Annotated in this window: 45 protein-coding genes (2 of these 45 cut by a window edge); 16 read left to right on the top strand and 29 right to left on the bottom strand. The window is 64.3% G+C overall.

What is annotated here, in order from left to right; translation table 11 throughout:
- On the bottom strand, window positions 1–3,560 hold the 5' portion of the coding sequence (locus CCR82_RS13000; RefSeq protein ID WP_201246226.1) for a hydantoinase B/oxoprolinase family protein. Its footprint begins 148 nt before the window's first position; the window shows 3,560 of its 3,708 coding nt (coding positions 1–3,560); it begins with the start codon at window positions 3,558–3,560; its stop codon lies off the left edge, out of view.
- A gap of 99 nt (window positions 3,561–3,659) precedes the next feature.
- On the opposite strand from CCR82_RS13000, the gene CCR82_RS12995 reads away from it, so the two are divergent.
- A complete protein-coding gene (locus tag CCR82_RS12995; RefSeq protein WP_201246225.1) occupies window positions 3,660–4,079 on the top strand; it encodes a DUF2384 domain-containing protein in 420 nt (139 codons plus the stop codon).
- On the opposite strand, the gene CCR82_RS12990 is transcribed toward CCR82_RS12995, so the two are convergent.
- The 7 genes from CCR82_RS12990 to CCR82_RS12960 form a co-directional block, all read right to left on the bottom strand.
- Window positions 4,076–5,956 (bottom strand): BatD family protein, encoded by a 1,881-nt coding sequence (locus CCR82_RS12990; protein ID WP_201246224.1) that lies wholly within the window; start codon window positions 5,954–5,956, stop codon window positions 4,076–4,078. The genes CCR82_RS12995 and CCR82_RS12990 overlap by 4 nt on opposite strands.
- Window positions 5,950–8,475 (bottom strand): VWA domain-containing protein, encoded by a 2,526-nt coding sequence (locus CCR82_RS12985; protein ID WP_201246223.1) that lies wholly within the window; start codon window positions 8,473–8,475, stop codon window positions 5,950–5,952. The genes CCR82_RS12990 and CCR82_RS12985 overlap by 7 nt, the downstream gene beginning before the upstream one ends.
- The gene (locus tag CCR82_RS12980; protein ID WP_201246222.1) at window positions 8,468–9,523 is read right to left on the bottom strand and encodes a VWA domain-containing protein; all 1,056 of its coding nucleotides are present in this window, start codon (window positions 9,521–9,523) and stop codon (window positions 8,468–8,470) included. The genes CCR82_RS12985 and CCR82_RS12980 overlap by 8 nt, the downstream gene beginning before the upstream one ends.
- On the bottom strand, window positions 9,520–10,083 hold the full coding sequence (locus CCR82_RS12975) for a DUF4381 domain-containing protein (RefSeq protein ID WP_201246221.1): 564 nt from the start codon (window positions 10,081–10,083) through the stop codon (window positions 9,520–9,522). Before CCR82_RS12975 ends, CCR82_RS12980 begins: the two co-directional genes overlap by 4 nt.
- 33 nt (window positions 10,084–10,116) lie before the next feature.
- Complete coding sequence (locus CCR82_RS12970; protein WP_201246220.1) at window positions 10,117–11,034, bottom strand: DUF58 domain-containing protein; 918 nt, start codon at window positions 11,032–11,034, stop codon at window positions 10,117–10,119.
- Window positions 11,035–11,052: 18 nt separating this feature from the next.
- A complete protein-coding gene (locus CCR82_RS12965; protein WP_201246219.1) occupies window positions 11,053–12,009 on the bottom strand; it encodes an AAA family ATPase in 957 nt (318 codons plus the stop codon).
- 471 nt (window positions 12,010–12,480) lie between these two features.
- Window positions 12,481–13,413, bottom strand: a complete 933-nt coding sequence (locus CCR82_RS12960; RefSeq protein WP_201246218.1) for a class I SAM-dependent methyltransferase — start codon at window positions 13,411–13,413, stop codon at window positions 12,481–12,483.
- Between the two features lie 158 nt (window positions 13,414–13,571).
- Between CCR82_RS12960 and CCR82_RS12955 the strand changes: the two genes are divergently transcribed.
- Together CCR82_RS12955 and adk are read left to right on the top strand one after the other, a co-directional pair.
- Window positions 13,572–14,120, top strand: a complete 549-nt coding sequence (locus tag CCR82_RS12955; protein ID WP_201246217.1) for a cytochrome b — start codon at window positions 13,572–13,574, stop codon at window positions 14,118–14,120.
- A gap of 267 nt (window positions 14,121–14,387) precedes the next feature.
- Complete coding sequence (gene adk / locus CCR82_RS12950; RefSeq protein ID WP_201246216.1) at window positions 14,388–15,053, top strand: adenylate kinase; 666 nt, start codon at window positions 14,388–14,390, stop codon at window positions 15,051–15,053.
- A gap of 88 nt (window positions 15,054–15,141) precedes the next feature.
- On the opposite strand, the gene CCR82_RS12945 is transcribed toward adk, so the two are convergent.
- Window positions 15,142–15,987 (bottom strand): SAM-dependent methyltransferase, encoded by an 846-nt coding sequence (locus CCR82_RS12945; protein WP_201246215.1) that lies wholly within the window; start codon window positions 15,985–15,987, stop codon window positions 15,142–15,144.
- The gene (locus tag CCR82_RS12940) at window positions 15,984–16,799 is read right to left on the bottom strand and encodes a glycine/sarcosine N-methyltransferase (protein WP_201246214.1); all 816 of its coding nucleotides are present in this window, start codon (window positions 16,797–16,799) and stop codon (window positions 15,984–15,986) included. Before CCR82_RS12940 ends, CCR82_RS12945 begins: the two co-directional genes overlap by 4 nt.
- A gap of 320 nt (window positions 16,800–17,119) precedes the next feature.
- On the opposite strand from CCR82_RS12940, the gene CCR82_RS12935 reads away from it, so the two are divergent.
- Genes CCR82_RS12935 through CCR82_RS12925 form a run of 3 tightly spaced genes read left to right on the top strand, consistent with a single transcriptional unit; the run spans window position 17,120 to window position 20,364 of the window.
- Window positions 17,120–17,662 (top strand): MarR family winged helix-turn-helix transcriptional regulator, encoded by a 543-nt coding sequence (locus CCR82_RS12935; RefSeq protein WP_201246213.1) that lies wholly within the window; start codon window positions 17,120–17,122, stop codon window positions 17,660–17,662.
- 54 nt (window positions 17,663–17,716) lie between these two features.
- Window positions 17,717–19,666, top strand: a complete 1,950-nt coding sequence (locus CCR82_RS12930; protein ID WP_201246212.1) for a DUF294 nucleotidyltransferase-like domain-containing protein — start codon at window positions 17,717–17,719, stop codon at window positions 19,664–19,666.
- An 11-nt stretch (window positions 19,667–19,677) separates the two neighbouring features.
- Window positions 19,678–20,364 (top strand): 3'-5' exonuclease, encoded by a 687-nt coding sequence (locus CCR82_RS12925; RefSeq protein ID WP_201246211.1) that lies wholly within the window; start codon window positions 19,678–19,680, stop codon window positions 20,362–20,364.
- Window positions 20,365–20,398: 34 nt separating this feature from the next.
- On the opposite strand, the gene CCR82_RS12920 is transcribed toward CCR82_RS12925, so the two are convergent.
- The gene (locus CCR82_RS12920; RefSeq protein WP_201246210.1) at window positions 20,399–20,869 is read right to left on the bottom strand and encodes a copper chaperone PCu(A)C; all 471 of its coding nucleotides are present in this window, start codon (window positions 20,867–20,869) and stop codon (window positions 20,399–20,401) included.
- Between the two features lie 182 nt (window positions 20,870–21,051).
- Between CCR82_RS12920 and CCR82_RS12915 the strand changes: the two genes are divergently transcribed.
- Entirely contained in the window at window positions 21,052–22,791 is a 1,740-nt protein-coding gene (locus CCR82_RS12915) for an alkaline phosphatase (RefSeq protein WP_201246209.1), read from the top strand.
- A gap of 52 nt (window positions 22,792–22,843) precedes the next feature.
- On the opposite strand, the gene pabB is transcribed toward CCR82_RS12915, so the two are convergent.
- Both pabB and fusA read right to left on the bottom strand, forming a co-directional pair.
- On the bottom strand, window positions 22,844–24,247 hold the full coding sequence (gene pabB / locus CCR82_RS12910) for an aminodeoxychorismate synthase component I (protein ID WP_201246208.1): 1,404 nt from the start codon (window positions 24,245–24,247) through the stop codon (window positions 22,844–22,846).
- 122 nt (window positions 24,248–24,369) lie between these two features.
- Complete coding sequence (gene fusA, locus CCR82_RS12905; protein ID WP_201246207.1) at window positions 24,370–26,418, bottom strand: elongation factor G; 2,049 nt, start codon at window positions 26,416–26,418, stop codon at window positions 24,370–24,372.
- A gap of 249 nt (window positions 26,419–26,667) precedes the next feature.
- Here fusA and CCR82_RS12900 point away from each other — a divergent pair, with 249 nt between their 5' ends.
- The gene (locus tag CCR82_RS12900) at window positions 26,668–28,260 is read left to right on the top strand and encodes a cation:proton antiporter domain-containing protein (protein WP_201246206.1); all 1,593 of its coding nucleotides are present in this window, start codon (window positions 26,668–26,670) and stop codon (window positions 28,258–28,260) included.
- Between the two features lie 341 nt (window positions 28,261–28,601).
- The gene (locus CCR82_RS12895) at window positions 28,602–32,516 is read left to right on the top strand and encodes an efflux RND transporter permease subunit (protein WP_201246205.1); all 3,915 of its coding nucleotides are present in this window, start codon (window positions 28,602–28,604) and stop codon (window positions 32,514–32,516) included.
- 81 nt (window positions 32,517–32,597) lie between these two features.
- Here CCR82_RS12895 and fdxB read toward each other — a convergent pair whose 3' ends face one another.
- The 6 genes from fdxB to nifE form a co-directional block, all read right to left on the bottom strand.
- The gene (fdxB, locus tag CCR82_RS12890) at window positions 32,598–32,906 is read right to left on the bottom strand and encodes a ferredoxin III, nif-specific (protein WP_201246204.1); all 309 of its coding nucleotides are present in this window, start codon (window positions 32,904–32,906) and stop codon (window positions 32,598–32,600) included.
- A gap of 58 nt (window positions 32,907–32,964) precedes the next feature.
- The gene (locus CCR82_RS12885; RefSeq protein ID WP_201246203.1) at window positions 32,965–33,180 is read right to left on the bottom strand and encodes a CCE_0567 family metalloprotein; all 216 of its coding nucleotides are present in this window, start codon (window positions 33,178–33,180) and stop codon (window positions 32,965–32,967) included.
- A gap of 83 nt (window positions 33,181–33,263) precedes the next feature.
- Complete coding sequence (locus CCR82_RS12880; protein ID WP_201246202.1) at window positions 33,264–33,758, bottom strand: NifX-associated nitrogen fixation protein; 495 nt, start codon at window positions 33,756–33,758, stop codon at window positions 33,264–33,266.
- A 36-nt stretch (window positions 33,759–33,794) separates the two neighbouring features.
- Window positions 33,795–34,271 (bottom strand): NifB/NifX family molybdenum-iron cluster-binding protein, encoded by a 477-nt coding sequence (locus tag CCR82_RS12875; RefSeq protein ID WP_201246201.1) that lies wholly within the window; start codon window positions 34,269–34,271, stop codon window positions 33,795–33,797.
- Entirely contained in the window at window positions 34,268–35,659 is a 1,392-nt protein-coding gene (gene nifN / locus CCR82_RS12870; protein WP_201246200.1) for a nitrogenase iron-molybdenum cofactor biosynthesis protein NifN, read from the bottom strand. The genes CCR82_RS12875 and nifN overlap by 4 nt, the downstream gene beginning before the upstream one ends.
- Window positions 35,652–37,133 (bottom strand): nitrogenase iron-molybdenum cofactor biosynthesis protein NifE, encoded by a 1,482-nt coding sequence (gene nifE, locus CCR82_RS12865; protein WP_201246199.1) that lies wholly within the window; start codon window positions 37,131–37,133, stop codon window positions 35,652–35,654. Before nifE ends, nifN begins: the two co-directional genes overlap by 8 nt.
- A 469-nt stretch (window positions 37,134–37,602) precedes the next feature.
- Between nifE and CCR82_RS12860 the strand changes: the two genes are divergently transcribed.
- Window positions 37,603–38,490 carry an SIR2 family protein gene (locus CCR82_RS12860; protein ID WP_201246198.1) on the top strand — a complete coding sequence of 296 codons (888 nt, stop codon included), beginning with the start codon at window positions 37,603–37,605 and terminating at the stop codon, window positions 38,488–38,490.
- Between the two features lies 1 nt (window position 38,491).
- Window positions 38,492–38,773, top strand: a complete 282-nt coding sequence (cowN, locus tag CCR82_RS12855) for a N(2)-fixation sustaining protein CowN (RefSeq protein ID WP_201246197.1) — start codon at window positions 38,492–38,494, stop codon at window positions 38,771–38,773.
- 171 nt (window positions 38,774–38,944) lie between these two features.
- Here the strand turns inward: cowN and recQ are convergent, their stop codons facing one another.
- Window positions 38,945–41,242 carry a DNA helicase RecQ gene (gene recQ / locus CCR82_RS12850; RefSeq protein ID WP_201246196.1) on the bottom strand — a complete coding sequence of 766 codons (2,298 nt, stop codon included), beginning with the start codon at window positions 41,240–41,242 and terminating at the stop codon, window positions 38,945–38,947.
- Window positions 41,243–41,437: 195 nt separating this feature from the next.
- On the bottom strand, window positions 41,438–42,175 hold the full coding sequence (cysZ, locus tag CCR82_RS12845) for a sulfate transporter CysZ (RefSeq protein ID WP_201246195.1): 738 nt from the start codon (window positions 42,173–42,175) through the stop codon (window positions 41,438–41,440).
- 152 nt (window positions 42,176–42,327) lie between these two features.
- On the opposite strand from cysZ, the gene CCR82_RS12840 reads away from it, so the two are divergent.
- From CCR82_RS12840 to CCR82_RS12830, 3 genes are read left to right on the top strand one after another with little or no spacing between them, the layout of a single operon-like run.
- Window positions 42,328–43,167: a SirB1 family protein gene (locus tag CCR82_RS12840; RefSeq protein ID WP_201246194.1), complete on the top strand. Its 840-nt coding sequence runs from the start codon at window positions 42,328–42,330 to the stop codon at window positions 43,165–43,167.
- Window positions 43,168–43,179: 12 nt separating this feature from the next.
- On the top strand, window positions 43,180–45,972 hold the full coding sequence (locus CCR82_RS12835) for a hybrid sensor histidine kinase/response regulator (RefSeq protein WP_201246193.1): 2,793 nt from the start codon (window positions 43,180–43,182) through the stop codon (window positions 45,970–45,972).
- Window positions 45,969–48,095, top strand: coding sequence for an EAL domain-containing protein (locus CCR82_RS12830; RefSeq protein WP_201246192.1), 2,127 nt, complete (start codon window positions 45,969–45,971; stop codon window positions 48,093–48,095). The genes CCR82_RS12835 and CCR82_RS12830 overlap by 4 nt, the downstream gene beginning before the upstream one ends.
- A gap of 14 nt (window positions 48,096–48,109) precedes the next feature.
- Here CCR82_RS12830 and CCR82_RS12825 read toward each other — a convergent pair whose 3' ends face one another.
- From CCR82_RS12825 to amrB, 3 genes are read right to left on the bottom strand one after another with little or no spacing between them, the layout of a single operon-like run.
- A complete protein-coding gene (locus CCR82_RS12825) occupies window positions 48,110–49,402 on the bottom strand; it encodes a CNNM domain-containing protein (RefSeq protein WP_201246191.1) in 1,293 nt (430 codons plus the stop codon).
- A gap of 27 nt (window positions 49,403–49,429) precedes the next feature.
- The gene (amrA, locus tag CCR82_RS12820) at window positions 49,430–50,011 is read right to left on the bottom strand and encodes an AmmeMemoRadiSam system protein A (RefSeq protein WP_242513461.1); all 582 of its coding nucleotides are present in this window, start codon (window positions 50,009–50,011) and stop codon (window positions 49,430–49,432) included.
- Complete coding sequence (gene amrB / locus CCR82_RS12815) at window positions 49,998–50,807, bottom strand: AmmeMemoRadiSam system protein B (RefSeq protein ID WP_201246189.1); 810 nt, start codon at window positions 50,805–50,807, stop codon at window positions 49,998–50,000. Before amrB ends, amrA begins: the two co-directional genes overlap by 14 nt.
- A gap of 95 nt (window positions 50,808–50,902) precedes the next feature.
- Here amrB and amrS point away from each other — a divergent pair, with 95 nt between their 5' ends.
- Window positions 50,903–51,949 carry an AmmeMemoRadiSam system radical SAM enzyme gene (gene amrS, locus CCR82_RS12810; protein WP_201246188.1) on the top strand — a complete coding sequence of 349 codons (1,047 nt, stop codon included), beginning with the start codon at window positions 50,903–50,905 and terminating at the stop codon, window positions 51,947–51,949.
- A gap of 118 nt (window positions 51,950–52,067) precedes the next feature.
- The gene (locus CCR82_RS12805) at window positions 52,068–53,018 is read left to right on the top strand and encodes a recombination-associated protein RdgC (RefSeq protein WP_201246187.1); all 951 of its coding nucleotides are present in this window, start codon (window positions 52,068–52,070) and stop codon (window positions 53,016–53,018) included.
- Window positions 53,019–53,032: 14 nt separating this feature from the next.
- Here the strand turns inward: CCR82_RS12805 and CCR82_RS12800 are convergent, their stop codons facing one another.
- From CCR82_RS12800 to CCR82_RS12780, 5 genes are all read right to left on the bottom strand, one after another.
- Complete coding sequence (locus tag CCR82_RS12800; RefSeq protein WP_201246186.1) at window positions 53,033–54,040, bottom strand: NAD-dependent epimerase; 1,008 nt, start codon at window positions 54,038–54,040, stop codon at window positions 53,033–53,035.
- Window positions 54,041–54,081: 41 nt separating this feature from the next.
- Window positions 54,082–54,282, bottom strand: coding sequence for a Trm112 family protein (locus CCR82_RS12795; protein ID WP_201246233.1), 201 nt, complete (start codon window positions 54,280–54,282; stop codon window positions 54,082–54,084).
- A 173-nt stretch (window positions 54,283–54,455) separates the two neighbouring features.
- Window positions 54,456–54,755: an RNA-binding regulator gene (rbp, locus tag CCR82_RS12790; protein WP_201246185.1), complete on the bottom strand. Its 300-nt coding sequence runs from the start codon at window positions 54,753–54,755 to the stop codon at window positions 54,456–54,458.
- Window positions 54,756–54,987: 232 nt separating this feature from the next.
- Entirely contained in the window at window positions 54,988–55,365 is a 378-nt protein-coding gene (locus CCR82_RS12785; RefSeq protein ID WP_201246184.1) for a hypothetical protein, read from the bottom strand.
- Window positions 55,366–55,470: 105 nt separating this feature from the next.
- A protein-coding gene (locus tag CCR82_RS12780) for an MFS transporter (protein WP_201246183.1) crosses the window boundary here: on the bottom strand, window positions 55,471–57,671 show its 3' portion. Its footprint extends 976 nt past the window's final position; 2,201 of the gene's 3,177 nt are visible here — the last part of the coding sequence; its start codon lies off the right edge, out of view — the gene reads right to left on this strand; the stop codon is at window positions 55,471–55,473.

The following is a 57,671-nucleotide window of genomic DNA, read 5'->3' as shown; positions in this document are numbered from 1 at the left end:
GGCTCGCCGCCGGCGAGGCCGAAGGGCGGCACCCGGCGGCGATTGGCGAGGATACCGACGTCCATCGGCTCCAGGAAGCGGATGCGCCGCTCGACGCCATCGCCGCCACGGTGGCGACCATGGCCGCCCGAGCCGCCGCGAATGGCGAAGGATTCCAGCCGCACCGGAAAACGCCACTCCAGCACCTCGGGGTCGGTCAGGCGCGAGTTGGTCATGTGCGTTTGCACGGCAGCGGTGCCATCGAAGTCGGGGCCGGCGCCGGAGCCGCCGCAGACGGTCTCGTAGTATTGGACGCGCGCGTTGCCAAAGGTGGTGTTGTTCATAGTGCCCTGGGCTGCGGCGAGCACACCGAGGGCGCCATAGAGGGCATCGGTGATGGCCTGGCTGGTCTCGACGTTACCGGCGACCACTGCGGCCGGATAACGCGGGTTGAGCAGCGAGCCCTCGGGGATGATCAGCTCGATCGGCTTGAGGCAGCCTTCGTTGAGCGGGATCGCGTCCGCGACCAGGGTGCGGAAGACATAGAGCACGGCGGCGCGACAGATGGCAGCCGGGGCGTTGAAGTTGCTCGGCTGCTGCGGACTGGTGCCGGTGAAGTCGACGCGCGCCTGGCGCCGCTGGCGATCGATCGAGATGGCCACCGCGATCATCGCGCCGTCATCCATCTCGACGCGGAAACGGCCCGGCTGCAGTCCCTCGATGACGCGGCGCACCGATTCCTCGGCATTCGCCTGGACATGGCCCATGTAGGCCTGCACGGTGGCGAGGTCGAAGTGCTCGACCATCTTCAACAGCTCCTCGACACCTTTGGCGTTGGCCGCGATCTGCGCCTGCAGGTCGGCGAGGTTCTGTTCGGGGTTGCGCGCCGGGTAGGGGGCCGCGTTGAGCAGCGCCATCACCGCCTCGCGCTGGAAGACGCCGCGCTCGACCAGCCTGAGGTTGTCGATCAGCACGCCTTCCTCGTCGACGCTCTGCGAGCGCGCCGGCATCGAGCCGGGGCTGATGCCGCCGATGTCGGCATGATGCCCACGGCTGCCGACATAGAACAAGATCTGCTCGCTAGTAGCATCGAACACCGGCGTGATGACGGTGACATCAGGCAGATGGGTGCCGCCGTTGTAGGGCGCGTTCAGCGCATAGACATCCCCCGGCGCCATGTGGCCGGCGTTGTGGCGGATCACCGCGCGCACGCTCTCGCCCATCGAGCCGAGATGCACCGGGATGTGCGGGGCATTGGCGACCAGGGCGCCATCGGGGTCGAACAGGGCGCAGGAGAAATCGAGCCGTTCCTTGATGTTGAGCGAGAAGGCGGTGTTCTGCAGCCGGTAGCCCATCTGCTCGGCGATCGACATGAACAGATTGTTGAAAACCTCGAGCATCACCGGATCGCAGTCGGTGCCGATCGCGCGGGCTCCGGTGCGGGCCTCGACCCGTTGCAGCAGCAGGTTGCCCAGATCGGTCACTTCGGCCTGCCAGCCGGGCTCGACGACGGTCGTGCCGGTCTGCTCGACGATGATCGCGGGGCCGGCGATGCGGTTGCCCGAATGCAGTGCCGTACGCTCGAATAGCGGGGTTGGATGCCAGTCGCCGCCGCTGAAGACCGAGACGGTCGCACTCGGTGGTGGAACGGGCCCCTTTGATGCCTTCGGCGCTGCCCTGGAGCCTTCGGCCTTGCCGACGGCCTCGACGGCGACGTTCGCCGCAATCAGCGGTGTGTTGGGCATCAGAAAACCGAAGCGGGCGCGATAGGCGGCCTCGAAGACGCGCGTGATCTCCGCCGCGTATTCAGCGGCGCTCTCGGCAGTGAATTTGAGGATTCGCTCTCGTTCACTGTTGCTGCTGCCATTGTTGCTACTGCTATCAACGTCCACCTCAAGCGCGGTGTCGGAGCCCTGATAACGCAGATGGAGTCGCCGACGCAGCTCGATGCGCTCGGGCGGGATCGATTGGGCGCGCAGCTCCTGCTCGGCCTCGGCTGCGATGGCATCGAGCGCCACCGCCAGCTCACCGCTGTCGAGCGCCTCGTCCAGCGGCTGCTCGAGCGAGCACTCGCGCAGCGCGCGCACCTCGGCGAGCCCCATGCCGTAGGCCGAGAGCACGCCGGCGAGCGGATGCAGCAACACGCGCGGCATGCCAAGCGCGTCGGCCACCGCGCAGGCATGCTGGCCGCCGGCGCCGCCGAAGCTGACCAGGGTGTAGTCGCTCACGTCATAGCCGCGCTGTACCGAGATGGTCTTGATCGCATTGGCCATGTTCTCGACCGCGATGCGCAGGAAGCCCTCGGCGACCTGCTCTGGGCTGGGCCGATCGCCGGTTGCCCTGGCAACCTCATCGGCCAGTACCCTGAACGCGGCCTGTACCGCATCCAGGTCGAGCGGCTGATCCTGCGTCGGCCCGAACACCGCCGGAAAGAAGCCCGGCTGCAGTTTGCCGAGCATCAGGTTGCAGTCGGTCACAGCGAGCGGGCCGCCGCGCCGGTAGCAGGTCGGCCCCGGATCAGCACCGGCACTCTCCGGGCCGACCCGATAGCGCGCGCCGTCGAACTGGCACAGCGAGCCGCCGCCAGCGGCGACGGTGTGGATCTGCATCATCGGCGCGCGCAGGCGCACACCGGCGACCGGGGTCTCGAGGCTGCGCTCGAGGCTGCCGGCGTAGTGGGCGACATCGGTGGAGGTGCCGCCCATATCGAAGGTGATCAGCTTCTCGAAACCGGCCTGGCGTGAGGTCTCGACCGCGCCGACGATGCCGCCGGCCGGGCCGGAGAGGATCGCGTCCTTTCCTTGGAACAGGTGCGCATCGGTCAGCCCGCCGTGCGATTGCATGAACTGCAGACGCACCTTGTCAGCGCCCTGGCCAAGTTGCGATTCGACCTGATCGACATAGCGCCGCAGCAACGGCGAGAGATAGGCGTCGACCACGGTGGTGTCGCCGCGACCGATGAGCTTGATCAGCGGGCTGGTTTCATGGCTCGTGGAGATCTGGGTAAAACCGATCTCCCTGGCGAGCGCCTTGATCCGTTGCTCGTGCTCGGGGTAACGGTAGCCGTGCAGGCAGAGGATGGCGACAGCGCCGATGCCGTCGCGGTGGGCCTGTTCCAAGCGTGGGCGCAGGTCGTCGAGATCGAGCGGAATGACCAGGTGGCCATCGGCGCCGACGCGTTCGGTGACCTCTTCGACGCGCTCGTAGAGCATCTGCGGCAGTCGAATCTGACGCTCGAACAGCTGCGGGCGAGCCTGATCGCCGATGCGCAGCGCGTCGCGGAAACCGCGCGTGACCAGCAGCAACACGCGATCACCCTTGCGCTCGAGGAGGGCGTTGGTCGCGACCGTGGTACCCATCTTCACCGCCTCGATGGCCGCGCTCGGCAGTGGCTCCTCCGGTGCCAACGCGAGCAGCCGCCGAATGCCTTGGATGGCTGCATCGGTATAGGCTTCAGCGTTCTCGGAGAGCAGTTTTTGCGTCACCAGTTGACCATCCGGGCGGCGGCCGACGATGTCGGTGAAGGTGCCGCCGCGGTCGATCCAGAATTGCCAGCCTGTCTGCTGCGCCTGCTGCGGCATCGTCTTTTTCCGGGTTGTATACTGGGTTTTGGCCGTCACTGTCTGACCGATGCGATTTTATCCATACCATGTGCCCGATAATTCAGGTGGTTCTCTCCCATGTCTGATCTCTCCCACGATGAACGTCTGACCCTGACCCAGCGCACCATGAGTCTGCTCGAAAGCTGGAACCTGTCCGCGTCGGACATGATGGTTGTGCTGCAATTGCCCGAGAGCGTGAAGGCACGCAATATCGCGCGTTTTCGCGAGGAAGAGCCCTTCCCCGATACCGTCGAGGTCAACCGCCGGGTGGCCTATCTGCTGCGCATCGAGGAGGCCTTGCAGACCTATTTCCCGCGCAATCCAGAGATGCGCGACCTGTGGGTGAAGCGCGGCAACAAGCAGTTCGGCAAACGCGCGCCGGTGGCGGTGATGGTCGAGGACGGCGAGAGCGGTCTGATCTCGGTGCTGTCGCATCTCGACTGTACCTTCGCCTGGGATCTGACCGGCTCCAAGACCGAGTACGAGGTGGCCGGTTAAGCGCCGCTCGAACCTGGGTTGAGCGCGGGCAGCCGGGCCCGCTGCAGCCGGTTGCCGAGCAGACCGCGCAACGCCCCCCAGCCTGGCCGCAGCGCGCGGCGCAGGTCGCGCTTCCAGCGTTGCAGATCGAGTTCGCCACCATTGTAGAGCGCCTGATCGAGCTGTTGGATCAAGGCGCGCAAACGCTCCCCATCGGCCCCCGGTCGCAAGCGCAGCAGGCGATCGGCCATGCGCGGCAGAGGCTCGCGTGTCGGCGTGAGCAGGTTCCGAGAGGCGCTGCGTTGGAAGCGCAGCGCCCAGTCGCTGGCGCTGTCTGCGTCCTCGGCATCGCGCGCGCAGCGATAGACACGCATGCTCGCCGGCATGAGCGCTGCGAGCCGTGCGCGCGCGTGACGCCAGAGGGCGACGATTGGCGGGCGTGGGTCGAGCCGGCGCAGCCCTTGCCGCAGCGCTTGGCCGAGTTGCGCACCGATGCGCGGAGCGGCCTGCGCAAGACCCGTCCGCGCACCGGGTGCTGAGCGGCGCGCCTGCGCCTCGGCCCGCGTCTTGCGCCGCATCTCGCCCCGGCCGCCAGGCCCGCGCAACCGATACCAGACGCCAGCCCAGTAACCGATCAGCAGCAGCAGGATGCCGCCCACCGGCAGCCAGAACCAAACCCACCCCTCGCCGGCGCCGGTGGTGGCGACCGAACCGCGCCCGAAGCCGAAGGGGCCGGCCTCTCCGGCGACCGAGAGGGTTCGGATCGGCACCCCCGAACGCTCGCGCCGGTCGTGCTCGACGTTCCACCAGTTGACCCGCACTTCGGGGAGCTGGAGACGGCCGCCGGAGTAGGGCACCAGGGTGTAGACCTCGGTGCGAGTACCCTCGAGCGTGCGTCCGTCGTCGCTGAGCCGCGTCTCGACGCGGGTCTGCTCGGGATAGGCGCGAAACGCATCGGAGGTGAGCATCGACGCCAGGCTCGGCAACTGGGTGCCCAAGCCGCCGGTGGCCTGCAGACGCAAGGTCAGAGTGGTGGGGCGGCCTTCGGTAAGGGGTGCTGTATCATCCAGCTCGCGGGTCAGGCGTAACGCGCGCAATGGCAGCCAGGGGCGCTCGGTGGCGACCACTGGGCGGACCTCGAGCTGGCTGGGTGCGGCGGCCACCGCCGAGAATGGCACGCCGCCGGCGAGGGTGCCCGAGACCTTGAAGGGGCCGATCTCGAGCGTGCCGGCACGCAGCGGCGTCAGGGCGAGCAGATAGCTATTGACGATCCGTCGCGCTCGGCCGCTGCCGCGCACGCTCGTCGTTGGTCCTTCGATCTCCTCGAGCAGAAGCGCATCGAAGCCCGAGAGTTCGGGCGAGGCGGTGGCCAGATTGCCGGAACTCAGAACGTCGAGTCGCACTAAGATCGGCTGCTGGACATAGGCTTCTTGCTCCAGCAGTGCGACCTCCAGGGACGGGCGTTCAGCGGAGCGGCTACGCTGTCCATAGGTGCGCTGTCCATAGGGGTCGTAGCCGCCGGAGGTGCCCGGATAGGTACCTGGGTACGCGCCTGGATAGCCGCCTGGCGGGGTGGCGCCAGGATAGGGTTGGGGGGCGGATGGCCATCGCCTGCCCTGTGGATAGCCTGCCGCCGGTCGTTGCTCCGAGGTTGGCGCGGGTGGGGTGCCACGCTCATTGGTCGGCGGCCTGGGGCGGAAGGTCCACGGATTGACCGGTTGTTGCGGGTAGGTCTGAGCTAATCGGGGCTGGTGCGGATCGAGACTCGGCAGACCTTGCGATGCTGCGCCGACACTCCAGCCGAGCAGCGGCGCCATTGCCAGCACGATGAGCAGGTGCCGCATGAGCAGACGCCTTTGGCTGAAATGCGGATTGGGACCCAGGGCTGCCGCTACCATGGTCGTGGCTCCTGCAAGCGACCACCACGCTCGCGCAGATGGCGCGCTTCTTCGAGCCGGAATCGATTGCGCATCAAGTGGGTCGGATCGCCCTCGACCTGCTGTAAGCGCTGTTCCATGATACTACCGCCAGCGCCGATCGCGGCCTCGCCATCGAGGCTGGGTCGATCGCTCAAGCCCTGCTCGGGGTCCGCTGTCTGCCAAGGCTGGGCACCCTGCTGATCGAAACGATCGATGGCTTTGGCGGCCTGGTCCGCAGCGCCGAGATCGGGGTCGCCGGCGGGGCCGGTGTCACCGAGGTCCTCGGTATCGCCGGGAGCGTTGTCGGCAGCGCTTGCGTCGGTACCGTCACGCTCCGGCTTGGCTGCATCAGACTCATCGTCTGGTCCGAGCTCAGTGCGGTCTTCGCCGCTACCATCCGGACGCTGCTGCTGGTCCTGGTCCACGCCCTGTTTGTCCCTGTCGGTGCGCTCCTCATCATCACCTCCGGCATTGGACGGCTCGGGCTGCTCCTGTGACTCGGTTGCGTTCGCCTGCTCATCGGTTGAGTCGCGTTCCCCAGCCTGATCTTGCGTCTCCTGTCCTTGTTCCGATGGGCCTGATTGGCGGCCATCGCGGGCTTCGCCGGCCTTGCGATCCTCGCCGTCCTCGCTACTCTCGCCCTCGGTGTTCTTCTCGCTGTCTCGTCCATCGTCGCCGGTGCCATCTGCACCGCTGCTTTCAGCGGCCTCAGCGGTCTCGGCGTCCTTATCGCCTTTGGCATCCTCTTGCGGATCGCGTGGCTCGTCGCCGTCACGCTCACCGTCCGATCGTGACCCGGCCTCGGATGCGGCGTCCTCCTCGTCCTCGGCCTGGGTCTGATTCTGATCTTGGGCCTCACCTTGTTGCTCGCCCGCCTCCGATGACTGCTGACCCTGTTGCTGACCTTGCTGCTGTTCGTCTTGCTGTTCATCGCCTTGCTCCTGTGGCGATTGCTCATCCTGCGGCTGTTCTTCTTGCTGTTCGCCGGACGGCTCCTGCTCGCTCGCTTCTTGCGGCTGGGATTGCTCGGACGACGCATCGCTTGGCTCGGGTTGCTGCTCCTCGGCGAAGGCCTCTTGCTCGAGGCGTGCCAGACGCGCGCGGGCGAGCGCTAAATTGTGCAGCGCATCGTCGTGCGTGGGCTCGGCGCTCAGCACCTGCTCGTAGGCGCTCACCGCACCAGCGTAGTCGCCCTGAGCAAAACGGGCGTTGCCCAGGTTGTACTGCGCGGCGGTGCGCACGGCAGCCCGCTGCGGCTCGGCGAAGGCGGCCTCGGCCTCGGCGTAACGACCGGTGCGATAGAGCGCGGCCCCGCGTCGGAATGGATCACTGAAGGCGGCGGCGGCCGTGGCATAGGCGCCGTCCTCATAGGCCGCGATTGCCTCTTGTTCGGCATTGCTGAACCAGCCGGCCTGCGCCGGGTTCGTGGCGGCGAGCAGGGGTATTGCGAGCAGGAAGAGCGCGGCGAGCGGGACGACTCCAGATCCGCGCTTGGGGCCGAGCCAGCCCCGGAAGCGGGCCAGCAACAAGAGCAACAGCAGCGCGACGGGGAGATAGAAGCGCTCATGCCAGACGCGGGTGCGATCGCTGCCCGGTGCCGCTGGCAGCCGCCCCTGAGCGGCCACCTCGAGGATCGCTTGGGTATCGGCATCCCGATAATCGGCGCGCTGATAGAGCCCCTGGCCGGCGGCGGCCAAGGCTTGGAGTTGGGCTTCGTCGAGCCGGGTGCGCACCGGGACGCCGCTCGGATCGACAAGGGCTCCGTCGTCACCCGGCACCTCGGCGCCTTGCGGCGTGCCGACACCGAGCACATGCAGTGGCATCCCCCGTTCGGCCAGCGCGCGGACCTGTGCTTCGAGTCCGGGGTCATCGAAGTCGCCATCCGAGATCAGCACCATCGCCTTGGCACTGTCCGCCGGCAGCGCGTCGAGCAGTTGCTCGGCGCGCTCGAGCGCGGCCTGGAGCCGACTGCCCTGCAGTTGCGCAAGCCCGCTCGACAGCGCGGGTAGCGCCAGCAGCAGCGCGCGGCTGTCCTCGGTCACCGGGGAGATGACATGCGGCACCGAGGCGAAGGCGATCAGCCCGAGGCGCAGCCTGCGATTCTGGATGATCAGATCCTGGATCTCCTGGCGCGCGCGGGCAAGCCGGCTCGGGGCCGTATCGGTGGCGTCCATCGAGCGTGAGAGATCCAAGAGGATCAGTAGATTGTCGCCCGGATGGAAGAGCCGCACCGAGGCATAGTCCCAGCGCGGCCCGGCCATCGCGGTGAGCAACAGCAGCCAGAGCAGGGACCATGTCAGGAACCCTCCCCAACGCTCGGTGCGCCTGAGTGTCCGCACTCCCGTGAGGTAGGGCAGCAGATGGGCATCGGCGTAGCGATGGATGGCGCTCTGCGCCGCCTTGGCGGCACTGCGCCAACGCCAGAATGCCACCAGGGGCAATACCAGCAGGCCCAGGAACCAATATGGCTGGGTGAAGTGGAAACCGCTTTCAGGCATGAGTCGTCCTGCGCAGCACGCGCCTGCGCCCTTCCGGGAACAGACCGAGCACGAGCAACGCCAGCAGCCCGAGCGCGAGCGGCCAGCGATAGAGCGGCTCGGGCAGGAAGACGGTGCGCGTCTCCGATTCGGTCTTCTCCAGCTCGCCGATGCGCTGCGAGATCTCTTGCAGCGCGCTGGTATTGGTGGCCCGGAAATAGGCGCCACCGGTGAGGTCAGCGATCTGGCGCAAGGTGTCTTCGTCCATGGTGAGATCGTCCCAGTACTCGATCTTGCCCTGATGCAGGATCGGGATGCGTGCCTGTTTGCTGCCGACCCCGATCACATAGATGCGGATCCCTTCCAGCCGGGCGAGACCGGCGGCCTCGAGCGGCTGGAAGCTGCCCGCCGTGTTGTCGCCATCGGCGATCAGGATCATCACGCGCGAGCCTTCCGGGCGCTGGCGCAGCTTCTTGACCCCGAGCGCGATGGCATCGCCGAGCGCGGTGCTGCCGCCGGCGATGCTCGGCACCACGCCCGCGAGCACGTGTTGCACCGCATGGCGGTCGATGGTCAGCGGCGAGAGCACGAAGGCCTCGGTGCCAAAGATGATCAGTCCGACCCGATCGCCGGCGCGCTCGTCGATGAACCGTCCCATGACGCTCTTGACCACCTGCATCCGGTTCACCTGCTGACCACGGTCGCTGAAGTCGAGGGCATCCATCGAGTGCGAGGCATCGACCGCGAGCATGACATCGTAGCCTGGGGTGCTGACCTCGGTATGCGGCACCAGCCATTGCGGGCGCATCAGCGCCACGACCAGGGCCGCCCAGAGCAGGTAGAGCAGCACGCGACCGAGGCCGCTGGCCAGGTCAGGGCCTGGACGCCGTGCTCGGTAGGCGTGCTCGAGGGCCACGAGCTGAGGATGCAGGAGGGTGGTGCGCTGAGCATCGTCCTGTCGCTCGGTCTCGTTAGCCGCACTGGGTGGGCGCGGCCAGAGCCAGGGCAGCACGAAGGGCAGCGGCAGCAACAGGCCGAACCAGGGCCAGGCGAACTCGAAGGCGTTCATCGGCCCTTCTCCGTCGCTGGGCCGCGCGCGCCGCGCTTGGGGCGCACCATGATCCAGCGCTCGGTGGCCGTGATCAGCCGCTCGAGCTGGCGTTCCTGCTCGTGCCTGGCCTCGGCTTCGGCCGTCGAGCCGGGTGTCTCGGGGGCATAGGGTGCGTGGATCAAGCGCTGGCCCTGCTGGCGCCAGTCGAAGCCGTCTGGATCGTGCGCGCTCAGCCACGCGAGCCAGGCCGGACCATGGAGCCCCGCACAGGCGGCGCGTCCATGGCGCGCCATGGCAATGCGTTTGAGCAGCTCGGCGAGCTGGGACAGGCGGGCTTTCAGGCTCGTCTCGCGTCGGCGACGCAGGCGCTGCAGCTCGCGGCGGGCGTCCCAGCGCCAGTCGCCGATGCGCAGCAGGGGCAGCGCGGGCAGCAACAGCCGGGCGCGGCGAGAGCGCCAGATCAGCGCCGCGAGGGCGACGAGCAGCAACAGGACCAGCCACCAGCCCGGCGCCAGCGGCCACCAGGGATGGCCGAGACCGTCATGGATGTCGCGCAGTGGTCGCAGATCAGGAGTCAATCGTGATGCCGCTCTTGGCTTTATCTTGTGGCGCTAGACCGCGCGCGAGCGCGCACGTTGCTCGAGGCTGGCGATCAGGCTGCGATGGATGTCTTGCTCGGTGTGGATCGGCATCAGGATGAGATTCAAACGGTTGGCGAGTGCCGACAGGGTCTGGCGGCGCTGCTCCCAGGCCTTGCGATAGACCTGCCGGGCTTGCTCGTCATCGGTATCGATGACGATCGAACGGCCATCGGTGCCACGGAAGCTGACCTGCCCCATGGCTGGGATCTCGCGATCGGTCGGATCATCGACCGGAATCAACACCACCGAGCTGCGTTGCCGGAGGTTGCCGAGCACCGGCTCCAGGTCGCGCACCTCGCGATTGAAATCGGCGATGACGAAGATCAGCGAACCGGTCGGCAGGCCACGGGCGGCGCGCTTCAGCGCCCCGGCCAGGCAATCGATCGAGGCGCTCGCGACCGAGCCGGGCAGGGTCAGGGTGCGCAACAGCTGCCAGAGCGCGCGTCGCCCGCGCGCCGGGCGGAAGTGCTGCAAGCCTTGCTCGGGGTCGCCGAAGGCCATGCCGCCGACGCGATCTTGCAGTCGGCTCGCCGCCCAGCCGATCAAGGCCGCCGCGCGCGCCGCCTGCACCGATTTGAAGGTGCCACGGGTGCCGAAGGTCATGTGCGGGCCGCGGTCGACGCAGAGCACCACGCTGCGTTCGCGCTCCTCGCGAAAGATCTTCAGGTGCGGCTCGTTGATGCGTGCCGTGACCTTCCAGTCCATGTAGCGGATATCGTCGCCCTCGCGGTACTCGCGCACCTCCTCGAAGTTGACACCGGCGCCACGGAACACCGAGGCATAGAGCCCGGCGAAGGTCGAGTTGACCAGATGATGCGAGGAGACGCCGAGGGCGTGGGCCTGGTGCCTGAGTTCGAGCAGGTCGTCGAGGCGGGGATAGAGACTCACGTGCCAACGCCGCCCGGGTCAGGGAATCGCCACGAGATTGAGCAGCCGGTCGATGAACTCGTCGGTGGTGATGCCCTCGGCCTCGGCCTCGAAGGTCAGCAGCAACCGGTGGCGCAGCACCTCGGGCGCGATCAGTTGGATATGATGCGGGGCGACGAATTCATCGCCATCGAGCCAGGCGCGCGCGCGCGCGCAGCGGGCCAGCGCGATGCTCGCGCGCGGCGAGCCACCGAAGCGACACCAGCGCGCGAGGGCGTCATCGTAGCGCTTCGGCTGGCGCGTGGCCTGCACCAGGTCGACGATGTAGCTGAGCAGTTTGGGGTCCAGATAGAGCGCTGAGACCGCGCGGCGCATCGCGAACAGCTCTTGCTGGCTGAGCCCCGTCGGCGCGATGACCTCGGGGCGTTGCTGGTCGCTGGCGTCCAGCTCCAGGATGCGCAGTTCCTCATCGCGGGTCGGATAGGTGACCACCGCCTGCATCAGGAAACGGTCGAGCTGGGCCTCGGGCAGATGGTAGGTGCCTTCCTGCTCGACCGGGTTCTGCGTGGCGAGCACCATGAACAACTCCGGCAGCGCGTAGGTGCGCTGGCCGACGGTGATCTGCTGCTCGGCCATCGCCTCGAGCAGGGCCGATTGCACCTTGGCCGGGGCGCGATTGACCTCGTCGGCGAGCAGGATGTTATGGAACAGGGGCCCTTCGCGGAACTCGAACTCGCCCTTTTCGTGGCGATAGATATCGGTGCCGATCAGATCCGAGGGCAAGAGATCCGGCGTGAACTGGATGCGGTGGAAATCGCCTTCGATGGCATCGGCCAGGGCCTTGACGGCGGTGGTCTTGGCCAGCCCCGGCATGCCCTCGACCAACAGATGGCCATCGCTGAGCAGGCAGACCAGCATGCTGTCGACGAAGCGCTGCTGGCCGATGATGCGCGAGGCGATGTGATCGCGAACGGGTTGAAGCGCGTCTGGTGTCATGCCGGTGGGGGTGACTCCCTGCTGCGAGGCGACAAGCTGGATGGCGGCGGGGCTATCCTGATGCGTTTGCTCGGGCTGTGCAAGCGCTGGCTGTCAGCGCCTCTCGGGGCTGTCCGCTTGCGCTGCTGACGCTTCAGGCACGAGCGCCAGTTGCTAAAAAGGGTTGACAACGCATTGCGTCAGAGGTTTAGAGCGCTTAGTTGTCCACACGGCTTCACAACGCGGGGCAGGTCGTTCGGCTTGGCCGCTCGCCACCGAAACCCTCTCGCCTTGGCTGAATTGGCGTCAACAAAAACAAGGGGTTGCGCGGATGGTCAAAAAACCGTCAATTTGTCGGAAGAGTAGGCGAGACGGGCATTCAGGCCATTTGTTAGCGCCTTTTCCACAGAGATATCCACAGCGTCTGTTGAAGAATCCGTAAGCGATTGATGTGCGTGCCACTTGGGTGAGATTGGTGCATCGCTGTCCGGCTCAGCGGACGAGTCGTAACGGTTTTGCCGCTGTCACGACGACATAGTCGAGGCCGGCGTAGACCGTGCTTGGATCGCGGCTGAGCGCGAGTCTCGCCGCGAAGCCGGCGGTCGGATGCAGGCGTTGTAGCGCAGCTGGGTGAGCCCTGAGCCAAAGATGCAAGGGTGCGTAGACCTGGTCACGGATCGACTTGACCTTGATCTGCTCGTAACCGCGCAGCTTGAGTTTGGCGTGATAGGTCGGGATCGGATAGGCATTCTCCCAAGGGATCGAGAATTTACCGGCAACCAAGGCCCAGGATGCTCGGCGTTTGAAGCGTTGCCAGACCCCGCCGCGGGCCGGCCTTGGGATGATGTCGGCGATGGCGATGCGCCCGCCTGGGCGAAGAACGCGGAAGGCCTCGCGCAGGAACTGCTCACGTGAGCGAAAGTGGAATGCGGACTCGAGGGCGATGACCTTGTCGACCGATTCGTCGGGCAGATCCATGGCAGTGGCGGAGCCCTGACGCAGGTCGATCCGTGCGTCCAGGCCTCGGCTTGCGATGCGCTCGCGGGCAACAGCAACCTGAGAGGCGGTCAGATTGAGACCAATGATCCGTGCGGGTCGATAGCGCTCTAACCAGCGCATGTCCTGATCGGCGAAACCGTAACCGACATCCAGCAGGGTTTCTCCAGGTGCCAAACGCACCGCCTCGGCGACCAGGTCGGCAAGCGCTGCGCTGGCGGCATCGAGATCGGTGGCCTCTTGCCAATAACCGAGGTTGAGGTAGAGCCCGTGCTCGGTCGCCGCGCGGGTCGAGAGGAGGTCGTAGATGGCTGGTACATCCAAGCGCTGGAAGGGGTTGAAGAGCCAGTTCAGGTAGCCGAGGGTCTCGCGGGCCCGATGTTGCGGGCGTTGAACGCTGGACGGCTGAAGCTCATTCGTGTGTTGCATGGAGGACCGACTCCGCTGAGGACAGGTGGGGGAATCGTTCAAGGATTGGGGCGATTGCCGAGAAGTCGCGTGAAAGGGCTTGCGCTCGGCGCTTGCGTTCTTGGTCAGGTTTCGGAGTTAATGAATGTGCAATGTCCTTGGCTTAGAAGGGGTTTTTGATGAAAAAAACACGCTATTCGTTGGTTCAGCGGCTGCTGCATTGGCTCATCGCTCTGTTGGTGTTCGGGCTCTTGGCGATGGGCTTCACTTTCTGGTGGCTTGGTTACGAGGGTATCAACGGGCTGTTCGGTGATGAGCTGACCAACAGCTTTTATATGATGCACAAGAGTGTCGGCATCCTGGTCTTCTTCCTCGTCGTGGTGCGCTTGCTGTTGTTTCGCTTCAGCCCAGTGCCCGAGTATCAACCGCCGCTCAGCGGCGTCGAGCGCGTGATCAGTACCACCACCCATGTACTGATGTATCTGCTGTTGATTGGCATCCCGATCGGTGGCTGGCTCGCGACCTCGATCAGCGGCTTCCCGGTGCAATTCTTTGGCTGGTCCCAGCCAGGGCTCGACCCGGCCAACAAGGAGCTTGGTAACCAGCTGTTCCTGATGCACGGGATCGGCGGGCTGGTGCTGCTCGCGGTCTTGCTGCTGCACATCGGCGCCGGTCTTAAGCACTGGAAGATGAAGGACGGCATCATGAAGCGCATCAGTCTGCCTTGATATCCGAGACTCACTCGAGAATGGGCTGGCCCTGACTCGAACGCGTCGTCCGATCCGCCTTGCGCCGACAGGCGGATTAGACGATGCCGGCCAAACGGGTAACAATCAGTCCTTCTGCTGCGGTGTCGGCCAGCGCGGCTTGATGCGCCTGAGGTCGGTTGGTCCCACGCTGATCAACCTGCGGGCGATTGCGTCATGCAATTGCCGTAACCCAGCCGCTGTGGCAGCCTAACCGGTCGATTGACCACGACCGGAGGCAAGAAAATCATGCGCGTCATCCTGCTCGGCGGACCGGGTGCTGGCAAGGGCACCCAGGCCGGCTTCATCAAGACCCATTTCAATATCCCGCAGATCTCGACCGGAGATATGCTGCGCTCACACGTCAAGTCGGGTACGGAACTTGGGCAGGCGGCGAAGAAGATCATGGATGAAGGTGGGCTGGTCTCGGACGAGATCATCCTGGGGATGGTCAAGGAACGCATCAGCGAACCGGACTGTGAGAACGGATTCCTGTTCGATGGCTTTCCGCGCACCCTGGCCCAGGCCGATGCGTTGAAGGAAGTGGGGGTGCCGATCGATGCCGTGGTCGAGATCGATGTGCCGGATGAGGAGATCGTCAAACGCATGGCCGGGCGTCGCGTGCATCCGGCGTCCGGGCGCACCTATCACGTCGAATACAATCCGCCTCGTGAAGAAGGCAAGGACGACGAGACTGGCGAGGCGCTGATCCTGCGCGATGACGATAAAGAAGAGACGGTCCGAGCGCGGCTGAAGGTCTATCACGAGCAGACCGAGCCGCTGATCGCCTATTACTCGGCTTGGGCCGAGAAGGGCGGGGATGGGGCGCCGAGCTATTTGCGCGTCGATGGGGTGGGCGAGATGGATGAGATCCGCGATAAAATCATCACTGGCCTCGAAGCCCAGGCGCGTTAAAACCCGGCCGGCGTGATGCCGGCCGGGCTGTGAAAAGCAACAGGTGCCGGAACGGCACCGCGAGTTTATCCCGATGAAAGGTCGGGTTTTAGGCAGGCTTGCGGAAGTGGATGATGCCCCAGCTCAGATGCCCGTTGCGCCCGCCCTCGACCCAATGGCCGAGCCCGGCGAGCATGCGCTCGACGTAATCGTCCGAGACCTTCCCCTTGAGCGCGTCCCGCTGTTCGCGCAGGGTATCGCCGACGCGTGAGTAATGCGTGATCAGGTTCTCGGTCATATCCAGGATCTCGACCTCTTCCCAACCGAGCCGTTTGGCCTGTTCCCGGTAGAACGCGAACGAGCCCAGGCTCGAGAGGTGGATGCGGTCGAAGATTGGCTGTAGCACACCGTTCGGACAATCGTCGGCCTGCATCGGATCGGTAAAGATCAGCTCGCCGCCGGGCTTCAGCACCCGATCGATCTCATCCATGACCTTGTCGCGATGGCCCGAATGCAGGAACGCATCCTGCGACCAGGCGACGTCGAAGCTGGCATCGGGTGCGGGGACATCCTCGAAGCTGGCATCAACGACCTCGATCAGCTGGTCGAGCCCGGCCGCTTGGTTCATCTCGCGGTCGCGCTGGTTTTCGGCCTCGCTTAGATTCAGCGCCATGACCTGGCACCCAAAGCGCTTGGCGAGGTGGCGCGCGGCGCCACCATAGCCAGCGCCAAGGTCGATCACGCGCGCGTCTGGACGCGAGAGCGGTGCGGCGATGCGGTCGGCGATGCGCTCAACGGTGCGAGCCGAGGCGGCCGCGATCGGCTCCTCGGCGCTCTCGTAGAGGCCGATGTGAATATCCTCACCGCCCCAGACGTGATAGTAGAAGTTGTCCGCGTCTTCGCTGTTGTAGTAGCTACGCGCGGTCTCGACGACATCGGAATACGGTTGGTTCATCCGTTACCTCCAAGATAGGCCTTCTCGGCGAGGTGAATGAAAAAGTCTGGCTCTGCTTCCCGGTAAGTCTCCTGGAAGTCGCCGTAGGTGTCGACGCGTTGGAAACCGACCTCTTGCATCAGACGCTGCACATAGGCCTTGCGTAGCGGAAACATATTCAGGTGATAGGTCGAACCGTCGCCGAAGCTGTACTTGAAGCGTGCCAGAGACTCGTCGACGTGCTCGGGCTCGGCGCGCACGCTGTCGCCACAATAATAGTAATTATGGGTCGGTTGCACCTGATGATCGAGCAGGGCGTCATAGTTGCGCTGATCCAAGATCAGCACGCCGTCATGCTTCAGCGTGGCGTAGAACTCGGCGAGTGTCTTGCGCCGATCGGCCTCCTCATGCAAGTGGGTGAAGGAGTTGCCGAGGCAGATGACGGCGTCGTAGAGGTCGTGCACATTCTGGTTCAGCCAGCGCCAGTCGGCGTGGATGGTGCGCAGGATGTGGCCGCGTTTGCGCGCGTTCTCGAAGGCCTTGGCCAACATCACCGGGTTACCGTCGGCGCTGGTGACCTCGAAGCCGGCCTCGAGTAGCTGCACCGAGTGATAGCCGGTGCCGGTGGCGACGTCGAGCACCTTCTTGGCGCCGCGCTCGCGCAGCTTCTGGATGAAGAATTCGCCTTCGGCCTTGGAGCGGCCGTCCCAATCGATCAGCTCATCCCATTTATCGACAAAGCCCTCGATGTACTCTTCCTGATATTTCTCGCTGTCGCGCACGGCGAGCGGATCATCACCGTAATTTTGTTGTGTTGATGCGTGTTGCTGCATGGTCTGGCTCCCGGGTGATGCGCTACGCGAAGCACCAGCCGACGCTCGAGTAAGCGCGCGGCAATAGCGTGACGAGACGGTGGTTCGCGAGCGAAGTGAGCCGTTCCGCGCTGCCTCGGTGGATGGGCGGTAGAACGGCGAAGAAGACGCTATGATACATCGTGCCCAAAGCTTTTGGAACGCCGATCAGGGGTTTTAGGCCGTGCCATGTGCTCTAGAGCCTCCTTAACCCTATGATAATAAGTGTTTTATCCTGAGTTTAGGAGCGTTCTTTGCTTGCTGAAAGTGTTTTGTGACCAAATATTGACGGATGGGTGACGATGACGACCGCGGACAGCCGTTGTGACGATGTATTGGTGGCCCTGCGCCGAGTGATCCGAGCGGTTGGGCTGCATTCGCGCCAGCTCGAGCGCAGCCATGGGCTGACCGCACCACAGGCCTTGGTGTTGAAGACGACGATCAGTCTCGGGGAGGCGTCGGTGGGCACGGTGGCTAAGCACATCAGCCTGAGCCAGGCGACGGTGACCGATATCCTGAACCGATTGGAAAATCGTCAACTCGTGGTCCGTGCGCGTAGTCGCGAGGACCGACGCCGGGTGTTGGTCAGCGCCACCGAGCAGGCGGTAGCAATCATGTCGCGCTCGCCACCCTTGCTTCAGGAGGCCTTTGTGCAAAGGTTTCTAGCGCTTGAGGATTGGGAGCAGAACCTGCTGATCTCGTCGTTGCAGCGGATTACCACGCTGATGGGCGTCGAACAGCTCGATGCGTCACCGGTATTGGTGGCTGGGCCGGTGGCGGCCGATGGGGAGCCGCTGGCTTCCGTTGCTCACACCGATGACGAAAGCTTCTCCGATCTCGGCTAGTATGCTGCTCAATCATTCTATGCCCAGATGCCGAGATCCTGAGATCGCGAGCCCGTGAAGACTGCCAGCATTGCTTATCGCGTCGCCGACTTCCTGCGCCGCCATCCGCCGTTTCAGTATCTCGAGGAGTCGGAGCTGCTGGAGCTGGTCTCTGGCGGTCGGGTGCTCTTCCACGAGGATGGCGAGTTGGTGTTCGAGCACGGCCAGAAGCGTCGTCCTTATGTTTATGTGATCCAGAAGGGTGTGGTCCGTCTTGTCGAGCACACTGACGAGACCGATGGCAGCGAGGTGGTTGAGGTCTTGCGTGACGTGCGCGGCGAGGGCGACCTGCTCGGGGTCGGGCGCTATCTCGGGATCACCGAGCACACCTACACCGCGCGCACCGAGACCGAGGTCATCCTCTACGCCTTACCTGCGAACCTGTTTTGGGAGCAGATTAAGCGCCATCCGCGCGCGAGCCACTTTCTGGCGGCTTACTTCAGGGTGGCGATCACGCCGCCGGGCCTCGATAGCGATCCATCTCGCGCCGACGAGCTGCGGCTTGGGCGGCGACCGGTCGATTGGATGGCAAAACGAGTCGAGCAATTGCCATCCGCGATCATCTGCGACCTTGAGACTCCAGTGCACGAGGTTGCGGCGCGCCTCGCTGATCAGCCTCCAGGTGCCGCCGCCGTGGTGATTGATGACCAAGGCGCGCCAAGGGGGTTGATTTCGACGCGCGCGCTGAGTGATCGCGTCGCCAGCGCGGAGCTGCCGCTCGATGCTCCGGCCACGCGGCTGATGGCGCCGGTCACCGATGTGCTGCCCCCAGGGCTGCCGGCCGGTCTCTATCTAACCCGGATGCTCGAGCTGCAGCTCGAGCATCTGGTGCTGACCAAGGACGGCTGTCATCGCGGGCCGGTGCGCGCGGTGCTGGCGCGGCGGGATCTGACCCGGATCGAGGCCGCAGCGCCGCTCGCCATCGTCGAGGATATGTCGCGGGCCGGCGGAATCTACGAGCTTTCCGGCTTACTGGCGCAAGGCCAGGCCTTCCTGGCGGCCGGGCTCACCGATGCAGAGGCGCTGCGCTGGTTGGCGCCAATGGCCACCGCACTCTACGCTGCGGTGCTGCGCCGCGTGGTGGTGCTGGTCGAGGGTGCCTTGCTCGCTGAAGGTCATGAGATACCCGCCCTTAAGCACTGCTGGGTGTTCTTCGGCGCCGCCGGCCGCGGTGAACTGACGACCCTCTACGACCTCGACCACGGGCTGATCTACGACGAGCCAGAACCCGATCAGCGACGCGCGGCGCGCGGCTATTTTCTCGAATTGGGCCGCCGGGTCAGTGCCGCGCTCGCTGCGTGCGGTTTCGTGAGCACCGCCAAGGGCATCGTCTCTGGGCATCCGAGCGCCTGTCGCTCGATCAACGAGTGGGAGATCGGTTTCAGCCACTGGATTCGTGAGCCGCTCGAGAGCTGCGTCTATCGCGCCACCTCGTTCTTCGATCTGCGCCCGGTGCATGGGGATTGCACGCTGGTCGCGCGCTTGCACCAGCATATTCATAGCGAAGAGGAACAGAGCCCCGGCTTTGTGCCCTTGTTGGTGGCTGATTCAATGGCCAATCTGCCGCCCTTGACCTTCTTTCGTGGCCTGGTGATCGATGATGACGGTCGCTATACCGAGACCCTGGATGTACAACGCGCCACCCTGCAGCCGGTGGTCGATCTGGCGCGCGCGTTGGCGTTGGATGCCGGGATCGATCAGCCCGTGGGGACACTTGAACGTTTGAGTGCGCTCTCTCCCGAGGGCGAGGACGCGGTGGCCTTGGTGAACGAGACCATCGCCGCCTTCCGCAACGCGCTCTACTACCGCACCCGCGCTGGATTATCGGGCCATTCCGATGGCAGCCAGATCGAGCCTTCCAAGCTGACCCGGCTCGAGCAGAATCTGCTCAAGTCGGGCTTTCGGACCGTACTCGGGCTGATGGAGTACACGGGGAAGCGTTATGGTGCCGCGCCAAGACGCTGAGAGAGACCGAGATGATCGACACCCCATCGCTCGAATCAACACTGGCCGCCTACCGCTCGGCATTCGAGCCGACTTGGAGTGACGAGGATAGGCTCGAGCAAATGCGCTTCTGCGTGCTCGACTGCGAGACCACCGGGCTCGATCCGAAGCGCCATCGCATTGTCAGCATTGGCGCGGTGGCGGTCAGCGAGGGGCAGATCGATCTCAGTGACCGCCTCGAGGTTCTGTTGCGCGTGCGTTTCAACACCGCCGCGACCCTGGTGCATGGCATCACTCGTAGCGAGACCCAGCACGCGCTAGATGAGTCCGAAGCGCTTTCTGCCCTGCTGCGCTACCTCGGCGATGGGGTCATTGTTGGCCACCACATCAGCCATGATCTGGCGATGATCGACGCGGCCTTGGCGCGTTATGGCACCGATCGGCTGCGCAATCGGCACCTGGATACGGGCCAATTGACCTTGGCCCTGATCGAGGAGGGTGCCTTCGGCCCCGAACCGGGTCTTGAGGACCTCTCGTTGGATGGACTCTGCCGCTTCTTCGGTATTGTCCCGCACGACCGCCACACGGCGCCTGGAGATGCCTTCCTGACCGCGCTGATCTTACTCAGGCTACTGCGGGTCGCCGCGCGCTCTGGCCGCGCGACCCTGGCCGGGCTTCTGCGCCCACCAAAGCCACATGCACATGATGAAGGGAGCTAGCAGCAAGAGGTGCCTGGACCACGGGCTAACCTCTCTATTGGTGCATCGGCATCGCGTTTGGATCGATGCGTTTGACCGGCAGGCTCAGCGTCTGGTTTCCGCCGTCGTCGAAGCCGAGGGTCAGTTCGACCTGATTGCCCGGGGCGAGCGTCTCGGTGAGACCAATCAACATCACATGCAGACCGCCTGGCTCCAGGGTGACGGTCTCGCCCGCGGGTAGAGTAATCTGCTCGACCTGGCGCATTCGCATCATGTCGTCTTCCATGCGGTGGGTGTGCAATTCGACCACCTCGGCCTTGTCGCTTTCAGCGGCAAGCAAGGCGCGATCGTTGCCGCTGTGGTTAGTGATGCTCATGAATGCGGCGCTGCTCGGCTGCCCAGGTGGCACTGCACGCACATAAGCGTCTTGGACCTCGATGGTCTCGGCGAGCGTGGTTGCTTGCAGGCCGAAGACCAGGGCCAGTGTTGGGATCAGAGTCGAAAGCGCGCGTTTGATTGTTCTCATCCTGTGGTCTCCGGGAGTGGTGAACGGGGTGCTGAGTGTATGCTGAATCATCATTTCGTTATTTTATCGACATCATATTGTCATCCGGCTGTGCTGAAGTAAGGGGGGTGTGGTCGGCGCCCTCAAGCGCCCGTTCGGCCGCATTCTCGCACTATCCCTACGCAGGCACGATAGAGGTTGTCATGATGTTAAGTTCTCAGCTCCGCCGGCGCGCGTTGCTCGCGTCGGCCGTTGCCGGCGCGCTGCTGTTCGCGTCCGGCGCTTGCGCAACGCCAGTCAAGAACGTGATCATCCTGATCCCTGACGGTAACCACACCTCGGTCCAGACGCTAGCACGCTGGTATCGCGGCGCACCGCTCGCGGTCGACGAGATGGGCGCCGGTACCATGTCGACCGATATGGTCAATTCGGTCATCACCGGCTCAGCCGCTGCCGCGACGGCACAATCGACCAGCTATAAGACCACGGTGCGCTTCCTCGGCATCGGCCCGCGCCCGGACGATGCGCTCAGTACCTACCAGCTACCCGAAGGGATTCCAGCGGTGGGCGATGAGGCGCGCTGGAACTGGCTTGCCTATCGGCCAATGGCCACGGTCCTCGAGGGCGCGCAGCAGGTTGGCAAGGCCACAGGTCTGATCTCGACCTCGCGCATCACCCATGCTACCCCGGCTGGCTATGCGGTGCATGTCGATGATCGCGGCAAAGATAATGAGATCATGGAGCAGCTCGTTTACCAGGGCTTGGATGTCGTCTTTGGCGGCGGCGGGCGTCACCTGCTGCCCGAAAGCGAGGGCGGGCGTCGCACCGATGGGGAAAACCTTGCCGAGGTACTGAGGGAGCGCGGCTATCAACTGCCTGAGACTGCCGATGAGCTTGCTGCCCTCAGCAGCGGTCGGGCATGGGGGATGTTCGCCAGCAGCCACATGATGCCCGATCTCGATCGCCGTTATCGCCTGAGTCAGGGCGAGCCGGTCACCGAGCCGTCGCTGGCCGAGATGACGGCGAAAGCGATCGAGCTGCTTTCCCAACACCCCGACGGGTTCTTCTTGGTCGTCGAGGCAAGCCAGGTCGATTGGGCTGGCCATGCCACTGATCCGATCTACCACCTGCAAGACTTTCTCGCCTTCGACGACGCTGTGCGCGTCGCTCTCGAGTTCGCTAAGCAAGACGGTGAGACGCTGCTGCTCGGTGCACCCGATCACAACACCGGCGCCATGACCATCGGTAACTGGTCGACCAGCCGCACCTACACGGGGATCACGGTGGAGGAGTTGCTCGATCCGCTGCGCGGCATGAAGGTGACCTCCGGTTATCTCGCCGCCCAACTCCCGGATGAGCCAGACGCAGCGGCGATCAAGGCCACCGTGGCCGACTATTGGGGGATCGCGTTGAGCGATGAGGACGTGGCCGAGATTCAGACTGAGGCCGAGGCCGTGGGTTACACTTACGCAATCGCCAAGGTCGTGAGCGCCAATCACACCGTCTTTGGCTGGACGACCCATGGCCACACCGGTGAGGATGTCACGCTCTGGAGCTATGGCCCGATGGCGCCGGTTGGCCAGCTCGACAATACCGAGCTTGGCCTGGCTGTTGCTAGTGCGTTCGATCTCAATCTGGATCTCGGCGATCCGCAGGGGCTCAACCAGGCTCTGTTCGTCGACGCTGAAGAGGCCTTCCCAGGGCAGACGCGCACTGATCTCTCTGATCCGGAGAATCCGGTGCTTGAGATCAGCCACTGGCGTCTCCCGGCGAACAAGGACCAGATGCAAATGATGCGTTTCGGACGCACCTGCCAACTCGACGGATTGGTCGTCTACGCCCCTGAGGCCAACGAGGGTCTTGGTCGTTGGTTCATCCCGCGCAAGGCCGTCGAACTGACGCGCAATCCGCGGCTTTGGTTCACTGAAGAATGCCGCCGCTGAAGCAGCGCGGATAGGGACCTTTTGCTAGCCAGGGATGGCCGAAAGAATTGGGTCACCGCACCATGCGGGGCGCAAGCAACTGGATCAAGCGACTGGCCTTGTCGAAGGTCTCGCGGTATTCCTGCTCCGCATCGGAGTCGACCACCAGGCCGCCGCCGGCCCAGAGGCGAACCTGTCCCGCGCTGTGGACGATGGTACGGATGGCGATGTTGGTGTCCATGGCACCATCGAAGCCGAGATAGCCAATCGCGCCGCAGTAGACGCCGCGCCGGTGTGGCTCGAGTTGCTCGATGATCTGCATCGTGCGGATCTTGGGCGCGCCAGTGATCGAGCCGCCCGGGAAGCAGGCGCGCAGTAGCGAAGTGGCGTCCTCCTCGTCGCGAAGCTCGCCGCGCACGGTGCTGACGAGGTGATGCACCGAGGCATAGGTTTCGGTCGCGAACAGGGCCGGGACCTGGATGCTGCCCGGACGGCAGACGCGCCCCAGATCATTGCGCAGCAGATCGACGATCATCAGGTTCTCGGCGCGATCCTTCTCGCTTTGGCTCAACGCCTGGCGCAGCGCGGCATCCTCGGCGGCGTTCGCGCCGCGCGGGCGGGTGCCTTTGATGGGCTGGGTCTCGACCTGGCCGTGGCGCAGCGAGAGGAAGCGCTCTGGCGATGAACTCAAGACCTCGCCGAAGGGCGTCTTGAGATAGGCCGAGAAGGGCGCTGGATTCGATTCACGCAGGCGGCAATAGGCGGCCCAGGGGTCGCCGTCGGCGGGGGCCGCGAAACGCTGGGCGAGATTGACCTGGTAGCAATCGCCGGCGTGGATATAGGCTTGGACGCGCTCGAAGGCGTTGGCATAGGCGGCCTGCGAGAGATTCGAGTGCAGTGGAGTGATCGCGCGCAGTGGACCGGTGGCTAGCGAAGCTGCGGTCTTGTCCGCCGCCAGGCGTGATGACGCAGCGAAAACGTGCTCGACCAGTCGCGGCCAGCGCACACCAGTTCTCGTATCCCGCTCGGCACCGACCAGCCAGCTACGCTGCTCGGCATGGTCGACGAGCAGGGCCCAGTCGAAGATGCCAATCGCCATCTCGGGCAGTCCCTCGCCATCTCTGGCCAGCATTGGCAGACGCTCGATGCGACGCGCGAGATCGTAACCGAACCAACCGACGGCGCCGCCGGCGAAGGGCAGACCGGCAGGTGGCGGTTCGCCGCGCTCGCCGAGTGCCTCGCGCAGGAGTGCGAACGGGTCATCGCCCGAGTGACGGACTCCGCGCGCATCACGGATCTCGGTGATCGCGCCGCGCGTGACCAGGGTCGCGCTTGGGTCGGCGACGAGGATGTCCCAGCGGCCTCTTGAACAGCCGGGCCGCGCGCTGTCGAGCAGCATCGCCCAAGGGCGCCCGCTCAAGGGCGCGAACAGGGCGCTGCTGTCAGATCGATAGGGAAGCTCGGTGAGCCGAGCCATGGCAGCTCTAGGGCAATGCTAAGGCCGCGACGCGACCGCTATGGGCAACCACCCGAGGCCGATGGAGTCGGCCTCGGGCGATTGCAGGTCCAGATGGCGAAGCCGTGATGATCGGCCGGTGCTCAGTCGTCGCCCGCGCGCTGATAGGCGTCGGCGAGTTGCTTCTGCACGTTGGCCGGCACCGGGGCATAGTGGCTCAGCTCGATGCTGTAGGTACCCTCGCCGCCGGTGATCGACTTCAGCCGCGATTCATAGCCCTCCAACTCCGCCAGCGGCGCCTCGCCCTCGATGAGGATGCGCCCGCGGCTCTTAGCCTCGCTGCCGTTGATGCGCCCGCGTCGCCCGGACAGATCGCCGGCGAGATCGCCCATGTTGCTGTCCGGCGCGGTGATGCGGATCTTGACGATCGGCTCGAGGATCGCAGGCTTGGCCTTGAGCACGGCCTCGATGAAGGCCTTTTTGCCGGCGGTGGCGAAGGCGATGTCCTTGGAGTCGACTGGATGCGATTTACCATCGTAGACCGCGACGCGCACATCATCCATCGGATAGCCAGCGAGGGCGCCTTCCTCGAGCACCTGGCGCACGCCTTTTTCGATCGACGGGATGAACTGGTTCGGGATGCAGCCCCCGACGGTCTCGTCGGCGAACTCGAAGCCGCTGCCTTGCTCGCGCGGCTCGATGCGCAGATAGACCTCGCCGAACTGGCCGGCGCCACCGGTCTGCTTCTTGTGCCGGTGATGACCCTCGGCCTTGGCGGTGATGGTCTCGCGGTAGGGGATGCTCGGCGGGCGGGTCTCGACCTCGACGTGGAACTGCTCCGAGAGCCGGCGCAGCAGCACCTTGAGATGCACCTCGCCGAGGCCGCGCATCACGGTCTCGTTGGCGGCGGCGTTGTGCTCGATGTGGAAGCAGGGATCTTCGGATTCGAGCTTGTGCAGGGCGTCGTTGAGCTTCTGCTCATCGCCGCGCTTAGCGACGGTGATCGCGAGTCCGAACAGCGGCAGCGGGCATTCGATGCTGCGCAGATGGAAGTGGTCCTCCTCGTGCGAGTCGTGCAGCACGGCGTCGAAGTGGATGTCGTCGACGCGTGAGACGGCGAGGATGTCGCCCGGCACACCCTCATCGGCCTCGATCAACTCCTTACCGTGCACCCGATACAGATGGGTGACCTTGAACGGCTTGCGCGCATCGCCGATCAACAGCTGGCTATTCGGCGTGATGCGGCCCTGATGGACGCGGAAGATGCCGATCTTGCCGCGGAAGGGGTCGTTGATGATCTTGAACACATGCGCGATGGCATGCTTGCTCGGATCGGGCTCGACGCTGACCGGCTTCAGGTTCGCGCCTTCGCCCTTCATGAACGGCGGCGGGTTGCCCTCGGCCGGGTTCGGCATCAGCCGCACCAGGATTTCCATCAGCTCGGGGATGCCGGCACCGGTCTCGGCGGAGCAGAAGCAGATCGGTACCAGATGGGATTCGCGCAGGGCTTCCTCGAAGGGATCGTGCAGCTGTTCGGGCTTGAGTTCCGAACCTTGCTCCAGGTAGACCTCCATCAGCGCCTCGTCGACCTCGACCACCTGATCGATGATCTGACCGTGGGCCTCTGCGACCGAGGAGAAGTCGGTGCTGTCACCGGCGGGGTTGAAGAAGCAGTCGATGACGCGCTGACCGCCCTCGGCCGGCAGATTGATCGGCAGGCATTCGGCGCCGAAGGTCTCGCGCAGCTGCTCGGTGAGGCCGGCGAGATCGACACCGGCGGCGTCGATGCGGTTGACGATGATGATGCGGCACAGGTTGCGGTTGTCGGCCGCCTTCCAGGCGCGCTGGGTGAGCGGCTCGATGCCGTTCTCGGCGTTGACCACGATGGCGGCGGTCTCGACCGCGTTCAGCACCGAGAGAGTGCGACCGAGGAAGTCCGGATAGCCGGGGGTGTCGAGCAGGTTGATGTGTTTGCCGTGGGCACTGAAGCCGGTGATGCCGACATCGAGCGAATGCCGCAGCTCCTTTTCCATGTCGTCGTAATCGCAGACCGTGGTGCCTTTGGTCACGCTGCCGGGCTCGGCGATGGCGCCGGCGCTCGCGAGCAGTGCTTCGACGAGGGTGGTCTTGCCGGAACCGGCGTGGCCGACGAGGGCGATGTTGCGGACGTCCTCGGCGTTATAGTCAGACATGCGGGAACCCTTTTCGCGCTTGAGTAATGGGCAGGGCCGGCGCAGCGGCGACGACCGAGATCAGCGGCCGAAGTATAGCGTAACCCGGCGGTCATTTAAGGCGGTTGTTGGCTCCGGCGGTGCTCGGACGGCACGAGGCGTGCTTTGCGCGTGCGATAGATCAATCGAGCCCGTACCATGCGGAGACTGCGGACCCGAGGCGCCAGCGCCGCTGGGCGTTGCTTGCCGTGCTCTAGGAGAAGGCTTCGAATGTTCGATATCGTCTGGATCGCGTTGGCCTTTGCGCTTGGGCTCGTGGCGCGTCGAATCGGTTTGCCGCCGCTGGTGGGGTATCTGGTCGGTGGCTTCGCGCTGCACGCCTTTGGTGCGCGCGAGAACGCGCTGATCGAGGAGCTGGCCCACATCGGCATCACCCTGTTGCTGTTCACCATCGGGCTGAAGCTCAAGCTCAGGAGTCTGGTGAAGCCCCATGTCTGGGGCACGGCGCTGCTGCACATGATCGCGCTGTTGGCGCTGTTGGTGCCAGCGCTGCTCGCGCTCGGTGGGCTTGGGGTACCGCTGTTGGTCGGGGTCGATCTGGAGTCGGCGGCGTTGTTGGCCTTCGCCCTGAGCTTCTCGAGCACGGTGTTCGCGGTCAAGGTGCTCGAGGAGAAGGGCGAGATGGGCTCGCTCTACGGCACAGTTGCGATCGGTATCCTGATCATCCAAGATCTCTGGGCGGTGGTGTTCCTGGCCTTTTCGGCGGGCAAGATCCCGACCCTCTGGGCCTTCGGCTTGCTGCTCCTGCTGCCGGCGCGACGGCTGTTGCACTGGCTGCTGAGCCATGCCGGGCACGATGAGCTGCTGTTGCTGCTCGGACTCAGCTTGGCGCTCGGCACCTCGCAGTTGTTCGAGCTGGTGCAGATGAAAGGCGATCTGGGGGCGATCCTGATCGGCGTGATCATCGCCAATCATCCCAAGGCGCGCGAGCTGGCCAAATCGCTGCTTGATATCAAGGACCTGTTCTTGGTCGGCTTTTTTCTCAGCATTGGGCTGCAAGGGGTGCCGAGTCCGGGCATGATGCTGTTCGCGCTCGGCCTGCTGCTGGTGCTGCCGTACAAGTGGTTTCTCTTCCAGCAGCTGATGCTGTGGTTCGGGTTGCGCGGGCGGACCGCCTTTCTCGGCGGCTTGAGCTTGGCCAATTACAGCGAATTCGGCCTCATCGTGGCCGCAGTCGGGGTCGAGAACGGCTGGCTCGATCCGCAATGGTTGGCGGTGGTGGCGCTGGCGTTGGCGTTCTCGTTCATCGCCGCTTCACCGGCGGTGAGTCGTTCGCATGCCTGGTATGAGGCGATGAGCGGTTGGCTGCGCCGGCGTGAGCGCGCAAGGCGCTTGCCGGAGGAGGCCGAGATCGATCCCGGTGATGCCAATGCCATGGTGGTCGGGATGGGACGGATCGGCCGCGGTGCCTATGATGAACTCGCCCATGAGCGCGGACTGCGGCCGGTGGGGGTGGATGCCAATCCGGATACCATCGCGCACCATCAGCGGCACGGGCGTTACGTGGTGCACGGGAGTGCGACCGATGCGGATTTCTGGCATCGGTTGCATCTCGCCGACGGTCACATGCGCTTGGTGCTGTTGGCGATGCCGCGGGTGTCAGAGAATCTGTTCGCGGCCGAGCATCTGCTCAAGGAGGGCTTCACCGGCACCCTTGGCGCGATTGCCAAGTATGCCGATGATGAGCAGGCCTTGCGCGCCGCTGGCGTGCATCTGGTGTTCAATCTCTATGCCGAGGCGGGCGCGGGGTTTGCCCAGCATATCTGTGCGGGGCAACAGCCGGCGGGCTCGTCGCAGTCCTGAACGCGAATGAACTCTCGCCCCATCAGCAGCGGCATCAACAGAAAGCTGGCGGCGCTCACAAAGCCGGCAATGGTTAGCGTATCGATGATCATCTCTGTTCCAGCCCCAAACCGAGGCGATTGCTCAAGTGGGCTTTAATATTACTAAATGCTTAAATACCGAACAAGCGACCAGGTCACAGTTCGGCCATCGCGGCCTGTGCATTCCAAGTTGACTCAGGCTGACAAGGCGTTTGTCGTGGTCGTCCTGTCGGTTATAGTGATGCCCGTCTGTCACCACGACAGGCGAAAGCCACTCATCGGGCTTATGCAGTGCCCGGCTTTTCTTAGCGAGCGCACCGCATGAACGACTCCAAGAGCGCCAGCTCCTCGCTCCCTTCAGGCGCCGGTTTGCAGGGGCATGGCCATGCCCCCGCAGCAAGCGCTTCGCTCGGCCTCTCCGGTCGCATCGCCCGCACCTTCATCAATACCCCGGTCACGCCGATGCTCCTGATCGGGGCCCTCTGTATCGGCCTGCTCGGCCTGCTGTTCACGCCGCGTCAGGAAGATCCGAAGATCTCGGTGCCAATGATCGACGTTTTCGTGCAGTATCCGGGCGCCTCGGCGGTGCAGGTCGAGAGCATGGTGAGCCAGCCGCTGGAGCAGCTGATGATGGAGCTGACCGGCGTGCGCCATGTCTACTCCGCCACTCAGCGCGGGGGCGCCGTGGTCACCGTGCGCTTCAAGGTCGGCGAAGACATGGGCCAGTCGGTGGTCAAGGTCCACGACAAACTGCAGGCGAACATGGATCGGATGCCGCCCGATGTGCAGCCGCCACTGGTCAAGCCGGTCAGTATCGATGATGTGCCCATCGTCACCCTGACGCTCTGGTCCGAGGAGGTCGCGGACAGCCAGCTGCGCACCCTGGCATTGGATGTGCTACAAGAACTCGGCTCGGTGCCGGAGACCGGCAAGGGCTTCGTCGTCGGCGGGCGCGAGGAGCAGATTCGGGTCGAGGTGATGATGGAGCGTCTGGCCGGCTATGGCATCACGCTCGATCGCATCGCCGAGACCATCCGCAGCGCCAATGCCGAGACCCAAACCGGCGCGACCGAGGGCGGTGGCACCTCGTATAAGATCTATTCCGGCGCTTTTCTGCAGGATGCCAACGATATCGAACGGCTGGTGGTCGGCAGCCAGGGTGGACGGCCGATTTATATTCGCGATGTGGCGCATGTACGGCCGCTGCCACAGGAGACCGAACAGGTTGTCACCCATCTCACCGGTCCTGCTTATGAGGGCGCGCATCCGGCGAATGGCGCGCAGGCGGTTACGCTGGCGATCGCCAAGAAGGAGGGCGCGAACGGCGTGATGGTTGCCGAGGCGGTGCTCGAGAAGCTCGCCAGCCTCGAGCGGCGGATGATCCCGACGAACGTGCAGGTCGAGGTCACGCGCAACTACGGCCAGAGCGCGAACGACAAGGTCAACGAGCTGTTGCAGGCGATGTTCGAGGCGGCGGTGATCGTCTCGATCCTGTGCCTGGTCGGACTTGGGCTACGCGCCGCGATCGTCGTCATCTCGGTCATCCCCGTCGTCATCCTGCTGACCATCTGGTGGGCCTGGATGGTCGATTACAGCATCGACCGTGTGAGCCTGTTCGCGCTGATCTTCGCCATCGGCATCCTGGTCGATGACGCCACTGTGGTGGTCGAGAACATCTTTCGCCACTGGCTGGAGCAAGGCAAGACAAGCATCACCGAGGCCGTCGCCGCCGTCGACGAGGTCGGCAATCCAACCATCCTGGCCACCTTCACCATCATCGCCGCACTGTTGCCGATGGGTTGGGTCAGTGGGCTGATGGGGCCTTACATGCGCCCGATCCCGGTGCTGGGCTCCTCGGCGATGTTCTTCTCGCTGATCGCCGCCTTCGTCTTCACACCCTGGTTCGCCTTGCGGATGCGTCCGCGGTTGAAGGCGCTGGAACGGGCCGAGCGCCGGGAGCAGCAAACGCGCGCCATCGTCAGCCGCTTCTATCGGCCGCTGGTGATGCCACTGATCGAGAGCCGGACCCTGGGCAAGGCGTTCCTCATCGGCACCATCGCAGCCACCGCATTGGTCTGCACGCTGTTCTACTTCAAGGTCGTGCCGGTGAAGATGTTGCCGTTCGACAACAAGCCGGAGTTCAGCGTCGTCGTCAACATGCCCGAGGGTACCGCGCTGCCGGAGACTGCCAACATTGTGCGTCGATTGGCCGAGAAGCTGCGCGAGCTGCCGGAGGTGGTGGCGATCCAGACCTATGCTGGGACCGCGCAGCCGTTCAACTTCAACGGCATGGTTCGACACTACTATCTGCGCGAACAGGCCTGGGAGGGCGATCTGCTGGTGCAGCTCAAGGACAAGCATGAGCGCAAGCGCGGTAGCCATGAGATCGCGGTTGCCGCGCGTGAGCGACTGACGCCGGTGGCGCAGCGGTTCGGCGCCCACATCGCCGTAGTCGAGATGCCGCCTGGGCCGCCGGTGCTACAGACCGTGGTCGCCGAGATCTATGGCCCCAGCAGTGAGGTTCGACGCCAGGCCGCGCAGGATATGACGGCGATGTTCGAACAGGCGGAGGGCGTGGTTGATGTCGATAACTATCTGATCGAGCCTTATGACGCCTGGCGTTTCGAGGTCGATACCGAGAAGGCCGTGCGGCGTGGGATCTCGGTTGACACCATCAACCGCAATCTGGCGATGGCCCTTGGCGCGACCAAGGTGGGCGATGTCAAGCGCGGCACGGTACAGGAGCCGACCTACATCGTGATTCAGGTGCCGCTCTCCTATCGCTCCGAGATTACATCGCTGGGTAGCCTGCCGATCGGTGGGCCAGATGGCGGCATGGTGCCGCTGGCCGAACTCGGCAGCTTCGTCCGCCATCGAGAAGACCCAATCATCTACCACAAGGATTTGCGACCGATGGAGTATGTGGTCGGCGAGATGGAAGGCCGGTTGGGCGCGCCGATCTATGGCATGTTCGCCATCGAGGATCTGCTGGAAGGCTATGACCCGCCAGGACCTGGTGAGGCGATGAGCGGGATGCCGGACGGGCTGATCGGCCCGCCGAAGACGGATGCGGTAGCCGATTTCGAGTGGTCGGGTGAGTGGACGGTGACCTACGAGACCTTCCGCGACATGGGCATCGCCTTTATGGCGGCGCTGTTGTTGATCTATGGGCTGATCGTCTGGGAGTTCCGCGACTTTGCGATCGCCGGTCTAATCATGTCGCCGATCCCATTGACGCTGATCGGCATCATCCCCGGCCATCTGTTCATGGGGGCTGAATTCACCGCGACCTCGATGATCGGCATGATCGCGCTCGGCGGCATTATCGTGCGACAGTCGATCCTGATCGTCGAGTTCGTCAAGATCGAGGTCGCCCGGGGCAAGCCGGTGCGCGAGGCGGCGGTCGACGGCGCCGAGATCCGGATGCGCCCGATCCTGATCACCTCGCTGACGCTGATGGCCGGCGCCTGGGCGATCATCGATGATCCGATCTTCCAGGGCATGGCGGTGAGCCTGCTGTTCGGTGCCGGGGTCGCGACTCTGATGGCGGTGATCGTGATCCCGCTCGGCTGCATCTCGCTGACGCCTCGGTTTTATCTGATCGAGACCGAGAGCGGCGAACGGATGCTCTCGGCTGGATATGCCGAGATTGAAGGTGGCGGTACGGGCACTGGCGATGGTGAGGGCGGCAGCGGCAGCGAGGGGGTCGGCTTTGGGGAGTCCGGAGTCGCTTCCGGGCTGCGGCCGGATGCGCAGCAAGCGCGAGAACCGAACGGCGGTCTACCTCTCTGGATGATTGTCTGGTCGGTGCTGGTTGCGGTGATCTCGGCTCTGATCAATGGGGTTCTTGTGCTTGTAAGGCTCGTGCAATGGCTCGTCCAATGGGCTCAGCAGCGGTCTGCGGATCGGGCTAGGGCCGAGCCTGATTCCGATCAGCCAGATCAGTCGGCACGGCCGACCAAGAAAATTGCACCCGCGCGAGCTGGAGCCGCAAAGACCACGGCAAAGAAGCAGGTCGCCAAGAAGACGGCCGCCAAAAAGCCGACCGCCCGAAAGGCAACCGCCAAGACAACCGCAAAAAAACCAGTCGCAAAAAAGAAGTCGGTTGCTAAGAAGCCAGGCGCCAAGAAGGCGCCCACGCGTAAGGCGAACGCGAAGCCGGCGTCCGGCCAGTCTCCTCCGACCTCAGAGACGCGCTCGGATCAAGAGCCGTCATCAAAGGATCGCAATGAATAGTAGACCAGGTTCTGTAGCTCAAGCTGCGGACTCGGACGTTGGTCTGTTGGCGCTGATCTATTCGACCTGAGGACAATGCCCTTAGGCAGCGATCGCTTGCGGCTCGTGCGACAGGCAGGCCTTGGGGCAGACGCGCGAGCAGGCCTCGCAGCCAATGCAGTCCAGGGTGTTTTTGAGGTTCATGACCATCCCGGGCGCCTCGTCGAAGTCGTCATCGAAGTCATCGTCATCACTGAGGTCAAGCTCATCGCGGTCGACGAGTTCGAAGACGTCGCGTGGGCAGACCTTGAAGCAGCGGCCACAGCCGATGCAATTGTTCTGATTCAGGTCGACGATGAAGGCTGGGGTCCACTGGACGCCGCCTCGGGTGAGTCCGGTGATGGTGCTCATTGGCTTGCTCCGCTGGGTGTGGGCTGTTTGGGGATGGATGCTTTGCACTGAGCAATGATCAGGCATCGGCGGTTTGTGCTTGCTCGAGCCTAGCTTTGGCCGCGGCCCAGGCCTGGCAGGCGTCGTAGGTGGCTTGGGCCAAGCTCGGGATCTCGTCGAAGGCCGCCGGCAGGCGGTCTTCGACTAGGTCGTGTAGCTCGCTCGCGCGTTCGCTGGCGATGCGCTTGGCCTTCTTTAGCGCCTTCTCAAGGGCCTTGATCTCGTCATCGTTCATCCGTTCCTCCGCGAGACTCCCCGCCTTGCCGGGGGCGGTCTGAGGTGATTGGCTTGCCCGGTTGGTTGGCTGAGAGGGCTGTCTCAGAGGCCGGCGACCCGGCTGTGCTCACCGACTAACTCGAGTGAGACCGAGAGCAGCTTGTCGCCTTCGTCTTTCATCTTCGAAAGGGTTGGGAAGCCGAAGCGATGCACATCGCGCAGTGAGCGATCCACCACGACTAGCTTGCCGACGGTGATCAACACCCGGCCAAAGCCCTCGTGGGTCAGGTGCAACAAGGGTACCGCGCGCAGGCCGCATTCCTTCTCGATCAGCACCGCGATGGCGTTGTAGAAGGCCTGGATGCGGGCAACGACGATCTCGTCGGGGTCGCCGACGATCGGGATCTCGCGTTTCTTCTCCTTGGTCAGCACATAGGGTTCAAGGACCCCGGCGGCCGAGAGGTCTTCGTAGGTGCCATAGGGGTCGATGGCGCGGATCTGGCGCACCATTTCGGTCGCGAATTCGGTGTCCAGTACCGGATCATGCGGGTCGATAGTTGGTGCTGCGGTTGGTGCTTCGGGCGTTTCAATGGTCATAGGCTTCTCTTGTGTCGTTGTGTTTGTCGTCGCGAATCATTCTTCCCAGGCCTCGGCGGCCATGGCATCGAATCGGCTCTCGCTGCGCGGGCTCTGCTGCTCGATGGCGCGCTTGAGCCAGGCGCTGGGGCCATCGCGAAGCTCGCGTTTGAGCGCGTGCAGGAGACTGCTGACCAGCGTGTCGGGCGCGACCTTGATCGGTTGGATGCCTTGCGCGCGCAGCTTGGCGATGGCCGAGGCGCCGATCGCTTGGCAGTAGACCGCGATGCAGCCTTCGAGGGCCTCGATCTTGGCGCCGAGCTTGTCCTCGTTGCCATCCATGTCGAGGCGACCGAACTGGGCCACCTCGAGCAGCTCGTAGCCACTCGGTGACACCCGGTAGATCGCGAAGCTCTCGGCGGCGCCGAAGTGCTGATTGACGCACTTGCGGTCGGTGGTGGCGACGGCGACCTTGATCGTTGTCGCGTCGGTGTCGTCGTTGCCGACGAGCTTGAGCTGGCGTTTCATGGTCATGCGGCTTGCTCACGTTCGTGCTCGGGCCACTGCTTCAGCCGCGAGCGATAGGGCGCGATCTCGCCCTTGTGCAGACCGAGCATGATATTGGCGAGATCGAACAGGATTTGGCGGCTGCCTTGGTAGCCGATCCATTGCCGTTGCCAGCCGCCGACATGGTCGAATTGCGGGAAGCCGGCGCGCAGCAGCGGGATGCCGAGGCGCTCGGCGGTATGCGTGCCATGGCTGTTGGTGATCAGCACTTCCGCGGCGTTGGCGCGGGCGAGCTGCTCGAGGTCTTCCAGATCGCCGATCTTGACCTGTGCAGCAGCGACCTCGGCAAGGCTTGGCGCGTTGGTCGGCGCCACCGCAGCGACGGTCTCGGCACCCATGCTGGCGAGCAATTGCGAGAAAGCAACGAGCAGATCGACATCAGCCGCAATCGCGAAGCGGCCCTGGCCGATCGAGAAGTGGGCATCGAGCATCGCGTCTTGCAGCTGCGAGCGCTGGCGCTCAATGCGCTCGGGCACCGGCTCGGCGCTGATCTCGGCGAGGGTGCTGATGAACCGATCCATGGCCTCCAGCCCCATCAGATGCGGGAAGCGATGATCCGGAACCCCGGTGCGCTCGGCAAGCAGATCGGCAGCGCCGTTCATTGAGCCGCCGATGACCAGCGTCGCGGCAGCATCGCCCAGGGTCGACAGCTCATCGAGCGGAGTGCCGCCGATGGTCAGGGCACTGTAGTCGCTGTCGACGAGATGGCCGTCGAGCGAGTCGGCGATATCGGGCAGCAGCACCGGGCGCAAGCGGAACCGCTCGAGCAGATCCTTCAGATGCTCGAGATCGCCGGTGGTCAGCGCCGAGCCGGCGAGCACATTGACCTGCCGCGGCCGACGACCGGGACGGGTGCCGGCGGCGGTGGCCTTGGGCACCAGGTCATTGATGATCGCTTTGACCGCAGTATTGAATCCGGTCTCGATACAACCGCTGTAGTCTGGCGAGGCGACCGGGACCACCGCCACCTCGGCGTATTCCGGATGCTGGTCGCGAAACATCTGGATCGCGCGCGGTACGTCGGCGCCCTGGGTCTCGACCAGACCGGTGGTCGGGAGGCCGATCAACGCTGGCTGGTGCTTGGCGCAGATCGTCGCCAGCCCTTCGACGATGCTCTCGTCGCCACCCATGATGGTGCTGACCTGATCCATGGCCGTGGTCTGGATCGGCATCGGTTCGCGGAAGTGCTGGATGAAGAAGATCTTGCCGAACGCGGTGCAGCCCTGGGAGCCGTGCAGCATCGGGATCGACCGGCGCATGCCGAGGAAGGCGAGGGTGGCGCCCAGGGTCGAGCTGGCCTTCAGCGGGCCGACCGAAAGGGCCTTGTTGCGCTTGATGATGGTGGGCTCAGCCATGGGCCACCTCCGTTGCTGCCTGTGAGGCTGAGGCGCTCGCTCCAGTCTCGGTCTCTGGCGATTGCACAACCGGCGCACCGGCCGCGGCTCCGTCGCTAGCGCTGCGCCAAGGCGGCGCGCTGCGCACCGCGGCCCAGATCGGGCTCTCGATGGTCAGGCACATCTGCCGCGCCAGCTCGAGCATGCCGTCGTAGCCGGCGTAGCCGAATTCGCGCTCCTGATTGATATCCAGGAACGGGATGCGCGCCTTCAGCGCGGTGTACTGATTCCGTCCGCCGGCGACCAGCAGATCGGCACCCTGCTGCCGATAGAGATCGAGCAGATTGCGTGGATTGCCATCCTCGATCATCACCGCCTCGTCGCCCATCAGCTCGCGGATGCGCGCCTTGTCGTCCTCGGTCGACTTGCGGGTGCCGGTGGCGACCACGCTCATGCCGAGATCCTGCAGCGCCGAGACCACGGACCAGGATTTGACGCCGCCGGTGTAGAGCAGCACCCGCTTGCCACGCAGGCGCTCGCGCCAAGGCTCGAGCTCGGCATCGATGCGCGCCTCCTCGCGGGCGATCAGCGCCTCGGTGCGGGCGCTGAGGTCCGGGTCGCCGATCAGGCGGGCAAAATCACGCAATGCCTGCGAGACGTCGGCGACTCCATAGAAGCTGCCCTCGAACCAGGGCGTGCCGAAGGCCTGCTCGAGCTTGCGGGCGACGTTGATCATCGCCTTGGAGCAGACCATCATGTTGACCTCCGCGCGGTGCATGGTCTGCACCTCGTGGAAGCGCGCATCGCCGGAGAGGGTGCAGAGCACGCGGATGCCGAGCTCATCGAACAGCGGCATCACGCGCCACATCTCACCGGCGATGTTGTACTCACCGACCAGTGCGACATCGTGCACCTTGAAGCCGGGCCGCTCAATGCCGGCCGGGATCGGATCGGGCTCGCGGCCACCGCAGACCTGCTTGACCATGGTCTCGCCAGCGATGCGGTTGCCGAGGTTCTTGGTGCCGTAGAAGCCGGCCGCATCGACCGAGACCACCGGCTTGCCGAAGCGCTCGGCCGCGGCCTTGCAGACCGCATCGACATCATCGCCGATCAACGCCGGCACGCAGGTGTTGTAGACGAAGACTGCCGCTGGGTCGTAGCTCTCGATCGCCTGCTTGATCGAATGGAACAGCCGCTTCTCGCCGCGACCCATGATCACATCCTGTTCGGTCAGGTCGGTGGTCATGCCGAGCTTGTACAGGGTCGGGCCGGTGGAGCGGCTGCCGCGATTGTCCCAGGCGCTGCCGGCGCAGGCGATGGAGCCGTGCACGATGTGCGCGACATCGCCGATCGGCAGCAGCGCGATCTGGGCGCCATCGAAGGCGCAGCCCCCGGCCGTGGCGCCGGGCTTGGGCTTGGCGCAGCCGGACTTGGCCTTGGTGTTGTGCTCACAGGCGGGCTCGTCCAAGAGCGCGGCGATGTCTTTTTGCTTCATGCCTTCAGGGTCTCGGTGGCTGAGCGTTTGCGAGGGCGTGCTGACGACTGCATGCTGGGGAGCATGCTGATGGATGACCTTAAAGCAGAGACCGTGCCACCGAGCGTTAAGACAGGCGTCTGCGCCCCTGTTTTTCGATGGATCAGCAACTTAGCGGATCGCTTGCCGAGCATCATCGCGCTGCGGCGATTGTCGCAAAGCGAACAAGGCGATCGCGTTGCAGCCTTTGCCACAGCTTTTAGAACCGGAGTTTGGAGCCGGAAGCAGGGTGGGTTTCTGGCGCTAAGTTCTGACGGCTAGACTCAACATGGCAGCGTGACTGGTCCGGGCGGGCGACTCAGGGCGCGAACTATCGTCAGCGCACGATTCCTCAAGCAGCATCAGGTGTGCGTCAGGCTTCGAATCCTGGTTCATTGGCATTCTCTTTGCTTGCAAGCTAGGGATGGCTCCCTATCCTCCAAGGAAACTTATGTCCATCGAACTCTCCGATCTTGCCAGTGCCATGCGCCGCGGCGATCTCATTCCTTATCTCGGTCCCGGTGTGTTAGCGCCGGTCGTCGAGCGCGAGACAGGCTCGCCGATGCCGGCCGACAGCGACAGCCTGATCCTGGCGATGAACAAAGGCCGACCGATGTCGAAACGGCTGATGTGGGAATTCCCGCGCGCGGCCATGGATGTCGAGCTAAAGCGCGGGCGCAGCGCGGTCAACCGGTTCCTAGATCACACCTATGGCCAGCGTCAGTGGACGCGCGCCCCGCTGCACGACTGGCTCGCCGAGCTGGCACCGCGCTACGTCATCGACATCAACCGCGATACCCAGCTGCAGGAGTCCTATGCGGATCGGCCCCATACGCTGATCCGCGGGATCTCACGGATTGCTGGTACCGACTACCGGTTTCGCATCCATGCCTACGATGGCGACCTCTATCAGGAGATCGAGCAGGATCAGGTCGACCCGGCACTGCCGATCCTGTTCAAGCCGCTCGGCAGTCCGCGCCCGGATGCGACCTATATCGCCTCGGATGCTGATTTCGTCGACTACCTGACCGAGCTGATGGGCGGCTTCGGGCTACCGCGTTTCCTCAAGGAATACCGGGTCGGGCGCCAATACCTATTCCTCGGACTCCGCCTGACGCGCGACACCGAGCGCATGGTGCTCTCGGATGTGATCTATGCCGCCGGCGAGCCCGCCGGCTGGGCGCTGATCCCGGAGCCGACCGACAAGGAGCGCCGTTACTGCGAGAAGAAGGACATCCAGCTCGTCGAGGCCGACATCGATGAGCTGCTTGCCGCCGACGGTTTTACTGCCAACGACAGCGCGACCGCAGAGGCGGTTGCGGCCGAGGCGGGGTGCTGAGATGCTCGAGCGTCCTGACCGTTACATCAGCTTCCGCGATATCGACTGCGACGGTAACGCCGAGCGCTTCGTCACCGCCTTACGCACGGCGATGCGCACCGGCGAGCGCGATGATCCGTTCTGGAGCTACTTCGAGGCCAAGCTCGAGGGCCGCAACGGCCCGAAGCACGATGCGCTCTATCACATCCACTGTCATATCAACCATCTGCGCGAATTGCTCGAGCGCTGGAATGAGGCCGAGCTGGAAATCATGCTCGAGGCGCTTGAGGTCGAGTGCTGCTAGACCCGAATGTTTCATAAAAAGGGCGAACCTCGTTCAACCCATTGATATAATGGGCGTTCCGCCAAGAACGCCTCGGAGGATGTAGGCGGCCACGCCTAGACAACCGAGATAAAAAAAAGCCCGCGAGATTGAAGGCTTAGATGTTTAGTCCCGGGTGAGTCATCCCCGTGGTCACCCGGCGATTTGATCCAGCCCCGCCCGCACGCAGCGCAGCACCCCGTAGTCGTATTCGCCGTTCAGGGCATCGAAGGCTGGTTTCAATGCCATTGCCGAATCAGATGGGATCTGCTCAAGTGCGTAGCGGATGGTCTTCAGCTCTTCTTCGGAGAGAGAGACGGCTTCGCGTAACGGCAGCTCGCCAACCTCGATGCAGCGAGCGAGATGGGTGTAGATGGTGGTCGGCTTGAGCCCGCGCTGGCGGGCGATGTCATCGATGCCGAGACCAGCGCGGGAAAGCGCCAAGGTGTCGCGGACGGTCTCGCTGAGGCCGCCGCTTCGCCAGATGCGACCGCTGGATGCTGCGGTGGGGACGCCCGTGGTGTCGCGCCCACGCTCACGACCGTGCACATGCCCGCGCTCATGTTCAGGTTCTGGACGCAACTTCTCGGGCGGCAGCGGTGGTAACTGCCTGGGTCGACCGTGCTCGGCCTCGTGCGCCTGCAGCTCGGCGAGGAAGGCCTCGCCATAGCGTTCGAGCTTGACGACGCCGACGCCGCTGATGCGGGCTAGTTCATCGCGGCTGCGCGGTCGGTAGCGGACCAGCTCGTGCAGGGTGCTGTCCGGGAAGATCGCGAAGGGGGGCACGCCTTGGGTCTCGGCGAGCGTGCGACGGCGGGTGCGCAGGCGCTCCCAGAGCGCATTGCCCTCTGGATCAGCCGGGGCGGCGGCCGGCGGCGCTCGGCGCTCAGCGCGCGAGCGCTTGCGATCAGGATCACGACGCAGGTCGATGCGCTGCTCACCGCGGAAGATCGGCCGACAGGCCTCACGGTTGAGGCGCAGTCCACCGTGGCCCTCGATATCGACCTGTGCGAGGCCGGCGGCGACCAACTGCCGATAGACCGATTTCCACTGCTCGGCGCTCAGCTCGGTGCCAATGCCGAAGGTGCTGACCTGGTCATGACCAAAACGGCGCATGCGCTCATCGGCCTTGCCGAGCAGGATATTGGTGAGATAACCAGCCCCGAAGCGCTCGCCAGTGCGATGGATGCAGGAGAGCGCCTTCTGCGCGACGATGGTGCCGTCGTAGCACTCGACCGGGGTCAGACAGGTGTCGCAGTTGCCACAGGCAGCGCTGCCGGCCTCGCCGAAGTAGTCGAGCAGTACCTGACGCCGACAGCGGGTCGTCTCGCAGAGCCCGAGCAGGGCGTTGAGCTTGTGCAGCTCGACGCGCTTGAAACGCTCCTCGGCCTCGGAGTCCTCGATGAAGCGCCGCAGGCTGACGACGTCGCTGAGGCCGTAGGTCAGCCAGGCATTGGCCGGCAGCCCATCGCGGCCGGCGCGCCCGGTCTCCTGATAATAGGCCTCGATGCTCTTGGGCAGATCCAGATGGGCGACGAAGCGTACATCCGGCTTGTCGATGCCCATGCCGAAGGCGATGGTGGCGCAGATGATCACGCCCTCGCCACGCAGGAATTCGGCCTGATGGGCCTGGCGCATCTGAGCGCTGAGCCCGGCATGATAGGGCAGGGCCTTGAAGCCCTGAGCGGAGAGGAAGTCGGCGGTCTCCTCGACCCGCTTGCGCGAGAGGCAATAGACGATGCCAGCATCTTGCGGATGCTCCTCGCGCAGGAAGCGCAGCAGCTGCTGCCGTGGGCTCTGTTTCTCGACGATGCGGTAGCGGATGTTCGGCCGGTCGAAGCTGGAGACGAAGTGCTCGGCTTGCTCGAGCTGGAGGCGGGTGATGATCTCGTTGCGGGTTGGGCCATCGGCGGTGGCGGTGAGCGCAATGCGCGGGATCTGCGGCCAGCGCTCGTGCAGGTGATTGAGCTGCACGTACTCGGGGCGGAAGTCGTGGCCCCATTGCGAGACGCAGTGGGCCTCATCGATCGCAAACAGGGCGATCTGTGCGCGCTCGAGCAGCGTTAGGAAGCGCTCGGTCAGCAAGCGCTCAGGCGCAACGTAGAGCAGATCCAGCTCGCCGCTGAGCAAGGCGTGCTCGACTTGGCGTTGCTGGTCCAGGTCCAACGATGAGTTCAGAAAGGCCGCGCGCAAGCCGAGCTGACGCAGGGCGTCGACCTGATCTTGCATCAAGGCGATCAACGGCGAAACGACGATCCCGGTCCCCTCGCGCAATAGCGCCGGGATCTGGTAACAAAGTGACTTGCCACCACCGGTCGGCATCAGCACCAGCGCATCGCCGCCGCCGGCGACATGCGAGATGATCTGCTCCTGCGCGCCGCGAAAGCGGGCGTAGCCGAAGGTGCGGTTTAGGATTTCGAGTGCGGCAGGCGAACGATTGATCGCGACCATCGGTGAGGCTAAGGGGCGGAGATTCCAGGATCATCCCAGGTTTTACTAGACTGCCCGCAATTGAGTAGATGGGTCAATGCGCGCTGCTCACCCGATACCTGGCCCTGCATGGGTCCAGCAGTCCAAGCACGATCCCTCCACATGCGCTGTGAGAGCTACATCACCGAGCTGCTCGATCTGCGTGGTGCGCCAGCGTCAGGGCGACTCGCGATCAGCGAAGACCTTGATCCACATCGCGGTGGCACCAGCCACCGCGGCTGGCATCACGACGAAGTTCAGCACTGGGATCATGGTCAGTGCCGCGGCGGCCGAGCCGAAGCTGAGCGCGGTGAAACGGCGCTGGCGCAGTCTAGCGCGCTGGTCGCGGAACAGCAGGCCGTGGTTGCCCATTGGAAAATCGTTATACTGCACCGCCAGCATCCAAGCCGTGAACAGGAACCAGATCAGCGGACCAATCACCGGCACCATGAGGGCGAGGATCAAGAACGGGATGGTCCAGACCAACGCATAGAGGATTTTCTTGACCTCATCCCAGAGAATGACAGGCAGTTCCTTGATGAGCTTGGCATAGTCGATCGGCGTGTCGACTGAGTGCCCGGTCAGGATCGCCTCGGCCTTCTCGGCCAAGAGGCCGTTAAACGGCGAGGCGATGAAGTTGGCGACTAGCGTGAAGCTGTAGAAGACGATGATCAGCAGCGCTAGCACAAAGATGGGCCAGAGCAGCCAATCGAGCCAGTGCAGCCAGCTTGGTAGCTGCTGCTCCATCCAGCCAAGCGCGCCCTCGAAGCGGCTCAGGCTGTACCAGATGGCACCGGCAAAGACGCCGATGTTCACCAGCAGTGGGATGATGACAAAACGTCTGAGGCCGGGGCGGGTGATCAGGCGCAGACCCTCAAGCATGTAGGTAGCGCCGCGGAGCGGGTTGGACGACATCAAGACCTCGCCGGGGTTTCGTTGGGTGGCTTAACGCCGCATTCTATAGTCTTGGTCGGATCGCTTCGGGCTCGCGATGAGGCTGCTTCCAAGCCTGAGATCGAGACGAACGGACCGATGTCGCAAGATGCCTTTCGCTAGGAGGAGACGCGATGATCAACGCACAGCAAGCATTCGCGCAGCTCGCGCGGCAACCCGATGACGAGATCGATCTGGCCGCCGGTGCACTGGCGGTGAGTGGACTGTTTCAACCAGACTTGGCGGCGGATGAGCCCTTGGTGGCTCTTGAGCGGCTGGCGACTGAGGCGGGCAATAGCGTTCCAGCGCAGGCCGATCTCTTCGACCAGGTGCGGGCGTTCAACCACTTCTTGTTCGAGGAGCACGGCTTCGCCGGCAATCAGGACGATTTCTACGACCCGCGCAATAGCTTCCTGGATCAGGTGTTGGACCGCCGGCTCGGGATTCCGATCACCCTCTCGGTGCTCTATATCGAGATCGCCGCGCGTCTCGGCCTGCCCGCCTATGGCGTGGGTTTTCCGGGCCATTTCCTGGTCCGCATCGGTCGGGGCGATACCGCGTTGATGCTGGATGTCTACGCCGGCGGGGTCGCGCTGCCGGAGTCCGAGCTGGATTTGCGCCTGGCCGATCTCTACGGCCAAGGCACGCTGAGCATTCAAAGCCATCCCGCGCTGCTGCGCCCGGCGACCAAACGCGAGATCCTGGTGCGCATGTTGCGCAATCTGATCGGCATCTATCGCGACCGGGGCGAGCGCGTCAATCGACTCGCGGCGCTGACCGCCTCGCTGACATTGGCGCCTGACTTGCCCGATGAGCTGTGCGAGCGCGGCTTGCTCTACCGCGATCTCGACTACGCCCCGGCGGCGCTCGGCGATCTGCGCCGCTTCGTCGAGGTCTCCGACGATGCCGAGCAGATCGCGGCCGTCACGCAGATCATCGATGAACTTGGAGGACAGCCGATGCGGCTGCATTGAGAGGCGCTCGAGATGAGCGAAGAGGTGCGGCGCGGCGAGCATGATCGGCGTTTCGAGCAGCGCTTTCGGGCCCTGCTGGCCGAGATTTCCGCAGGCTTTGTCACAGCGGCCGATGAGGCGTCCCTTGAGCATGGACTGGACCAGGCCCTGGCCGCACTTGGAGCGCTGTTCGAGGCCGATCGGGCTTACCTGTTTCGCTTCTCTAGCGATCTTAAGACCGCCAGCAACACGCACGAATGGTGCGCCCCCGGCATCAGTGCGCAGCGGCATCACCTGCAGCACCTCGCAACGGCGGACATGCCTTGGTGGATCGCCCGGATGGAGGAAAAACAGCCGTTGCAGATCGCGGATGTGGCCGCGCTGCCGCCCGAGGCGGCGGCTGCGCAGGCAACCTTTCAGGCCCAGTCCATCCAGTCCCTGATCTGCCTGCCGCTGCGGGATCAGGGACAGCGACTGATCGGCTTCCTCGGTTTTGACGCGGTGCGCCACAAACGCCGCTGGCCGGCCGAGCAGGTGGAGATGCTGCAGCTCATCGCCGATATCGTTGCCGGCGCCCTCACGCGCTGGGACGCTGTCCGAGCCCTGGCCGAGAGTGAAGCGCGCTTCCAGGGGATTCTGGAGAACGTGTCAACGGTGGCGGTGCAGGGCTATCTCATGGATGGTACGGTAACTTACTGGAACCAGGCTTCGGAAACCTTCTACGGCTACACTGCCGAAGAGGCGTGTGGCCGCAATCTACTGGAGTTGATCATCCCACCCGCCATGCGCGCTAGTGTTTGGGCCGGACTGCACCAGATGGTTGAGACCGGCAAGCCGATTCGCGCTGGCGAATTGACGCTGATGCGTAAGGATGGGTCCCCGATTTCAATCTATTCATCCCACTCTGTGGTACAGACACCGGGGGCGAAGCCAGAGCTGTTCTGTATCGACACCGACCTCAGCCAAATTAAACAGGTGGAGCAGGCCAGCCAAGCAAAGTCGGAATTCCTGGCCAACATGAGCCATGAGATCCGCACACCGCTGAATGCTATCGTCGGCTTGACGCATCTGATGCGCAAGGACGGTGTGACACCACCACAGGCCAAGCGCTTGGACAAGATGGAGAGCGCCAGCCGGCACCTCGTGTCGATTATCAGCGACATCTTGGACTTGTCGAAGATCGAGGCTGGCAAGGTGCAGCTCGAAGCGGTTGACTTTCATCTGCCCAACCTTGTCGAGACGATCACCTCGTTCATCGGCGCCTCGGCCGATGCCAAGGGGCTTGCCATCGATGTGGAGCTAGGTGAGGTGCCGCGCAGGCTGCGCGGTGATCCGACCCGACTGCGCCAGGCACTGCTCAATTACGTCAGCAATGCCGTCAAGTTCACCAAGGCGGGCCGCATCCGCGTCCGGGCGCGTTTGCTCGAGGAGAACGGCGCGACGCTTCAAGTCTGCTTCGAGGTCCAGGATACCGGCATTGGCATCGACCCCGAGGCCTGCACGCGATTGTTTCAGCCCTTTGAACAGGCGGATCAGTCGACCTCGCGTCAGTATGGTGGCAGCGGCCTTGGTCTCGCGCTGACCCGGCGTCTGGCGATGCTGATGGGCGGTGATGTCGGCGTCGACAGTACGCCGGGGAAGGGCAGCACCTTCTGGTTTACCGCCTGTCTGCAACATGGCAGCGGCGGAGCACCGGCCGCTGAGGTGGCGACTGGCGAGGCGCCCGAGGCGCGGTTGCGTGCCCGCCCGGGTGGCGCGCACCTGCTGCTGGCCGAGGATAATGCGTTCAATCGCGAAGTGGCGCGGGAACTCCTGAAGAATGTGGGCTTGCGGGTGGATATGGCGGTGAATGGCCGCGAAGCCGTGGCCATGGCGCGGGACAGGCACTATGATCTGATCCTGATGGATGTGCAGATGCCTGAAATGGACGGTCATGACGCCACGCGCGCGATACATGCTCTGCCGAATCGGGCGCGCGTGCCGATTCTGGCGATGACTGCCAACGTCTTGGACCAGGGACGCCAGGCCTGTATCGAAGCGGGCATGGATGACTTCATCTCCAAGCCAGTCGATATCGCGCAGCTATATTCGACCTTGCTCCAGTGGTTGCCGGCGGTCGCCGCTGAGCATGCCGTGGCGCAACCCTACCAGAACCCGTCCCCGCCACCGTCCGCGTCGGCGTCGCGCTCGCCCCCCAGGCTCAACCCCGCGCCCGATCCCGCGCCGACCTGGCTTGCGCGTTTGGAGGCCATTGCCGATCTCGACATCACCGCGGGTCTGGCATCGGTACAAAACGATCGGGCACTCTACCGGCGCGTCCTCAGGCTGTTCGTCACGTCCCATGGCGATGACGCACAGCGCCTTAGCGCTCTGGTTCAGCAGGGTCAGTTCGATGCCGCCGAACACATTGCGCACACGCTCAAGGGTACAGCGGGCACGATTGGGGCGACCCCGATTCAGGCCCTCGCCAGCGAACTCGATGTGGCGCTCAAGCACCACGATGGCGCGGCCGCGCGGCCCCCGTTGGCGGCGTTGATCGAACGCTTGCCGCGCTTGCTCCAGGCGTTGGAGGCGCACTTGGCGGAGCCAGCACCGGCACACCCACCGCACGCCGGCTCTACAGCGCAGACACCCGAACAGCGGGCGACGATCGAGGCCCTGCGGCGCCTGCTCGAGAACGCCGACAGCCGGGCCCGGCATACCCTGGCAGCGCATTACGTGCTGCTCGAGGAGGCGCTCGGAAGCGTCGTATTGACCGAGTTGGCACGGGATGTGGATAATTTCGAGTATGAACAAGCGTTAAAACTCATTCAGGAACGCGAGTGACGACTTCAGCCACCCTGCTCATCGTCGACGATGAACCCGCGAACCTTGCCGTTCTCGCCGAGACGCTCGAACCGGAGTATCGCATTCGGGTGGCCAAATCGGGCTGGCAAGCGCTCCAAGCGGCGGCGATCGAACCGCGCCCCGATTTGATCCTGCTCGACATTCAAATGCCCGACCTGAGTGGCTATCAGGTGCTTGAAGCCCTGCGCGATGACCCCTCCACTGCGGAGATTCCAGTGATCTTCGTCACCGCCCGCACGGCCACTGAGGACGAGGAGAAGGGGCTGGAGCTCGGTGCGGCTGATTACATTGCCAAGCCGATCCAGCCATCGATCGTGCGCGCCCGGGTGCGCACGCAGATCGAGAACAAAGCGGCCCGCGACATCCTCAAAGAGCGCAATGACTGGCTCAGGCAGGATCTGCTGCGTGCCCAGCGGGTTGGCCGCATCGGGAGTTGGAAGCAGGATCTGAGAACGCAGCATGTCGAGTGCTCTCCTGAAACCTACCGCTTGTTTGGTCGCAAGACTGGCACGCTGCTCCACGTTGAGTCCGTGCTCGAGGCGATCTACCCGGATGATCGCGACAGGGTTGAGGCGGCCTGGCAGGCAGGGCTCGCTGGCGCGGTGTATGACGTCGAGTTCCGAACCGCCACGAGTCAGGGCCAAACCTGGCTCCGTTCGATCGCCGAATTCGGAGACTGGGTGGATGACGCGCCGACGCTGGCGCTGGGCACGGTGCAGGACATCACCGAGAACAAGCGCCATGAGCAGCAACTGGAAAGGCTCGCGTTCAGCGACCCGCTGACTGGGTTGGCCAACCGCTATGCGTTCGACCAATGCGTCGAACAGCGACTGCAGCAGATGCCCGGCGGGGCGTATGAAACCGGTGTCTATCAAATCGATCTGGATGGGCTGAGCTGGATCAATCACAGTATCGGCGAGCAGGCGGGGGATGAGACGCTGCGCATTATTGGCCAGCGCCTGCGGGCCTTTGCCGGAGATGCCGGCGAGGTCGCCCGCCTCAGTGGCGACCAGTTTGTCGTCGCCATGCATGACTGTAGGGGCGAGGAGTGCGTGACCGAGCAGGTGCAAGCGCTGAAACAACGGATCAAAGAGCCCATCCGCCTCGGCAATGAGACCTTCACCGTGAGTGCCTGCATTGGCGCGGTCCACAATAGCGGGAATCTGTTTCGCCAGATCGGGCCCTTGCTGCGCATGGCCGATCAGGCCATGTATCAGGCCAAGCTTGGCGGCAAGGATCGGCATGTGCAGTTTTATCTGTCGCAATACCAGTCCGACCGCTCCCTGCAAGACCGGCTGGATGCGATTCGCCAAGCCCTGCGCGAGACGCAGTTTAGGCTCTATTACCAGCCCAAGGTTGACCTGCTCGAGGGCACGTTGATCGGGCTCGAGGCGTTGATTCGCTGGCAACATCCGGAACAGGGTCTGCTCGGCCCGGATGCGTTCATCCCCTACCTCGAAGGCCATCCGCTGATGGTGGAATTGGGCGACTGGGTGATCGAGGCGGCGCTGGCGCAACTGCTGGCATGGCAAGAGACCGGCTTGACCACCAGCGTGAGTGTCAATGTCGCAGCAAATCAACTCCAGCATCCGGCGTTCGTCGACAAGCTGGTCGCCTGTCTCGCCAGCTACCCATCACTGGACGCCGCGCAATTCGCGATCGATCCTGCGCACTTCGAGCTGGAAGTGCTCGAGAGTGGGCCGATGCTGGATCTGAACAGCTCGATCCAAATCTTCAAGCGTCTCAGGGACATCGGCGTGACCATCTCGCTCGATGATTTTGGCACCGGCCATTCGTCACTGCAGACGCTGCATGCGTTGAGTCCGACGATCTTAAAGATCGACCGCAGTTTCGTGCTCGGCATGCTCAGCGATGGCAAGTGCCAGGCCATCGTCAAGGCCATTCTCGATCTGGGCCAGAGTTTTGGCCTGAAAGTCGTCGCCGAAGGGCTGGAGACGCCAGCCCATGGCCAGGCGCTGATCCAGCTCGGCTGCCGCTACGCCCAAGGATACGGCATCGCCCGCCCGATGCCCGCCGAACAGGTGACGGACTGGCTGGCGCGCTGGCGCGAGCAGGTGCCGGAGTGGATCAACCAGCGATAAGCACCGGCGACATCCTACTGCCTGGCCTCGGCGCTGCGCGGCAGCGTGCGATAACGCACCGTCTTCACCGCCGTCTCGTCGGCCTGGATGATCTCGAGCGGATAGCCGCGCAGCTTGAGGCTGGTGCCAGGCTCCGGGATGGTCTCGAGATAATCGATGATCATGCCATTGAGGGTCTTCGGCCCCTGGGTCGGCAGCGACCAGCGCATGGCGCGGTTCAGCTCGCGGATGGTGATGGTGCAGTCGATCAGCAAGCTGCCGTCGTCGCTGCGGTGGATGTCGGGGTAGGCATCGGCGGGGTCGGTGGTGAACTCGCCGACGATCTCTTCGAGCAGATCGGCGAGGGTGATCAGGCCCTGGAAATCACCATACTCATCCACCACCAGCCCGACGCGCTGGCGAGCGCGCTGGAAATTGATCAACTGCTGATAGAGATGCGTGCCCTCGGGCACGAAGTAGGGCTCGCGCGCGATCGAGCGCAGATAGTCCTTATCGAGCCGGCCGTGATCGATGCCGTGCTCGAGCAGCGCGTGCATCGCGGTGCGCGAGTGGATCAGGCCGACGACGTTGTCGAAGTTACCGTCGAACAGCGGCAGCAGGGTGTAATTGGCACGGCGGATATCGGCGATGATCTCGTCGCTCGGGTCTTGCAGGTCGATGCCCTCGACCTCGTTGCGTGGGATCATGATCTCCTCGACCGTGGCGTTCTCCAGATCCAGGATCGCGATCAGCATGTCGCGGCTCTGCTGCGGGATCATGGCGCCGGCCTCGTTGACCACGGTGCGCAGTTCCTCGCGGCTGAGGGCATGGTCCTGTCCGCCCTGCGCTCGAATGCCCATCAGCCTGAGCAGCCCGTTGGTGATCAGGTTGACCGCCGCGACCACGGGATACAGCAGCTTGAGCAGCGGCATGTAGACGAAGGCGGCCGGATAGGCGAGGCGCTCAGGATGCAAGGCGGCAAGGGTCTTGGGCGTGACTTCGGAGAAGACCAGGATGATCAGGGTCAGCAGCCCGGCGGCGATCGCGATCGCGCCCTCGCCGCCGATGCGCAGCGCGATCACGGTGGCGAGCGAGGAGGCGAGGATGTTGACGAAATTGTTGCCGAGCAGGATCAGCCCGATCAGCCGATCGGGGCGGTCGAGCAGACGGCGCGCGAGGACGGCGCCGCGTTTGCCCTGATCGGCCTGATGGCTGAGGCGGTAGCGGTTGAGCGTCATCAGTGCCGTTTCGGAGCCGGAGAAGAAGCCGGACAGCAACAGCAGCACGCCGAGCGCGGCGAACAGCGCGGACAGTGGGATCTCGTTCACGACGGCTTCACGACAGAGGGGTGGGTGTCACTCGCTGAAGGAGTCGGTGTGGTAGCGCGCGACCTGGATGCGATCGGACCAATACGCCGGCGCGAGCCCGGCTTTCTGCTTGAGATGGCGCAGGAACGCCTCGGGGCTTGGCAGTTGCGACCAGACCGAGGGCAGAAACGTCCCACGGTGCGAGCCTTCACTGAGGATGAGGCCATCGATGCCGGGTTGGATCAGGTCGAGCAGCTCGGCTTCGCTGGCGAAGGTGAGCGGTTGTGGCGGCGTCAACACCGAGACGCTGATGCGTGTACGGTCCCATTCCTCGGCGCTCAGTGGCGGGAAGCGTGGATCGCGAAAGGCGGCCGCGTAGGCGTTCTCGGCGACATCGCAGGCAAGGGCGGTGAGCGCTTCGAGATGGCCGATGCAGCCGCGTAGTTGGCCGTCTTGCTCGAGGGTGACGAAGCTCGCGCGCGGCGCGCGCAAGGCGGGCGCCTCCTGCTCGGGATCGAGCGCCAGTGGCTCGCCCTGCTCGAGTCCATGCGCGATCGAATCGCGCGCGATCGCGAGCAGGCGCGTGCGTTGGCTCGCGGGTGAGTCTGGTCTTGAATCAGCTGAAGGCATAGGCACCATAGCCTACCACGCGGTCGCGTGGTCCGGCGGTATCACCCGAATTGCGTAGATCCAGTATCCGACCCTCGGCTTGCTGTGCGCTAGCGAGCGTCAGCAGACCAGCAATCGCGGTGCGCCCGCAGGCCTGCTCGGGTGCAATCCGTTCGGGATGCAAGGTGCGGATCGCCTCCGAGGTGCGCTTGTCCAAGTCTTGGGCGCTGGCGTAGTCGAGGTAATGGCTCAGGTCCGAGCTGATGACGATGAGGCTATCCTCGGCCTCCCAGAACGGCGCCAATACTTCGGCAACCTGCGCGGCGCCGACCGCACCGACCAACAGCGGGACTAAATGGAAACGATCCAGCAACAGCTGCAGGAAGGGCAGTTGCACCTCGATGCAATGTTCGCCCGCAAAGGCGGCATCCATGCGCTGGATGTACGGATGTGCAGCGATGAGCCGATCGATTGCGCTCTGATCGACCGGGACTTGTCCGAGCGGCGTTTCGAAGGCAACGGCGCTGCTCGTCGCCAGCCCGCGTACCGGCAGGCGATGCGGTGGTCCCAGGAGTACCACCTGCTCGATGTGCGCGGCGCGCTCGGCGATGGCGGCATAGGCGCTCCCGGCGATGGGACCGGAGAAAGGGTAGCCGGCATGGGGCGCAATGATCGCCTTGGGGCGGTTTGCGGTGGCCGCACCGCCTTGCCTCTGGCCGGTGGCGATAAACCCTTGCACGGCTCGGCTGAGTTGGGCGGGGTCTTGGTCGTAGAAGAGGCCAGCCACGGCTGGCGATTGGATCTTGGACGGTTGCATGTTCTGGAACCTCCTGATGCGGTTGGCTGGCGGTCTGCCTGTGACAGGTGACAGCCGACTCTGGTGTCTACAATTGTAGACAAGGAGGACGCACTATGATCACATCGACTCGGCCGTTAACCCATGAACGGCCCCATCCAACCCGCTTTTATCATCCACTCGAGGATGGACGCATCCAATGCGATATCTGCCCGCGTGCCTGCGCCCTGCATGAGGGGCAGCGCGGTCTCTGCTTCGTGCGCGGGCGCGAGCAGGAGGCGATCTGGCTCTACAGTTATGGGCGTTCAAGCGGCTTCGCCATTGACCCGATCGAGAAGAAGCCACTTAACCACTTCTTGCCGGGCAGTTCGGTGCTTTCGTTTGGCACCGCTGGCTGCAACCTGACCTGCCGCTTCTGTCAGAACTGGGATACGAGCAAATCGCGCGCTATGGATCGGCTCGCGGCGCAAGCGACGCCAGAGCAAATCGCCGCCACCGCCCTGCGGCATGACTGTCGCAGCGTCGCCTACACCTACAACGACCCGGTGGTGTTCCTCGAGTATGCCTGTGACACCGCGCGCGCCTGTCGCGCGCAGGGCATCCGCAATGTCGCCGTGACCGCCGGTTACATCAGCCCGGCGGCGCGCGAGACCTTCTTCGCCGACATGGACGCCGCCAATATCGATTTGAAGGGCTTTACCGACGCCTTCTACAAGCGTCTGTGCAGCGCGCGGCTCGGGCCGGTGCTGGAGACGCTCGACTATCTGCACCAGGAGACCGAGGTCTGGCTGGAGCTGACCACCTTGCTGATCCCGGGCGAGAACGACAGCGATGCCGAACTGGCGCGGATGGCCGGCTGGGTGGTCGAGCATCTCGGACCCGAGGTGCCGATGCATTTCAGCGCCTTCCACCCGGACTATCGGATGCGCGATATCCCGCCAACACCGCCGTCGACTCTGAGTCGTGCCCGGCGCATCGCTCGCGAACAGGGGGTGCGTTACGCCTATACCGGCAATGTGCGTGACCCCGAGGGCGGTAGCACCTGGTGCCATGCCTGCGGCCATCGGCTGATCGAGCGCGACGGCTATCGGCTCGGGCATTGGGGGCTGACCGAGGCCGGCACCTGCGCGCGTTGCGGCACCCGCTGTGCCGGCTTGTTCTAGGCGCGCCCGGGCGCTGGTACCAGCGCCTGCGAAGCATCGGCGCGGTTCAGCGGCAAAAGCGCTTGCGCTGGCGGGCGCTGGGTTCATAATGGCCGGTTTTTTTTGCGGAGGATCGGCCATGTTCAAGAACGCCAAGGTGTATCGGCTCCAGGTGCCGTTCACGCTCGATCAGATGGCGCTGCACGCGCAGTTGGGCGAGCGCCGTTTTCGCCCCTGTGGCCCGGTCGAGACCGCTACCATGGGGTGGACCGCGCCGCTGGGGCCAAAGGCGGAACTGCTGGTGCACACGGTCGGCCAGGTGCATCTGCTCGCGATGCGCCGCCAAGAGCGGCTACTGCCGGGCTCGGTGGTGACCGAGGCGGTGGCCGAGCGTGTCGCCGAGATCGAGCAGGCCGAGATGCGCGAGGTCGCCCGGCGCGAGCGCACGCAGCTGCGCGAGGAGCTGCTGGCCGAGATGCTGCCCAAGGCCTTCACCCGCTCGCGGCTGGTGCGCGCCTATATCGATGCCGCCGAGGGCTGGGTGGTGATCGACGCCGGCAGCGACAAGGCGGCTGAAGAGCTGCTGGCGTTGCTGCGCGAGAGCCTCGGCAGCTTCCCGGTCAAGCCGCTGGAGCCGCAGGTGATCGCGGCCGAGCGTCTGAGCAACTGGATTCGCTCCGGCAACGCCGCCGCGGGCATCGCGCTGGAGGACTCCTGCGTGCTGCAAGATGCCGAGGACGCGCGCTCGACGGTGCGCTGTCGCGGTCAGGACCTGAGCACGCCGGAGATCCGCAACCATCTCGACACCGGCAAGCGTGCGGTCAGTGTCGGCGTCAACTGGAAGGATCGCCTGTCGCTGCTGCTCGGTGAGGATCTGAGCCTGAAGCGGCTGCGCTTTGCCGATGAGGTCACCAACGAACTCGACACCGGCGATGCCGATGACGAGGGCGCCACGCTGGATGCCGAGCTGGCGCTGCTTTCGCTCGAGCTGCGCGCGCTGTTGAGCAGCCTGTGCGAGGAATTCGAGGTCGTATCCGAGGTGCCGGCCCCGGTGCCGGCGCCCGACCCGGAGACACCGCCCTGGGCCTGAGGCCCGGGCCGGCGTCACGCCTGATAGTAATCCCGATACCAGTCGACGAAGCGGCGGATGCCGTCCTCGACGCTGGTCGCCGGGCGATAGCCGAGTTCGTCGACCAAGTCGCTGACATCGGCGTAGGTATCCGGCACATCACCTGGTTGTAGCGGCAGCAGCTCCTTCTCGGCGGTCTTGCCGAGACACTGCTCGAGGGTCTCGATGTAGTGCATCAGCTCGACCGGGTTGTTGTTGCCGATGTTGTAGAGCCGATAGGGGGCGCGGCTGGTGGCCGAGTCGGGCGCCGCGCCGCTCCAGTTCGGGTTCGGCTCGGGGAGGCGATCGAGCACCCGGATCACGCCCTCGACGATGTCATCGACATAGGTGAAATCGCGCCGGTGCTTGCCGTAGTTGAAGACCTGGATCGGCTCGCCGGCGAGGATGGCGCGGGTGAACAGGAACAGCGCCATGTCCGGTCGACCCCAGGGGCCGTAGACGGTGAAGAAGCGCAGGCCGGTGGTCGGCAGTTGGTAGAGTTCGCTGTAGGTGTGGGCCATCAGCTCATTGGCCTTCTTGCTCGCGGCATAGAGGCTGAGCGGGTGGTCGACGTTGTCGTGCACCGAGAACGGCATGTTGGTGTTGGCGCCATAGACCGAGCTGCTGGAGGCATAGACCAGATGCTCGACGCCGTTGTGGCGACAGCCTTCGAGGATGTGGCCGAAGCCGACCAGGTTGGTGTCGATATAGGCGAGCGGATTCTCGATCGAGTAGCGCACACCGGCCTGGGCGGCGAGATTGACCACCCGGTCGGGCTTGTGCTCGGCAAAGGCCTGGGCGATGCCGGCGCGATCCTCGAGATCGAGGCGCAGATCGGTAAAGCCGGGCTGGCTCTGCGTGCGCGCGAGGCGCGCCTGCTTGAGCCCGACATCGTAATACTCGTTGAGGTTGTCGATGCCGACGACCTCGTCGCCGCGCTCGAGTAGACGCAGGCAGAGCGCCGAGCCGATAAAGCCCGCGCTACCGGTTACCATCACCTTCATTGTCGTCTCTCCAATGCTGTGAGCGGCCTGGGGCGCCGATATCAGCCCTGCTTCTTGCGCCAGGCTTCGGCCTCGTCCTCGCTCAGTGAGCGCGCCTCGTCCTCGAGCATCACCGGGATGCCATCGCGGATCGGGTAGGCTAGGCGGCCGGCGATCGCGATCAGTTCCGCGTTGTCCTTATCGTAGATCAGCGGTCCTTTGGTGACGGGGCAGACGAGGATGTCGAGGAGCTTCTTGTCCAACATGGGGTTCTCCCGGGCAGGATGGTTCTGGATTCAGCACGAATGCTACCGCAGCGCGGCCGGCTGCGCCGAACAAAAAAACGGCCAGGACGAGCATGCACTCGTCCTGGCCGCCTTGTGCCTCACACCCCGTGTGCTCTTACATGAGCACGCGGGGCGAGGGTGCTCAGTGCCTACCAGCGACGACCGCCGCCGGCACCGCCACCACCACCGCCATTGCGTCCACGTTCAGCCCGTGGCTTGGCCTGGTTGACGCGAATCGGGCGGCCCTTCATGGGCTGCTCGTTGAGTGCCTTGATGGCCGCGTCAGCCTCACTGTTGTTTGGCATTTCGACGAAGCCGAAGCCCTTCGATTCGCCCGTGAACTTGTCCATGATCAGGTTCGCGCTCTCGACTTCGCCGTAAGCGCCGAACGCCTCACGAAGCTCATCCTGGGTCACGCTGTAGGCCAAATTGCCAACGTAGATATTCATCAGTCTCGTCTCTCTAGGAAATGCACACCGTTGGGAAGTGGACCACCGCCGACCAGTGTGCCAATCAGGCGGCGATAGCGGTGGATGAGCAGGTCATCCCTCGGATTCGATCAAGCGGGGTAAAGCGAAGGGCGGGATTGCGCGGCCCAGACTCCATCGGCTCGCACAGCGCGATAATCGATGGCTGCAGCATACACTGGCCCGCAGGTGGGTGAAAGCGAAATCTTCTTGGTCAATCGCGGCCCTGATCGGCCGCGCTGGCCTCGCAGGTGGCGTCAAGGCCGAGGGCGTGGCGTTCGGCCTGGGCGATATCGATGAACATCTGGATATCGCGCTCGCGCCGGCTTGCCGAGAGGGATTTCTCCTTCGCCGCTTCCCAGGCCGCGTCGATGGCTGGGTACAGCGCCTCGGCGGCGGCGGTGTCGCCACGATCGCGCAGGATGGCGGCCTTCAACATCAGTGCGCGCTCGACATTCTCGGCGTTGCCGCGCTCGATGGCCTGGTCGACAAGCATCAAGGCTTGCCCATGGTTGCATTGATTGAGGGCCATGAGTGCGAAGCGGTTTTCGGCGCCCATCGGGTCTTCGGCGCAACTGATCAAGAGGAGCACGCAGAGCGCCGGGACAAGCCAGCATCGGCGTGGCCCTGGGTGCGAAAGGGTGGCGATCATGATCGGGGAGTCCTTGTCAGCTTGGAGGGACGCCATTCTAGCCAATCATAGCTGCCGTCCGGTGAGATTCAGAAAGCCATCGCCATCGAGATGCCCGCAGTCGCCGGTCTTGTACCAGCGCTGACCATCGAGTTCGATCATCGCTTCGCGGGTGCGCTCGGGCTCGTTCAGATAGCCCTTCATCAGTTGCACGCCGCCAATCAACACGAGCCCGTCTTGACCGGTGGCGCGATTCTCGAATGTCTGCGGGTCGACGACGCGAAAGCAAGTCCCCGGCAGCGGCATGCCAACGCTGCCGGGCTTCGAGCCAGTGTGGATCGTCCAGTGCTCGGTTTCGATCGCGTCCGGGAGATTGAGGCTCGCCAGCGGGGAGGTTTCGGTGGTGCCATAGCCCTCATAGACGTGCTTGTTAAAGCGCAGCGCAAAGCCCTCGCGCACCTTAGGCGCGAGAGGCTCGGCGCCGACGATGAGCAAACGCAGCGAAGCCAGCATGATCGGATGAATCTTCGGCTGCTCGAGATAAGGCTCGAGCAAGCGCGAGGTGCCGAACAGCAGCGTGGCCCGAAAGCGGGCAATAGCCTTGGCTGCGCCGAGCGCATCGTCCGGTTCACTGTGACAGATCATCGGCATGCCTGCCAACAACGGCAGACAGTTGTTCAGGGTGAGCCCGAGCGCTTGAGAGAAGGGCAGATTGGCCAACATGAGGTCGTCGCATTCGGTATTGAGCACATCGGCGATCTGCTCGACGTTTGCAATGAGCGTGCGATGGCTGAGTTCAACGCCCTTCCGCCAACCATGAGGATCGCTCGAGAAGAGGACCGCCGCGGTGTCATCGGGCCTGACACGATGGCAACCACCGAGCGCGAGTAACAGCCAACCTGGCAGGGTGACGGCCGCGGTTAACGCGAGGAGACCACGCCAATCAAGATGGGCGGCATGCAGTGCTTCGAGATCGATGCACTCGAGGTCGGCCAATAGCCGATCCGGCTCAAGCCCCTGGCGACGCAGCTCGGCGAGATAGGGTGCCGAGGTCAGCACCTGGGCGAGCCCGGCACGCCCGGAAGCCGATCTGAAGGCATCGCTCCCCAGATTCGGGCTCAGATTGACAACCTGCTTGCCGGCGAGCCAACTCGCGAGATTCGCGATGACGGCGGTGCTGCTCGGGAGCAGGAGCACGCCGATGCGCGGACCCCGGCAGTGGTGGCGAATGATCCGCGCGCTCCTCAGCGTGGCAGCGATCAAGCGGCGATTGCTCATGCGCCTGCCGCTCGAATCGATCACGGCCGTCTCGGCAAGCCGGCGCTTTGCCACTCGCAGCCAGGCCTGTGGCAGCGTTGGCAGGGTGGCGGCGTGCTCACGCCAGGAACTGACAGAGAGCGCAAAGACAGCCTGCTTCACGGCATCGGCGTGGCTATGGATGGGCAATGTCGGTCCAAAGGCGACGATCACGTCCCGCGGCAGCCCATCGCGGTTGCCGCGCTTGAGTTTTTGGCTCGCGTGCGAGAAACGGCTGCCCCAGAGTCCGCGCAGGTAGAAAGGCAGGATGCGGACAGGCCTATCCGAATGAACACCCGCGGCCGCTCGCTCAAAGCCGCGCTTGAATTCCCCAAGCTGGGCATTCTTGCTCATCGTGCCCTCGGGGAAGAGGCAGACGACCTCGCCCTGATTTAGCAGTCTGGTGACGGCTTTGAGCGCGTCTCGGGAGCGGCCACGCGAGATCGGCACGACCCCAAAGGCGTCCATGAAGCGGCGCAGATACCACCGTTCATAGATCCCCCGTTCCATGACGAAATGCACCGGCCGCGGGCTTGCCAACTGCACCATGGCCCAGTCGATCCAGCTGACATGATTGCCGAGCATCAGCACCCCATCTTGGGCCGGCATGTCGTCGAGGCCGATGACCTGGAGTCGGTAACGCGTTCGCATTGTCCGGGCGATCACGAAGCGTAGCAGCGACTGTGGTAGTTGCAATATCGTATAAAGTCCACCCACGGTCGCCACGACGCCAAGCGCAACCATGATGATGTGGCTACCGGCATTGGCCAGTGCCGAGGCCATGGTCACCATCAGTGCCGCGAGCATGACCCAGTTGAGCACGAAGTTCTTGGCGGCGAGCACCCGCCCGAGTTCGCGCTCCCCGGCATTGAACTGGATCAACGCGTTCAGCGGCACGATGAACAGCCCGGCCAAGAAGCCGAGGGCGAGGAAATTCAGCCCATGCAGCCAGGCAACGCGGATGTGCGGCA

The sequence above is a fragment of the Halochromatium salexigens genome (assembly GCF_016653295.1).
Classification (GTDB): domain Bacteria; phylum Pseudomonadota; class Gammaproteobacteria; order Chromatiales; family Chromatiaceae; genus Lamprobacter; species Lamprobacter salexigens.
The sequence above is the reverse complement of the archived record's forward strand: the minus strand, read 5'-3'. Positions and strand labels throughout refer to the sequence as shown.

Coding starts and splice junctions, on each gene's coding strand:
- CCR82_RS12995 (WP_201246225.1), top strand. CDS start 3,660: ATGTCTGATCTCTCCCACGATGAACGTCTGACCCTGACCCAGCGCACC.
- CCR82_RS12990 (WP_201246224.1), bottom strand. CDS start 5,956: ATGGTAGCGGCAGCCCTGGGTCCCAATCCGCATTTCAGCCAAAGGCGT.
- CCR82_RS12985 (WP_201246223.1), bottom strand. CDS start 8,475: ATGCCTGAAAGCGGTTTCCACTTCACCCAGCCATATTGGTTCCTGGGC.
- CCR82_RS12980 (WP_201246222.1), bottom strand. CDS start 9,523: ATGAACGCCTTCGAGTTCGCCTGGCCCTGGTTCGGCCTGTTGCTGCCG.
- CCR82_RS12965 (WP_201246219.1), bottom strand. CDS start 12,009: ATGACACCAGACGCGCTTCAACCCGTTCGCGATCACATCGCCTCGCGC.
- CCR82_RS12960 (WP_201246218.1), bottom strand. CDS start 13,413: ATGCAACACACGAATGAGCTTCAGCCGTCCAGCGTTCAACGCCCGCAA.
- CCR82_RS12955 (WP_201246217.1), top strand. CDS start 13,572: ATGAAAAAAACACGCTATTCGTTGGTTCAGCGGCTGCTGCATTGGCTC.
- adk (WP_201246216.1), top strand. CDS start 14,388: ATGCGCGTCATCCTGCTCGGCGGACCGGGTGCTGGCAAGGGCACCCAG.
- CCR82_RS12945 (WP_201246215.1), bottom strand. CDS start 15,987: ATGAACCAACCGTATTCCGATGTCGTCGAGACCGCGCGTAGCTACTAC.
- CCR82_RS12940 (WP_201246214.1), bottom strand. CDS start 16,799: ATGCAGCAACACGCATCAACACAACAAAATTACGGTGATGATCCGCTC.
- CCR82_RS12935 (WP_201246213.1), top strand. CDS start 17,120: ATGACGACCGCGGACAGCCGTTGTGACGATGTATTGGTGGCCCTGCGC.
- CCR82_RS12925 (WP_201246211.1), top strand. CDS start 19,678: ATGATCGACACCCCATCGCTCGAATCAACACTGGCCGCCTACCGCTCG.
- CCR82_RS12920 (WP_201246210.1), bottom strand. CDS start 20,869: ATGAGAACAATCAAACGCGCGCTTTCGACTCTGATCCCAACACTGGCC.
- CCR82_RS12915 (WP_201246209.1), top strand. CDS start 21,052: ATGATGTTAAGTTCTCAGCTCCGCCGGCGCGCGTTGCTCGCGTCGGCC.
- pabB (WP_201246208.1), bottom strand. CDS start 24,247: ATGGCTCGGCTCACCGAGCTTCCCTATCGATCTGACAGCAGCGCCCTG.
- fusA (WP_201246207.1), bottom strand. CDS start 26,418: ATGTCTGACTATAACGCCGAGGACGTCCGCAACATCGCCCTCGTCGGC.
- CCR82_RS12900 (WP_201246206.1), top strand. CDS start 26,668: ATGTTCGATATCGTCTGGATCGCGTTGGCCTTTGCGCTTGGGCTCGTG.
- CCR82_RS12895 (WP_201246205.1), top strand. CDS start 28,602: ATGAACGACTCCAAGAGCGCCAGCTCCTCGCTCCCTTCAGGCGCCGGT.
- fdxB (WP_201246204.1), bottom strand. CDS start 32,906: ATGAGCACCATCACCGGACTCACCCGAGGCGGCGTCCAGTGGACCCCA.
- CCR82_RS12885 (WP_201246203.1), bottom strand. CDS start 33,180: ATGAACGATGACGAGATCAAGGCCCTTGAGAAGGCGCTAAAGAAGGCC.
- CCR82_RS12880 (WP_201246202.1), bottom strand. CDS start 33,758: ATGACCATTGAAACGCCCGAAGCACCAACCGCAGCACCAACTATCGAC.
- CCR82_RS12875 (WP_201246201.1), bottom strand. CDS start 34,271: ATGACCATGAAACGCCAGCTCAAGCTCGTCGGCAACGACGACACCGAC.
- nifN (WP_201246200.1), bottom strand. CDS start 35,659: ATGGCTGAGCCCACCATCATCAAGCGCAACAAGGCCCTTTCGGTCGGC.
- nifE (WP_201246199.1), bottom strand. CDS start 37,133: ATGAAGCAAAAAGACATCGCCGCGCTCTTGGACGAGCCCGCCTGTGAG.
- CCR82_RS12860 (WP_201246198.1), top strand. CDS start 37,603: ATGTCCATCGAACTCTCCGATCTTGCCAGTGCCATGCGCCGCGGCGAT.
- cowN (WP_201246197.1), top strand. CDS start 38,492: ATGCTCGAGCGTCCTGACCGTTACATCAGCTTCCGCGATATCGACTGC.
- recQ (WP_201246196.1), bottom strand. CDS start 41,242: ATGGTCGCGATCAATCGTTCGCCTGCCGCACTCGAAATCCTAAACCGC.
- cysZ (WP_201246195.1), bottom strand. CDS start 42,175: ATGTCGTCCAACCCGCTCCGCGGCGCTACCTACATGCTTGAGGGTCTG.
- CCR82_RS12840 (WP_201246194.1), top strand. CDS start 42,328: ATGATCAACGCACAGCAAGCATTCGCGCAGCTCGCGCGGCAACCCGAT.
- CCR82_RS12835 (WP_201246193.1), top strand. CDS start 43,180: ATGAGCGAAGAGGTGCGGCGCGGCGAGCATGATCGGCGTTTCGAGCAG.
- amrA (WP_242513461.1), bottom strand. CDS start 50,011: ATGCCTTCAGCTGATTCAAGACCAGACTCACCCGCGAGCCAACGCACG.
- amrB (WP_201246189.1), bottom strand. CDS start 50,807: ATGCAACCGTCCAAGATCCAATCGCCAGCCGTGGCTGGCCTCTTCTAC.
- amrS (WP_201246188.1), top strand. CDS start 50,903: ATGATCACATCGACTCGGCCGTTAACCCATGAACGGCCCCATCCAACC.
- CCR82_RS12805 (WP_201246187.1), top strand. CDS start 52,068: ATGTTCAAGAACGCCAAGGTGTATCGGCTCCAGGTGCCGTTCACGCTC.
- CCR82_RS12800 (WP_201246186.1), bottom strand. CDS start 54,040: ATGAAGGTGATGGTAACCGGTAGCGCGGGCTTTATCGGCTCGGCGCTC.
- rbp (WP_201246185.1), bottom strand. CDS start 54,755: ATGAATATCTACGTTGGCAATTTGGCCTACAGCGTGACCCAGGATGAG.